This window comes from Erwinia sp. V90_4 (assembly GCF_029967685.1).
GTDB classification, from domain to species: Bacteria; Pseudomonadota; Gammaproteobacteria; order Enterobacterales; family Enterobacteriaceae; genus Erwinia; species Erwinia aphidicola.
The window spans coordinates 1-51,718 of sequence record NZ_JASCAQ010000048.1 but is presented as its reverse complement, the minus strand read 5'-3'; the positions used below and the strand labels follow the sequence as shown (position 1 = coordinate 51,718).

The following is a 51,718-nucleotide window of genomic DNA, read 5'->3' as shown; positions in this document are numbered from 1 at the left end:
TGCAGTGCGGCGTCGTATTTCTTCTGGGTTTTGGTTGATTTGAATCCTTTGATTTCGCGCGTTTTTCCCTTCGACAGCAGGTCAGTGATCTGCGTAAGCGTTAGCGCCTTGCCGTACTGCACACCCCACAAAACAAATTTGCAGCTGTCGTTCGTGCAGTTGCAGGCTTTCGGGTGGTACTTCATTTTTGCTTTGCACTTCGGGCAGCTCTCATCGAAGTTTATAGCGGTAAAATCAGGCTGGCCGTTTTTGTCAGGAACTGTATTCCGGCATTCCGGATAGCCATTACACCCCCAGAAAGCACCCTTATCATTTTTACGGCGGATATAGCGCCCGCCGCATTCACAGGAATGCACTGCCACTTTTAAACCGGATAAGTCAACGTGATCGACCTGGAAGGCCACAAACGTTTCCAGCTCATCCAGAAACGCATCTACCGCCAGTTCTCCCCCCTCAATCATTTTCTGCTGTTCATGCCAGAGAGCCGTCATATCCGGGGTGGTCATAATGCGCGGCAACGCATGTATCAATGATATCCCCAGATCAGTGGGCACCATCTTTTGCTTTTCAAGCCGGTAATAACCGCGCTGTTCCAGGAGGCTCAGAATGGCACCGCGCGTAGCCGGTGTACCAATTCCCCCTTTTTCTTCATCATCTTTATCGGTGTCGCGGTCAAGCAGCAGCTGTTTAATGCGGGGATCTTCGACGTAGCGCGCAACACGGCGCAAATCTTCCAGCAGCGAGGCAATGGTATACAGCGGCGGTGGCGTGGTTTTTTCGCGCTGCGCCTCGGCTTTAAGACACTGTTTTACCTGCCCTTCTTTCAATGCCGTCAGCTCATCGTAAAGAGAGCCGGTCGACGGCTCCTCGTCCTCTTCAGCTTTATCAGACAGCAGCTCTGACCAACCCGGAACGGTCTGGCGGGTCGCTCGAATTCGAAACTGATGATCGCCAATCGTGAATTCCGCAAGCGCTGACTTAAATCCTTTATCCGGGAGAAACTGCGCTAGGTACTGTTCAACAATGGCGCGATATACGCGGCTTTCATCCAGGTTTAAGTGAGCAGCATCCACGTATTTAGCTGTCGGTATAATGCCGGTATGTGCCGTCGTTTTGCTCTCGTTAAATGCCTTGCCTTGGCGAGTTGTATCGGCCTGGCTAAAAAATCTAGCCAGCTCCGGATAAGTGCCTGCAATTGTCTGCAGTGTAAGCGGGGCCGTTTTGAACTGTTCATCATTGAGATAACGACAGTCCGAACGGTTATACGTAATCGCTTTATGTTTCTCTCGCAGCGTCTGCGTAATTGCCAGCGTGTCTTCCGCACTAATCCCGTGCTGACGGGCCATTTTGATCTGCAGATCCAGCAGGGCAAACGGCAGCGGCGCAGTTTTGGTTTTGTCCTCCACTTTCGTGCCGGTGACGGTTGCCGGTTTACCACTGCAGCTGCTCGCCAGCGCCGTAGCGTAACCCTCCTGGCTCAGCCGCCCTTTTTCATCCACCGGCGCCCCTTCCGGGATCACCACTGGAGCCACAATAGCGCCAGTAACCCCTTGGATATGCGCCCGCACCTGCCAGTAAAACGTCTCCTGATGATTCTGGTTAGCCAGATAGCGACGAACAATCATGCCCAAAATGGGCGTCTGTACCCGTCCGACAGAAATCACCTCATCGTGACCTTTCTCACGAGCTGCTACGGTGCAGGCGCGAGTGACTGGAATACCGTAGAGATAATCAGCAACGCTTCGGGCATAGGCACGTTTTGAAAGCCCATGAAAATCCGCATTATCACGCAGATTTTGGAGTGCTTTGCGTGCCACTTCAGGATTCAGGTCATTAATTAAAACGCGCTTTACCGGTGCCGTGTTACAACAATATTCCAGCACTTCATCAACCAATAGTTGCCCTTCTTCGTCCGGATCGCCTGCGTGTACAATTTCATCGGCTTCGGCAATCAGTCGAGCCAGAACGGCAAACTGTTCGGCGGTACGTTCAATCACCAGGTGCTGAACGGGACGGAGTTTCATGTGAAGCGTTTCACGGCTCCATTTTTTATACACCGGGTTGTAATGTTCAGGCGGCGCGATCTTGAGCAGGTGGCCAACGCAGTAAGAAACCACATCATCACCACAGACTATGTAACCGTCCTTAAACTGTGCGTTGCCCAGCGCCTGAGCTATTACCTGAGCCAGATTTGGTTTTTCAGCAATAAATAAACGTTTCACGGTTATTCCTCTAAGTTATTAAATTCACGCTTTCCGCTGACTGCCATATTTCCCCAGCACCTTTCCAACGAACTGACTCGCGCCATAAGGTGCGGGGCATTCGTTATTCAGCGCATCTTTTCTGGCATCAAAGGTAGGGCCTGGTAAAAAAGATCCGTGTTTCTTTTTAACAATATTAAAAAAGCTTTGTTCGGCTTCTGTACAACCCGTTCGCAGTGAGCCGTTCATTTTCCCCCAAAGGCATAGCGTGACCTTGCAGGGGTCAGCAGCTGATGCGCGGGGTAAATACAGAGTGAGTAAAATCGCCGCTAAACATGCGGTCATGACGTAGCGCATAATATTTCCTGTGAATACTGTTCCTGCTGAACCGTTCTATTGTCTTCGACCATCCGGCTTAATAGCTGCTGAAAGGCCGCTGTGTAAACGGCGTCGGGCAGGGAGGGGGGGGTTAACGTAATATGCAGGACATCCTGTTTCCGGCGGTTTGTATTCAGTGCTTAGTGCTAGGTTTTCAGAGCCGCCTTCCATGCGCTTCGCGCATTTCAATTCAGCTCAACTTTATTCTACTGTTTCGGGAGTTTCATAGCTTACGATGAATACAACTGATTGCAATTCCTCTGTAACGTCCTCCCTGTCCTGACTGCTTAGGGAGTTGAACGTTTTAGAAAATGCATTGGCCTTATTTAACAAATCATTTGTGTTGGAAATAAATAACGGGCTGCGTTCTCTTATTTCTTCAAGTACCGGGATAATCATGGTTTCGCCCCACTCCCGCAGATAATGTTCACGGCGCATTTCTTCAATCCAGTCATCCAGTGGCACGATGGCAACGCCAAACTGGCTGTTGTCACCCTGTTTCACTGTCATCGGATACACTACGACTTCAGCGCTGAAAGCGTCATCGGTGGCCGGAATTCGTCTGGTCGGTGAAAGCTGCAGGGTCAGTCTTTCCGGCTCAACCGTGGGGATCTCAATTTGCTCCGTGCGGTGCCGTATAAAACCCTTCTCATCTCGTTCGTTGTATATCCAGTCCGTTTCATCCACCTCTGCCCCTAAATCTTCAGGTAGCGTCAGCATTGAGGACTGTCTTTTCTCGCTTAGTCGCTCCCACATGTTGCTTTCGATGCGGTTTTTAAATTGGCTCTTCGATCGCCATCCGTTCCACATGATTTTTTCCGTCGTCACAGCGTCAAAATCAGAATCCATTACATGGTAATGAACCTGATGTGTCGATACCTCAGCATCAACAACCCAGCGGGTAATTACCGTGAAATCAGATAACGGTTTATCTGTCTTGATGAAAATACCGTTAACGGCCTTTCGCCCTTTTTTCCTGCATACCACGTTATATAGTTTATTCGTGAATGGCGTTGTAACTTTCAGGTCCACACCCGACTTAAGTGTGAGATTCAGCTCAGGTATTGTTACATCAATCAAATCGACCAGCACGTCACTGTATTTATTATAATAGCGAGGTGTTAAATGAATCAGCATTTTCGTTCCTGTTAATTATGTTTATTCTTCGCCAGTCAGCACCAGATATCTGGCGTATACTTTCTTGGCATATTTGAGCCTGAATGGCGCATTTGCATTTCTGAATCCGGCGTTATAAGCCCCTACAGATTCCCAGTTAACACCATTCGCAGCGATATTCTTAGCCAGTATCCATGCGCCAACATAAATATTCTGGCATGGGTTTGATAACAGACTTTCCCTTGTTATCCCCATTTTTACCAGTACAGGAAACCACGATGAATTTATCTGCATCAGCCCGATATCTTCACTTAATATCTTTCCTTTCTTTTTATTAAGGCCAATGGCTTTCGGGTTCATACTGCTTTCGACTTCCGCAATCGCAATAAGCAGGCGGTGGTCAATCAGATACCGCTCTGAAGCACTTCTGAAACAGGCATGCAGATCCAGGCCGGTAGCCGCGCGGGCAGTCATCAGGCCGCTGACGAGCAACAGCATTACGGTAGTAAGAATTCGCACAGCATGTACCCCACAAAGGCCGGAAAAATGCAGGTGATAAAGGGCACCCTCTTTTCATAACGAGACACGAAAGAAGCCAACATAAGAGCACATGCCATTATTCCAGAGGCAAGTTCCGGAAGGAACCAGACGCCTATAGCCGGCAACAGATACAGGTCGCCTGAAGCAAAAACACCTTTACGCCTGGTAAGAAATGAGTACCCCTGCAAGATGAGCGCAGGCAGCGTAAACAGGACTGCGCTTATCACTCCCTGTATCAGCAGCTGCTCGGCATTTAATCCCAAAGAAAGCCAAACGGTTCCATATAACAAACAGTCAGGTATCCAGCGGGTAGTCAGGTCAAAGTACGCTAAAATCCCTAAAACAAATGTAATCGCAGCTATTTCTTTATCTTTGCTGAGTATGTAAATCAGCAGAGCGGGAAGAGTAAAAACCATAGCTGCTATCCAACTGCTTTTGATTTCGGGCACCTCTTTTTCCAGCTCAATGCTGGCACAAATAACTGATTCTTTTGCTTTAATATAAAATGACGGAATTTTTTTATGAATCCAAAAAGAGAATATCAATATTGCGATTGAAAACCAAATAACGCTTAACTCACCCCATAAAAACGATATAATCATGCTAATTACACCCTCAACAACCTCGGCTCAATCGGCTCAATGCCCAAGGAAATACGACAATAGGACTGTATACTAAAATTAACTTTAACCTCTGAAAAGGTTCTAGGTCCATCCAGGGTCCAAGCAGCAGGACCAATGGAAGAGAGACGATCAAAACCAAATAGTTTTCTCTCAACTTATATAATAATGGGTGTTTTTTTTGAAATGCCCTATTACGCTCATAAATGAGATCTGCCGTTTCAGACTCTTTTTTTTCTTCAATGAAAATTTTATAACGCATCTGGGCCGTCTTGGCAGCGTAAGGCTTCCCTGTTCTATGTAGATTCGCTGCTTCAACCCAGTTTAGTACTTCCTGCATTAGGCGCAACTTGTGTTCACTTGCACCACGGAATGAACGCCCATCGCGAAGTCGGTAAAGATAATCAATCAGCCATGTATAATCCGTCTTAAAATAACCACTACTCAGCACTTCAGCCGAAAGTTGCATATCCGAAAAAATGTCCTTTCGTAACTTACGCGGGGTTATCTCTGCAATATCGAGCATGATTCGCCTGAACTGTTTCTCTTCTAAATCAAAACTATATTTCATTTAATTTACCTTATATATACTATATATCCAGAGCCAATAAATGACGGCTTTTTCACCGGCCCCGACAAGGTGTTAATATTGGTTGCATTTGAAACACCTACTGATGAACTGTTATCTGTCCAGATCATAAGTTCACTCATTAACCCTTTTGAGTTAGGGGTATATACATACCCCACGCCATTACTTATAACGGTCTTTATTGCGGAGTTTTTAGGAAGCCATTGAGGTAATGGTATGTTTGCTGTTACATCACCAGTGGCTGACTTGTTCGCATTGATATATTCGTCAAATGCGTACACATAATTCATCAACTGGCCTGCTTTTGACTGTTCATCAGCAATATCCCACTGCCTTTTACTGTCTTCAGAAAAACTCATACCGATTGCAATAAATACCGCAAACAGCAGGGCAATGATGGGTGAGAAATTCATAGCATTATTCCTTAACGCGCTTTGATGATGTAAAGCACCGCGTTATTTTTTGGCCGCGTTTCGCTGGAGGTCCGCGCGCCGCCCCACGACGTGTTGACGTCACCGGTTCGGTTGTTGTACTGCCTGATTTCAGCGCCACCTGGTGTGTTACGCGTTCCAGTAGTGGGCACGCTGTCACTGTAGGCAGTTTCGGTACCAGCAATGTGAGTATGATTCTGCAGTGCATCACCCTGATAGCTGAGTAATCCCCTGCCTGCATCAACGTCGCGTCCGACGCCACGATCAAGGCCTCGCAAGAACACACCACGAAAATCGGGAACTTTGCCGGAAGGATACAAAGCGGCCAGTTCGGTAAACACTCCGGTGTTAAAGCCCTGCCCATTACATTCCAGCCAGCCATCGGGAATGTTGTAGGAACCCCAGATAGCAATAGTGCCGACCGGTACGCCTGAGCTTTTCGCCCAGCGCCCGTTTACGCAAGAAATAGCATTACCGGTGCTGTCCTTGCCGATCATGCCCGAAGGAGAACAACTCTGCCCTACCGTGACGGTCTGCGTTGGATACAGATACTTTGCCTGCACGGTGTTAGCGCTGGTGATGTTGCCTGACGCATTGATGGTGCCTGCCGTCAGCTTTCCGCTGACCGTGCTGTTTGTGGCGGTGAGCTGGGTGGTGGTGGTGGTGCCGCTTACGGTGGCATTCTGCGCCGCCACCGTTGCTGCGTTGGTTATGCCATTGCCGCCCATGTTCAGGGCAGTGCTCATGGTATTGAGTTCAGGCCTGCCGGGTACGGCTTTGCGATACAGATAGTCGTTTGAGATCGTGCCGTTCTGGTAGAAACCCGCGATAACGATATGGCCGTCACCGGGATTGAATCCACCGAAGGCAGAGAGGTTTTTACTCCATGCTCCAAGTGCGCCCTTTGCCACGCCGTTTTCAATGTAACCGCCCGTTGCACCGATTTTGGTCGCTATCTTACTGGCCTGGCTGATGCTGAGATCTGCGCCGCCGGTAAGAAAGGTCATCGCGTGAAACTTGCCGTTGGCCGGTTCGTAAATCCGCGTCTGGTAGGTTGCTGAATAATTATTGGTGCTGGAGAACCCCGTAGGCAGATACCCGGAGCTGACAAGCGTTGGCACCGTTAGGGTGTAGGGGCTGGTTGGGGTTGCCGTGGCAGCTATCGTCGTGGCGTTGTCGCCAATGTACTTATTGACGGCACGCTCTACGGTTTTCGCCTGGCTGGATGCGATAAATCCACGGTATTCATTCGTCATCCAGTTGCTTGCAGGAAAAACCACGGCAACCAGAAAGATCATCACGATACCCAGCGTAGTAAGGGTGTCCGTTACGCCAAATATCCCCCGCTTCATTCTAATCATCATTTTTTACGCTCCGGAAACTGGTATTCGATGTTTTTGAACTGGTCGCTGAGCTGCTTAAAGTTTCCTGCGGAAATTTTTGCTCGGATCGTTTCATTGGCGGTGGCATAGCGAAGGTTAAAGCCGGATATTTCCACGTTACGCTTCACAATCTGGTTATTCCTGATAACGGAATCCATCACCTGATGTGCCACGACGTAGAGCGTATTCGCGACATGGGATTTAGCATTGCTGCTGAACTCTTCGCAGAACATGACGTACCGTTCTATGGCTTCTGGTACGGACGCAGCATGAATGGTGGAAACAACAAACATGCTCAGACTGGCTTTCAGCACCTCATGCGCTGTCGCGCCATCACGGATTTCCCCTAAGAGGAAAGATGTTGCCCCCATGCGGAATGCCTTTTTGGTCGCGCTGGCGTAGGTTTCATCGCCGCTGACTTCCAGCTGAATACAGCGCCCCTGTCCGTGTCGGCCCATGAGCCGCGTTTCTATCGGATCCTCAATGGAAACACCCAGCTCTCCGGTACTCGCTATGCGATGGCTGAGCGTGGCAGCTGCCGTGGTGGTTTTGCCACTGCCCATTTTTCCCACGACGAGAAATAGCCCGGTGACGAGCGGGATCTCAATGGACGTTCGCAGCGCAGAAGGCAGAGGAATTTCATGCATTGGCAGAACACTTTCCGGCGTCTGCCTGATAATCAGATTTGTTCCGCTGAATAGCGTAATCGTCACGCGATATAGCCGTTCATCATGGATAACGGAAAACTCGGTTAACTTTGATTCTTCAAAGTGAGCGATGCACTTTGCTTTAAGTAAATTCACATCGTCTTTCAGATGTTCCGGAATAACAGATAAAAAACTTTGCGCTCCTTTTAATCCCTTTATTTCGGCATAGTCATTCCCGAGATAGAGATCAATAAAGTCACAATCATTTAAGCGCTGCATAATGACACCTGAATAACCGCCCGATTTCGGGCGGTAATTTACGACGAATTAAGATTTGGTGGTGAAAATGACCGTGTTGGTATCAGCAGTGCAGGCAGCCGTTGCGCTGGCTGCAGTCACTTCGCCGGTGATCGACTGATTATTGATTTTGGTTGATGCCAGGTCAGGTGTGCCAATTGCCTGTGACAGTTTGATGCAGTCTTTTGCAGACAAATCCGCGTCCGTAACGGTAAAGCCCACACCGTTCCCTTTGACCGTGACCACGCCCCCTGAGCGGTTGTAAATCTTCCCGCCTGACACGGTTACGTTGCTCGGCACGGCTCCTGCAGCAATCAGGGATGCGGAATAGTCAGTGGTGCCATAACCGTTGCTGGCACGCAGCTGACGCGTTTCGTTAATCAGGGTGCTGACCAGCGTAACTTCCGTTGTGGCAAAGAGCTTGTTATACGCAAGAATACCGCCGACCAGAACGATAGTGATCATCACCAGAGCGCCACCCAGTGAGGTGATAAAGTCGGTGATGTTAGCGATACCACGCTTCATATTTTTCATTTCATATCCTTTATTGATTTATTTAATCTGAATTTAAATTTGAGAGTTAGTTAAAAAGAATTGCTGCTGTTTCGAGTAGCGTAACGACCACCATAAATACAATAACTGCGACGGCACATACGCATTGCGTTAACGTCAGGGTAAAGTTCAATATTATTCCTTAAAGTATTTTTGATTCCTTCTGGATTAGCTGTTAAAAAAGAATGCGCGTTGTATGAGATCAAACATCACGACAATAAGGACACAGATAAACACACCACACCCCAGAATACTGACAATCCTCAGCCGTTCTGACGTCTGCTCGACTCCTTTGATTGTTTTATCCAGCCATTTTTCTGCGAAACGTTTGAGCGAACCATTACTGTTATTCGTCTCAAAGAGACTCTGCATTTTAATAATGGCTTCCTCCCCCGGAAACTCGTATCCCGTCACGTCCAGCGCCATACCCAGATTCTGCTCTCCGGATTCAATAGAACGGCTTGTCGCCTCCAGTCGTTCGGCCAGCCAGTCTGAACGACATGAGCGAGTCATTTTCTTGATAGCCTCTTCCATTGGAATACCGACGGACAGCATCGCATTGACGTTGAGAATGAACGTTGCACCATGGAGCCGCTTATAAATGGAGTAGGGAGGCAGCTTATCTGCGTAAAAGCGAAGGTTTCCCGTCCACTTGTCCAGACTTCTACGAACCATGAAGATTAACGCCGCCACGATAATCAGTATGATCCAGTAGTAGTCTGTAATAACCAGGTAAAGGTAATAAATCCCCAGCTGAATACCGTTCCACTGACTCAGCGGGACAGCCTGCTTCAGCACCGGCACCAGAAGGATACAAAACAGAGAGATTATCCCCAGCAGTAGCGCGCTCATATAAATAATGATGCCTGCCGCCCCTCTCACCGCGCTGACAATACGCCCGGTTCCTCCGGCAATCAGCATCGCGTTATCAAACCCTTCCGGCAGCCTTCCGGCTTCATCACAAGATTCAATAATGCTCAGCTCCTGTTCGGGGATCCATTCACTCAGCGATTCCGAAAGAGAGTAACCGGCAGACAGGTTATCAGCACATTCCTGCAGGATTTTTGCGATTGCGTTTCCGGGTTTTTTCCCGCGCCGGGAATAGTTTGCAATGAGTTTTTTAAAGGTGTCCTGAGCGCTGACGCCGTCGCGTAAATACTGGCTGAAATTGTCATATATTTCGATACGGTCATCTGCGCTGAGGGTCAACTGGTAGAGATAACGTTCAACCCTATTCATTGAATTTATCATCCCGGTCAAGATTGCAGATTGATTTATGTGTCACTACAGGATCAATAGCTCCTGAATTTATAAGCCGGATGGCATTCTGACAAAGCGTTACGCCTCCTTTTTCCTTTCGCCAGTATTGATAGGCATTAAATTTCCCCTCATCTTCATACAGTCGCATAAATTTTGCATCCGTTTCGATGACTTCAAATACGCCTGTACGTCCTTTAATACCTGTGTAATTGCACTCCTTACATCCTATAGGGTTAATTAGGTGGACGTTATCGACATCTGTGTATTTTTCGATAACATCCTGAAATATGGCATCAACGCCATTCCTGCTTTCGGTATATTTTCGCTTGCAACTGGGACACAGCTTTTTAACCAGCCGAAGACCAATAAGACAGGTAATAAGCGTGGCATCCGTTAATAAGTCCTGCTCAATGCCCCAGCGTCTCAGGCGCTGCAGGATATCAATAGGATGATTGGTATGAATCGTGGTAATAACCATGTGGCCCGTCTGCGCGGCCTCGATTACGCCGTTTCCGGATGAGTTATCCCTTACCTCCCCGATATAGATGCAGTCCGGATCGAGACGCATGATATTGGAAATCGCTTTGGCCCACGCCTGCCCCAGCTTTGAGCCGTCGTGTCGATCGGTGATGATGAGCGGCGTCTGAAACACCCCTTCAATCGGTGATTCAATCGGGTCCTCGACGGATATCGGACTCATACCGGGGTTTTCTGCTGCGTAAATCTCAGCCATCGCTTGCGACAGTGTACTTTTCCCGTGGCCAGTGGGGCCACTAGAAAGAATGACACCGGCAGGCTTTGCCAGTACCCGGCGGATGATCTTGGCTTCTTCAGGCATCAGTCCCAACCCTTCAAGAGTATTTGACTGCCTTCGCCGTGATATCAGACGGATCACCACGCTTACCCCTCCGGATGCGCCAGGGCGGCTTGCAAGGCGTCCAGTGCTCAGACCAAAGCTTTTCACGTAGTCTTCACGAATTTTACCCTGGGTGGGTTCCTGATACGAAAAGGTACTTACGCTGCGCTCGTCGCACATAGAGTTATAGAGGGATTGCACCAGCTGCTTGCCCTCCTGCTCTGACTGCTCAAATTCGGGCATGGGTACGCGCGAACCATCTATGCGAAATAGAAATCGCGTATAACTGCCGATTTCTATGTGAATATCGGATGCCCCCATATCGACAGCCTTTTTGATGATCCCCAGTATCTTGTTTTGCTTGTCAGACTCTGTGGCTTCGTCATTATTTATTTCGCTAAATATATGGCTCAGTTTTTCCAGTTGCTGACGTGTCGCAAACTCCGTCTTATACGTGTATTTGCCGTCACGCAATCGTTTTTTCAAATCAAAGTAGTGTGTGTCTTCACGGATATCATTCATCACATAAAGCAGGCACTCTTTTGATGTTTTACTTTGCAGAAGCTTAGCCCCCTGCAACAGCACATCCGGCACCTTATCAATAATTTTAGATAATGATATCTGGCTGAAATTATGCTCTGTGATTTCAAGCATGGTTATTTCCTTTAATTTAGTGGAAAACTTTTACCATCGGAAATACGTTTTACGCTGACGCCATTCAGCGATACGCTCTGCACCTGGAATTTCCCACCGGGTAATATCTCTCCCGGTGAAACACTGCGTGTTGTACCGTCACCGAAATCAATCACGGCTTTGCGACCATTCACTTTAACGAGCACGGGCAACTTATCGCTTGCCTGATAAGGCCCAGTGCCTGCCGTAATGACGTTCTGACTGGCTTCCGGGCCGCCTTCACCCTGCGCTGCCCGCTTGGCGGCTTTTGCCGCTGCCTGAGCTTGGTAATAAAAACGCTCGCTTTGCAGTTCATCCAGATCGCCAAAGGTGGCGACATTTGCATGTGCTGTACCAAACAGCATCAGAAATAAAACGGCTGAAATTCGGTTTAATTTAATTCTTGGCATATAACGAACCTGTGATTTTATACTGAATAGCGCTGTTACCCTGATCGACCGTATAAATAATTTTATTGAGTCGCAGTCCCGGAAAATCGTCTTTAATAAAAACCAGCTGCGGAGGAATAGCGGTATCTACGTCAAAGGTGTATTCAAGCCAGTCCTGCTTTGGCAATTCTTCCCCGAATTCATTTTTCTCCGCCTCCTTTACGGCCACGGCGTTAAATGCCGCCTCAATATTGACTGACTGAAAAAGCGAGATGACTTTTTTCAGCTGCTCATCGCTGCTGACCAGCGGGTCATCCCCGTTAGCCGTCACAGGTTGTACAATGCTGAAGGTGACAATGGATGTCTGATTAAAGAAAAACTGCGTGTCTGCACCCAGCAGCGCCTTAACAGCGTCCACTACCTGTGCCGTCGTGGCCGCTGAATTTTCCGGCCGCATCAGCGTCACATTCATCTGGCCGCCGGTGCATTCCAGCGTCGTCGGCGTCCATCCCTTCACCGACATGGGAACTTTCTTACCCAGCTTCTCGCAGCTTTGCAGAAAACCGACCAAGGAGGGTGTTTCAAGCCATGGATGCTTCAGCTTTGCCTGTGCGGCCTTATAACGCGCCTCCTTGTTAATCTGTTCAAGCCGCAACTGCTCGGCAGCAATGGCCCGCCGTTTTGCCAGTGCCCGCTGCTCGCTCTGGTGCTCGATAAAAGCCAGTGCAGCAATAAGGGCAATCACCGCGATACCTGCAACAATCAGCTGGTTACGCGTCATTCCCCAGGTGAGCGGTTTCAGACGGTAATCTTTACTCAGCTTTTTGGGGTTCAGCAGTTCCTGTAAGTTGAGAACGTCAGTCGTAAAGGAAAACTCCCTGTCTGAATAGACAGGGATATCCATGGAGGTGTTGTTACCCCGCAGATCGGCTTTAAGGTCAATGATGTGCTGCTGCAGATCATCAATCCTGTAAACCTCATCCGAATAGGGATGAATACCACCTTTCAGGGTTTTCCCGACGAGCGTAAATATCGGCTCGCCGTCTTTGTTTTCACCCAGGCTGACAACCGCAATGCAGCACCCTTCCAGCAGGGAAGCCAGCGTGACGATCAGAGAATAACCGCCGCGCAGCTTCTGCTTTGTCCTGGGCGCAAATCCGGCCTGCGTTGAGTCACTCTTTCTGATCGCAACAACGTCCAGCTTTCGCTCTTTCCCGATGCGCCGCACTTCTTTCATCAGGTTTCGCGTGGTGCGCACCGTTTCCCACTTCAGGCCAACAACAAAGCGGCGTTTGTTGATTTCAAGAATGTGTATGCTGCCGTCATCATCGGGCGGCGTCTCTGTCCTGAGCCTGTCAGGTCGGTTTTTAGCGAACATATGGCGTCACCGTGATAACAAAACTCTGCTTGGTTTTAGCCCCCGACAGCAGGCCGCCAAACAGGATGTTGTCAGGCGATCCCGTCCCTTGACGGTTAGAGTCGTTGGTGTTCTGTTCAAAACCGCTCATGATCAGGGTCTGTCCGGGCTTCAGCCAGACGCGCTGCTGCAGTGAGCGGGTATCGATATCCGGGGCTTCAATCTTCTGCGTATCCGATGTGATGGTACGGATCTGCTTGAGGCTGGAGATATCCATAAACATGTTGAGCATCAGCCGGTCAGAATCCTTGAGGATTTTCGGCAGAATAGTGATGTTGGTTCCCGTGGTAACGCTGCCAGGCGTCAGCGACTGCGTTGGCACCGTGGAGCTGCCCGACGTGTACGCCGTGGTGGAAACGTCTTTCAAGTACGTGGTCTGTTGACCAACTAGCACCGGTGCGGCGGCCATATTGGTTGTCATGATCGTGCTGGTTTTGACGTCAGAAACATTGGCCTGCTTAGACAGCGCATCGAGCAGGAATGAGGAACCGGCAAACTGCGCCGCCGATCCGGTTGCCGTATCAAGTACGTTAAACCCGCCTGAAATCGCATCCGTGGCCGTAGTGCTGTTACTGTTCGCCAGCGACAGGCCGTATTTACCGCTGAGCGACTTCCAGACCAGCCCCCAGTCAATTCCCACCATATCGCTGGCGCTGGTGTTAACGGTGTAGGTGACGACTTTCAGGATCACCTGGCGACTCAGGGTGCTGTTCTCATCATCCAGATAATCACCGATGCGGCTCACCACATCAGGAACGTCCGTGACCATGAGCGTACCGGTTGTGGCGTTCAGGCTGAGTCGGCCCGTTCCCGGCGTTAACATGCTTTCGACGGTGGTCTTCAGATCTTTATACAGGTCGTTACCCATCTCAACCGTGGAGGACATGGTGGAGCCGCCCGCCCCGGACACGCCGCCCGTTGAACCCGATCCGGAACTGGAATTATCCGTGCCGGTTGCGTTTGAGAGGCCGCTGGTCACAGATCCTTTAAGCGCGTACTTGGCATCGGCTGGCTGAATATCAAAGCGGCGCGTTTCCAGGTAATAAAACACAACACCACCGTCATCGTATTTCCAGGAAATCCCCAGCCTGCCGCTTACCAGGTCAAGCAGGCCACCCAGCCCTCCGGTATAACTGACGTCGGTCAGAGTGCGCTGGACGGAGGCAATGGCAGGAGCGCCCCCGTTACCCGTTTCTCCACCGAATGAGCCGAGTGGGCGCATCGCATCACTGTTTATCACTGGCGATGGCACAGAACCTAAGCGCTGCGTTGGTGAGCCGCTTTCTCCGCCGCTACCGCTGAGATACGTCCCCGCATCCGGCGTGACGCGCACCCGGATATGGCACTGCTCACTGATATCCTGGCTGAACTGGAAAATGTCCTGCGGCTTAACCGCTTTATACGTGACCTGACAGTTCACAATCTGGCGGGGCGCGTCATACTTCGGTTTTGGCAGCGGAACCATGTTCACATACTGGCTGTTCTGGAACTGCACAACCGGGAAATTATCTCCCATCTGCTGAATAAGAGACGAGGTGTTAACACCATCGTCAGAAGCGGTTTTTTTCACTTCGTTCATACGCTGTAAAGCGCAGCCGGAAAGCAGCAGCGCGATAGCGGTTGCTGTAAAAATCGGTTTTTTCATGGTTTCACTTGGTGTCGTTAATGATGATAAGGCACTGATTGCGATAACCGTGCACATACACCGGAGCCGGTGCCCTGCGGTAAAGATCGAATAGCTGGGTAGTCACGTTTTCAAAGCTGCTGCTGCTGAAGGTAAGCGGGTAATCAATCGGATAGTCAGTGTCTGTTTCCCAGCGAACCTCCCAGACCTTGCCCCCTGCAGGGCACTTCTCTTTAGCGGCCCATGCCAGATAGGTTGCTTTCAGCGTGGTGCCTTTACTGGCCGTCCAGATCTTTGTGGTTTGCACAGGTAATACGGGAGCAACCGGAACAACTGGCGGTTTTTTCGCTGCCGGTTGTGCCCCCTGTGTCACAACGGGCACAACCGGCGTTTGCAGCAAGCCACCTTTCGGTTTATCACCCGGATCGGGGGTCGCCTTGGTGACGTTAATTGCTGCGGATATGACCGGTTTAACAGGAACCCCTGCTTTTTGCCCGTACTGGATCATCACTTCATGCTTCCCGGCATCGATCACCGCTTCCAGCCCGTTTGCCCTGAGCATTTTCTGCAGGACAAACGGCCACTGATCGTTGCCAGTCCACGAAACATTGTTGCGGAAACTCTTCGCCACATCAGGCGACAGCCTGATGTTCTCAGACGTCGGTACGACAGTGCGAACAGCCATGTAAAGTGGAACGTTTTTACCGTCTGCTATCACCAGGCTGGTAAGTACCGGCGGGCGGGCAGGTGAACTGACCGGCGGCGGCGCGCGCTGAATATAACTGGAGCTGGCCGCAACGGATTGGCGCACCAGAGATCGCGCTGCCGTGGTAACACTGGGCGCAGCCGTATAAGGCGTTTCAAAGCTGACCCAGTCTCCCTCTGGCTCGGAGAGTTTTGGCGGAGAGCTGCAGGCGGCCAGTGCATTCGCCATCAGCCCGACCATCAGCAGCTTTTTGCCACGCGCATCACAGCCTTTTCTTTTTCTCATCTGCCACCACACCGCTGAATTCGTCGTTAAAATCGGCATTAATTACCTGGTCAGTTTTCCGCATCGGCACCACAATTCCATTCAGCTGCGAACGGGTTGCCGTGGGTATTCCCGGCGTAGGCATATTCCCACGGAAAATAAACACCGGTTCCTGATACCAGAATATTTTTCGGGCCTTTATATTTACGGGTTTAGATCCTTTCTCACCTTGGACAAAAATAATCTCTTCTTCATAAGGCATGTCCGTTATTTCCTGCGGAAGCATCAACGGTCTGGCCTGTACAGATTGGCTTTTATTTTTTGTCTTTTGCTTACCTGCAAGACTTTCTGAATAAGAAGTAACGTTGACCGTCGTTGTGCCCAGCGCGTCGCTGTACTCTTTCGCCGAGTGATAATCCTGTTTGGCGGGTGCATAAACAATTTCAACGTGAAAGGCATTCATCATGGCATTGGCCGTTTCAGTGCCATACATGTTTCGCGCGCGCAGCTGCTCTTTATTCTGCATCACGAAGTTAAATCGAAAGCCATAGCCACGAAGTAAAGCAGGGCCGTTTTCAAATGCTTTAATGCGCCCCATGACTTTGGTTTCATCCATAATCATGGCTATCTGATATTTAAGAATGGGATCCCCGTTCTCATCTTCGCCGCCGTGTTCAGGTAGCACTTTAGAATTAGCCCGCATCAGCTGCGTAAAAAATAGGTTCATCAGCGGGCCGAATTTTTCCACGGCTCCCTCTGTCACGGAAAAGTATACGCTCATCAGCTTCTGCCGCATCTTGGAAAAATCGATATCGTTGCCTGATACCGCCCAAGCCACCTTTTTTTCACCGTACATGCCCAGCACTTCGGAAAGGATGTCGCAGTAAATACCCCATGATTTAGGATTTTCCGACATCGAGACGGCCACCATCATTTCACGCGTGGTTTCAGCCGACAGTGGTTTACCTTCGTTATCACGCTTCTCAATGGTTTCAAGGATCCAGCCGGGTAGCTCCGCCCCTAGACTTGTGATTTCATACAGCTGCGGCAGCGTCAACGGCAGTTCCGGGGTTTCCATAAGGTATAGAAGCAGCGCCGACGCGATTTTACCGGCGTTGTTGTAGAACGACTGATTGTTACCGTCAGGATCGATAAAGTGCGTCGCAACGAGTGACTTAATATCACCAAAGCGATCCAATTCGTCGGTAGACAGATAGTTCAGCGGATTCCAGCGGTGAGTTTCCAGAAGCTCCGGCGAAAAGCGGTAGCACTCATGCCCGCATGACGCGCGAAAACCTGCAGTGATATTCCAGTTTTCAAACTTAGGATCATTCACCGCAACCGAATGCGGGAAGGAAAGTAAATTAGGAATTACGAATCCAACGCCTTTACCGCTTCCCGGAGGTGCAGCAAGCAGAACAAAGGTCTGACCGTATGAAGTAAGAAAAATATCTTTCGTCGGGTGTTTTCCAATAATAATGCCCGGACGCTTAATTTTATTTGCCATGTGCTAGCTCACTCCAGCAGAATTAATTGTAATCACCTTTATAGTGAAACCTCTCCAGCTCTTTATTGTTAGCAAAGCGGGCATTGCCGTGCAGGCCTTTATTATTTGGCCTCATGTATGACCAGATGGTTATCAGTGTCACCATGACAGGAAGAAAAATAATCCATACGGCCAGCGCCGTCCCCCAAACCGCATTAACAAAGTTCCGGTCTTTCACCGAAAGATGAATACCATCATAGAGGGAATGCCACGTCACGTTACCGACAGGTATTTTTGCAAGATAGAAGTAAAGCGCCCCGCCTGAGTAATTACCAATAACCACGCACAGCAGGACTGAGACAATAAATATTGTCACTAGGATAAAAAACATTTTCATAATTACTTTCCGGCAGAGGTACTCAGTAATCGCAGTTTCGTTTCCGGCTCGTAGTGAACTTCCAGAATACGGGTATGCTCCATATACAGCACTATATCAAATGAGGTTCTTACCCGGCGCTCGATGTACTCATAATCCAGCCCCATGCCCACCGGTGCCTGCTTTATCATTCCACACACACGGCCATAGCCGGACAGCGTATCGTTCGCGTGTGCCGTCGTGATGGTGCCGGGGTGGCCCGTGTTCAGCAGCTCCATAAAGTCCCAGGCTTCATCCCCCGTCAGCTCGGCCAAGAAAATATGATCGGGCTTCATACGCAGTGAACAGGAAACCAGCTCTTTCGGGGTGATGATATCGCCATAAATTAAATGCACATGGTTAGGGTGCAGCGGCAGCTTCAGCTCATTCACCGCTTCAATTGTCAGCATCCGCCGGTCAAACGGGAACAGGTCAACCAGCGCTTTTGCGAATGTGGTTTTCCCCGATCCCGTGCCGCCAAAAATGATGATGTTCTGGCGGTGCTCAACGGCGAGGCGGAAGAAGTTTATCCAGTCTTTCCGGGCGTGGTACTCCTTCAGCTGGTATTGCCACGGTTCCAGCTCGTTTCCCCGCCCCGTCACCGACAGCGCACTGCTGAACCGGCCACTGTCGATATAGCCCTGCAGCGTATAGCGGTCGTTTGAGGGCTTACGGAACGTCATAGACAGTGTGCCCGCCTCACACGCCGGGGCCGTCACGATAAGGCCGCGCTCGCCGTCCGGCAGCTCGACGGTTTTAATCGGGGATTTTGCTGTCAGACTCTGGTTATTATAGGCCGCAAGCGCGTTTGCCAGACGCTGACACATCGCATAGTCCAGCGCGGGACGTGCCTCATATTGCCAGCCTTCGGCACTCTCCAGCCAGATTTCACCGGGGCGGTTGATGGCAACGTCGCGTATGCCTGGCCGGTTGAGGCATTCATGGACGCCGCTTTGCTTAAGGAAGTCACGCGCCAGCGTGGAATTATCAAACATACATTATCCTTAGTGTTGCCTGCGTGTCTTAAACACGGTTGAGAAATCAATATCCTGAGCAACAATCACGTTAATCACCGTACCCGGCAGTACGTAGCCGGTTGGTGGGATATTGATACTGCTGTCAAGCGCTTTCGTTGCCATGTTTTCCGCGTTGCTCTCGCTGTTATCAAAGGAGTAAGTGGAACTGTTCTTCTTTGTGGCATTCGCTGCTGAGGCAAATGCGTCCTGGATAAATGACAGCATGACGGCCCCGCCAAACTTCTGCCCATAGTGGTTATCCATATAAGCATCGGTGCCGCTCTCGCCCATTGCGCCTGTACCCAGCCCGTTCAGGCTTGCGCGCACGCCACCTGCGGTTTCCATATCGGTCCAAGTCGTGAATACACTCGATTGTCCGGCTTTCATCTCCACCTTCTGCTCACCGTCAAGCTCGGCTCCTTTTTCAGCCAAGATCACGCTGCCATCCGACGAGTAAAGCGGCTGTGTCAGAATGCATTTCACAAAGCCGGGATGGTCGGTTTTGACACCGGTATACAGCGCACAGCGAAGATTCGATTTGCGTTTCAGCAGAAACTTACGCGGTGGTGACATATAGGCCGCCGTAGCCGCGTAATGTGTTCCACCGAGGTCTGACAGGCTACCGCGCGTATTGTCAGCCCCCCCTGCCATTGCCGTACCGCTATCCACATCGACAGTGTTTACCGCTGGCGTGGGTTCTGGCTGCTCTGCAGGCGCAACGCCCTGCTGACTGCCTGACCCACTGCCTTTATCCGATTCCTGAACCAGCACCCCTCCTCCCAGTTTACGCAGATATGCGGCGCTGGGCGGTGGCGGTTCGGGCTTGGCGGGAAGCGGTGCGGTAGCCGCTGCCGCTGGAGGTGGCTGCTGTTTTTTTTCCTCCTGCTTTCGGTTCTCCAGAATCTGTTTTCGCCGCTTCTGCAGCTCGTCATCGTCCGAAACCTTTGAACTAAGTGCGGGGTCGGCTTTTACCTTTGACTCATCAACCTTTTCGGTGCTGTTGGCCTCCATGGCTCGATAAGCAAAAAAGAAGATGGCGAAAAGGGCAATCAGAAGAAAAATTACGCCGCCACAGATAACCATGTACACCTTTGCTTTGGGCTTTTTGTCCTTCTTCACGCCCAGCAGATTAAAGTCACCGCGCGGTGCTTTAGAATCGCCACCGGCGTTATTTGACGTCATTTTTTACCTGCCTTATTTCCCCGGTTGTCGTGCCGTCATAGTTGTAATACCCCGTATTCCGGATGCCTGTCCGAACGGCCAGCACCAACTTGTTGAGGCGCAGCTTAAACATCGAACTAACGGTATGAATAACGAGAATGTCCTGCACGTTATGGAAGTTAACGAGCGTTTCAGTTCCGTCAGGCAGCACCTCATACACAACCGGCATAGGCGCATTCGTCGGGAAGCGCATACATGTAAATGTGCCGTTATCCCACACTTCAGAAGGTGAAATAGAAAGGTCGCCTTTCTTTTCGTAACGGCGGTTTTCTCTGCCAGAACAGGGGTTCTGGTTGAGGTTGCGCCCGATAAAAGGATCGTCACCCGGCACCGTTTTGGACGGATAATCAAAGCGGAGAAGATAGGTCATCTTTGACACATCTTTCACCAGCTTCAGCTCAATCACGTAAGCGCGTCTGTCGGTGTTAATGATAAAATTGGTATCGGGTTCTTCATCAGTTTTAGGCTTTATTGTCACCATGCCCCCAGATGCATTGGGGCCAATCTCCCAGGCGCTGGGATCACCCATCACCATGACGCCATCTTTACTGCGTATTGTCTCTCCGGGTTCAAACTCTATGGCGGTGGCCCTGCCAACGGCGGCATTGATGCGGAACACGTTGTCAGGGGAATACGTTGCGGTCTGGATCCGCCGATCAAGCTGGCTTCCTCGCCCGCTGGTTTCAGCCTGCGCGACGGTTGAAACAGACGCCAGGATGAAAAGCGCCAACAGGTGCATTTTCATGGTCAGTACCCAACCTCCTGCGTTTTATCAAACGCCTTCACGGCAAATCCACGGGGGCTAATCCACTCTTCGGCTTTGTTCTTGGGCGGTCTGGAATAATCAAAGCTGACGGTGGCAAGCCAGGTGGTTTTCGGGATACTCGTCACCGGCTGCCCCACGTCATCCACCACGGTTTTATCGAATCGTATCTGTATCGTGGCGGTTTTCTTGTCCTCACTCAGCTGAGACTTGCTGACGTTTCGGATCGTCACCCGCATCTGCTGCTTGTCGGCCAGCTGAGCCAGATAGCCTTTCTTAGACAGCTGAAAGTTTTTGTACTCGGTATAAACGGAGGGATAGGACGTCAGCTCAACAAACTTAGTGCGCTCATCCTGCGTCGAAAAGTTATAGCTCTCATGCTGTGTGACGTAAGCCGTAGCCCAGAATGCGTCATCAGTATTGTTAATGTCCTGATCGGGGCCGTAACGCACTATATCTGTATAGCCAGAATTACTGTCTACACGGATCACGTAGGGCTGAACTGTTTTTAACGGGGTCAGCAAAAGGACGGCTCCAACTGACATAACGGCCACAACGGCAAAGAAAACAGACCGGCGATTAGCATTCTTGGCTTTCTTCTTTTCCTCGGCGGCGATGTACTTTTCAAAATACTGCCCCGCCTGGGCATAAGCCTGCGCGGCGATGGATATATCTTTACCCTGCTCCTGAGTCAAATTATCTTTATTCGATTCGATATCGTATGACTGCTGGATGAGTTTTTTCTTTTTATTACCAAACACATCACTCTCCTTTTAACTTATTAACCTTGATCCATTCATCAGCATGAACGTTTTTATTTGTGACAGAGGCGCAGCCGGATAACACACAAAAGGAGAGAAATAACCCGATCAATTTATTCATGGTCATGGCATTTTCACTTTCAGTTTTTTTAAGACAGGAATATCAGGCGGGACGGATGCGGTTGCGTAACCCCCCTGCAAAGCGCTGCGCTGCACCCAGCCCGGTAGACTTCATCATGAGGCGCTTTAACCCGGTAGCTCCGCTGGGTGATCCTCCCATTACCGATGCGGCATAGTTGGGGATTTCCGTTGCGATAGCCGTAAACGCACCAAAGTAAAAGAGCAGCGCAAACGCTCCCTTGAACGAGCCGCTCATTGCCCCGTTCGGATCGGACGTCAGGACAAACTTATTCAGAAAAGCTACTTCAAACGTTATAGCAACGCCGAATATCAGCTGCGTGAGCATGAACCCGCCCAGCAAAGATACCCATCCCCAGAAGTATTGGCGGGTCTGGTCAAACAACCCGAAGGCTATAAACAGAGGACCGACCACAAGAAATAAGGAGATAGAGACTTTTAGCGTTATCAGGGTTGCAACACAGACGCCCAGGAAGGGTACGCCACCCAGAAGAAAACAGAAAATAACCAGTAAACTTGCCAAGCTTTCTTTAAAGTTAAAGATGGGATCGAAATCGATGTTTTTAATAAATTCCCACAATCCATTCAAGAATGTATTAATCAGAGCATCAACCTGATTTGTACCTGTCGGCTGACCTGACAGCGTATGAATTGCCCATAAGGGCATGTCATTAACGAAGGGAACAACGATGCGGATATACCATCCGATATTAAAGGCGCTGAATATAATGAATGATGCCTTGATGGCATTCATTATTTCTTCCTGTAACGCCCCATCAAATCCTTTAAAATACCAGTTCATCGTGGCGACTGTTCTTTCAATCATCCAGATAGCACCGTAAAGAGCACTGACACCAATCATGAGATTTGAGGTGCCAGTGGTGATCATTCCGGTCAGTGCGTCATCGATAGCCTGGTACAGAGTTTGCGCTACAGCTAACTCTATAGCCATTCACTATTCCTTCTGTCGTTCGTACACAATATCGCTCGCAATCAGTTTATTGTCTTTAACGTAAACCGTTGCGATGCCGTTACCTTTTACCAGCGTGGTATCATCTTTAATTGTCCAGTCCGTATTGCTGACCAGTTCGTCATCGCTCAATACGGTTACTTTCTTATTCACAATGTGACACGCAGCCTCACTGCAGGTGATATCCATCACTGAGCTGTATTTAGCGTTAAGTGCGCTGCCGTCTGCTTTATTAACGGCTTTCCAATGGCCTGAAAAGACATCCGACTGTTTCTGCGTGGTTTCGTCATCACAGCCAGATAAAAAAGAAGAGGTAATAACAACGGCGAGCGCACAAAATAGCTTTTTCATGTTTCATCCCTATTTAATATTAAGACTCTATTTAATCACAAACGCATTAAATTTCATAATAATATTAAGCGAGTGAGGTATATTTAATTCCCCTCCAGACGATTCCATGCAGCCTGCGCCCGCTGTTTATCCGCTATTTTCTCCTGCTGATCCATCAGCATCTTAATATTCTGCAATTTAATCTGCTGGTTCTGAATTTCGAGCTGTTCCTGTTGAAAACGCAGACCCAGTTCTTCGCGCTCCTGTGGCGTCTGTACGGTATTCAGCCGTGTGCGCATTTCCTCCGCGTTTTTCAGGCGCTGGTTAGATGCGTTATAGGCATCTTCCAGCGCGCCTGCCTGCGACAACAGACGGTCAAATGAGGCTTGAATCTGCGAATTGCTGTACATCACGCCATAGCGATCGCGCAGTTCGCCCAGCTTGCTTGTATCCTGGTAAATATCATTCCAGTCTTTGACGGGCAATACGCTGTTGAGTGTTGGGTCATTAAGAAAGTCGCCCAGCTTGTTATTGCCTGTAACGAGATTCTTGTAGTTATCAAACTGGTCTTTGGCCTGCTGTATAGCGGCTTTTGTCTGATTAAGCTGGTCTAACGCCTGCTTAGCCTGTTGCGTGGCATCCTGCACCATCTGAGCAATACCGGTGACATCTACAACGGGAATACCGGTAGCCTCAACCACACAGGCCGATGACATTAACGCCAGCGCCAGCGCCGTTGCACGTAAGTGTTTTTTCATTGTTACCTCGGAGACAGTTTATGCCCTGAGACATTCATCCAGGAAAGGTTTAACCCAGATATTCGGGTCATTGGTCTGAAGCGTTTCGCGTACTCGTTCAGCAATATGGATATTTCCACCAGGCCCGATGGATGTCGATAATATCGGTATCCAGTATTTGAGGTCGTCTGTTAAGCTGAATGATAACAGCGTGGACTGATGCCCCTGCTTAATCAGAAACTCATGGGAGTTCTTCTTGAGGTCTTCAATAATGCTGAACTCTTTACCCTTAATTTTGAATTTAGCGTAACTATCTGCATCAGCTTTACTATTCGCAAGCCAGATTTGCGTCACGACCTGCTGAATAACGGCTGGCCCGTGCTTACACTCACTGAGATCTTCGGGGCTTTGCGTATCCATCATCAACAGTTCGCCGCGAGTACGACCAGCTTTAAGAACTTCTTTAATCGCATTTGCTGTACTGTCAAAACTTAAAGGAATCCAGCATTCAGCAATAAGATTTATAAATAGCGGAACGGACTGTGCCTCTAACATAAGACGCTTGAGGAAAAACATGTTATTAAGAAAAATTTCAATCATCTCGGTATTTTTAACGTAATACGACTCATTAAGAATACGCGTGTTGTCAAATGCAACCCTGCGATATTTAGCAGGATCAAACGTGTTAACAGGTGCATCAGCTACCCACCAGTAGCGGCCCTGTGAACCATCCGGGCATATCCGGCACCACTTAGCGAGACGTATATGAAGACAGTTTTCATCTTCAGTTATTGAAATATCCTGCAGCAGCAGGGACATGCCCCGGTTAGTAACCACGGAATGCTCCAGTACAGAACCAATCGCATTGCGTATCTGTCGCTGTTCTGCCTCAGTCCCACCGCCCGCCATGGAAAGCACCATATCAAACAGGTGCTGACGTAAGGCTTCCGTAGGTTCAAGCTGAAACAGATTTATGCCGGTACTGACGCCAGGTGAAACGGTGTAATACTCCGTATTAAGCGCCCTCGCCAGATTTTCAAAGGACTTGTTATAGTCCAGCAGGAAGAGTCCACAATCCCAGCGGCTGGCAAAGAGCAACATCATTCCTTCAAGTGTTGTCTTACCTGCCCCGGTTTCCCCCACTACCGAAATATGACCTGGCAGACGTTCCCCGATATTATTTTTTCCGATCGGACTGTTGTGCGCGTTGAAAAAATACAGAGCGTCGCTGATCGTTTTAAACGGCATCCACGCTTTACCGTCTCCAATCGGATTGCCATCCGCTTTCCCCACGGGCGCGGCATGTAATGAGAAACCACACGCAAGGTTTTCCGTAGATTTCGGCACCGGATACAGGGCGATAGTGCAGCCAGGAAACAGAGAGTAGTAGGTATCATCGTTGGTAACGGTTGATCGTATGAATCGCGAATCTTTGGCAGTAAAGATGGAATCCAGCATCGCGCCGTTATCGATGGCTTTCTGCGGCGTATCGCCATAGACGATCAGAGAGGCGTGGTAGCGGCCAAAAACTTTTTCACCTTGGGTGATTTCCTGCACTGCCTTTTCCAGCTGCTTCGTCTGATCCGTTTCTCCTTCCGCCGTGGACAGGTCTACGGTCTGTTTCCGGAAATTCACTTTCGACTTATTTCTGTCTTCAAAAATAAAGGTCTGAACTAATGTAAAATCCAGCTGCTCTTCAACAGCTTCATCCCACATCCCGGGCACCGTTCTTGATGGATAATCACGGAGGTCGTATGTCGTGCAGTAACGCGCGCCCCCGCTGTTAGGCCGGTTTTCAATGAAGTCGTAAGGCGCGAAATTGGTCACGCTGTCAATTACAGCATCGCCAAGCCGCGTTGAAGAACACAGCACGTCCTGTTCCGCGCCGTTAATCAGCATTGATACAAAACGTCCAACCTGTGAGAAAACCGACTCAGCGGCATTCTCTTCCATTCCTAGCACGGATGGCTCAAAGTCGTCCAGCATCTTATTTGCCATGATCAGGATATCGTTCATCCTGCTCATACCTTCATCCAAGTCTTTATACTTCAGGATAAAGGCCATCCCATAGCCTACCTGACGGTAGTTGCCTTTTTTAAAGGGAGCCGTGTAGGCGTCCACGAAATCCTGCAGTATGGGTAGATCAATCTGATAATCGGCATCGAGTACAACGGATGATTTCGTCGTCCACGTCTGGATCATGAGGTTCTTTCCCTCTTTCTTTCCCAACGAAAGCAGGAAGCGATTTTTCTCACGAAACAGTTTATTGAGTTCTGGCTTTTCCTTAGTGCCGTAGGAGACACCTTTAAAACGGATAATGCTGAGAAGACGCTGACCACTTAGCGTCACCATATTTTCATGAACGTGGTAATTCATCCACGGCACTCGGTTCTCTGGCGATAAACCGTTCTTGCGCAATTCGCCTGCCATAAAATTGTTTCCAGCGAGAATTAGAAGGGGTGATAAGCAGTGCCCGGCCATAAATCATGTTCCGGCAATACCGCCTAAGCATGAAGCGAAGGCGGGTAAGAAACCGGCTGTCAGTTTCACAGATGACTCTGACAATGATAAAAATGGCGGCGGGGATAATCAGAGAAACCAGTCCAAGCCAGCCGAACAGCAGGCAGCTTATTCCGGTGAACGCAATGGCGAAAACGATAATGCCCAGAATCACAAACTGAGGTACGCCCGCGTAAGATGCCGTTCGGCCCATTGCGTTATAACTATCAAAAGATAATTCTTCTTCCTCCATTATATCCCCCCGGAATCAGGAGCTGCTCAGAGAACCCAGCACCTGCCACAGTGCTGAGAAGATAGCGATACCGCCACCAATCCACAGAGCCATGCTGAGATCGCCAACATAGTCCCAGAAGGTTTTATCGTGATTGCCCGACATTCGGGAAATTGCCAGTCTAATACCTGACACGATTAACGTACAAAGCACCACCGTGGCGGCTAATGCATAAAGACCTACCTGAATATTTTTAGCATAGGTAATCAGCGTATCAAGCCATCCGGTATCACCGGCGGCTAGTGCATAGGGCGAGAATGCCATAGCCAGCAAGGCTGGCAGGCAAAGTTTCACCGATACTCCGGCAGGTGGTTTAACTTTTAACATCCGTTTTTTCCTCAGTCTTTTTTTCGTTCACCGGCTCATGATTTACCTGAGATGGCGAGCTGTATTTAGGATATTGCTGCAATACATCCCAGGCGTCATAAGAAGGCTTTTCCTGCCTGGGTGACAATTCAGGTGCGGCATCGTCATTAAGCGCGGGTACTTTTACCCCGGAGGCATTAACGGCGACCACACGATCAACATAGCTGCTGCCGTTCTTCTCTTTGGTGAACCCCCTTGTGTAATTTCCGCTGTAGTAACATGAAAATGATTTTAAAAGTGCCTGTTGTTCGGTATCCGACACTTTCAGCGCCCGCGCGTAACAGTCTTTTAAAATATCCGCGCCCATCTTCAGATTGTTGCAGGGAGAAAATACGCGCTCAGCTTCTTTAACTTGAAAATACTGGCGATTGACCTGTGCAAGACCAATGCTGAAATTAGCGTTCGCTTTGTCGAGTTGTTCAACTGCGGCCAATGCTTCATCTCTGGTCTGAGGCTGACGTTTTAAAGGTTTTCCTACCACGCCAATTGCCCACTGATTAAAACCAGATTCAGTTTTAACAATGCGGCTGATTGTATCGGGTGCTACGTCGGGAGCGCACTGCATCGCCAGCGCCAGGAAGGCCGCTGTAGATATCATTCATTTATCCTTTCTTAATTAATTTCTGTTTAGCCTGCTCGCCAAACTCTTCAATCAGGTAACGAACAAATGCTGATGCAGCGATAGTTTTTTTTCGCTGATAGCCAACTTCGGTAATGTACTCTTCAAGCTTCTTGCGCGGCTCAGCTGCAATATAGACGTTATTTGAATACTTGTTCTTCGAGCAGTCTTTTTCATTTGCCTTAGTTGACATTTTTTCTCCGTGCGGGGGGTGATGATTTCTGCAACATGGATAAAAGCACATTCACCCGTGCATTGGGATCCTGTTCGTTATAAATTTGAGTTAAAACCTTTTGTAACTCTTCGGGTATTTCGGTGTTTCCCGGTGTGGCATTTTTAGAATGCATAAGACTGCTGGTAATACCTGGTGCTGGCAAATCATTATGAATCGTTCTTAAGGCGTCGATTTCATTCTGATGAATGGTGGCAATATTATTACCGAACTTAACAAAATCCATAGCGCCGGGGATGCGCTTTATTGCTGTTGTATGAATCAGGTCAGGATTAAATCTTACGAAGATATAGCCGGGAAAAGCGGGAGAATTTGTCAGTCGGTACGCATTCTTTTTATCGCTTCTTCGCCTTCGCTCTAAGATTAAAGGGCAACAGGTTTTCAATCCGGCTTCATTAAGGTTTCGCTGTATGGTCTTCCAGTGGTTTTGACGGCAGCGCAGTAGATACCATGCATCGGCAAAATTATCCTGCATTGGGCCTCCAATGTCTTTTCAAGTAGATTTTATGAATAGCTAGCGCACTACCCAAACCCCCGGATAGTGCATTTATTAGAATATTTAATAATGTTAAGGCCCTAATTTTGAGGGTTGAGCGATCTTTCGTCTAATTGTTTTAATAGATCGATTCTATTACTTTTGATCGGTTTAAACGATCAAAGCTATCAATAGCTTCTGCCGATAATAACACCCCCATTTGTTAGTATATCAACAACTTGTTAGTAATCCTATATGATGGAAAGAGGTTAATTCCCCTAAACTCCAGATGTCCTTTTACGGAGACTAGGCATGATAGGTAAAAGACTTAAAGCCGCCCGAAAAGCGGCGGGATTAACTCAGTCAGAGTTAGCAAAACTTGCAGGAATTGATGAGCTTACAGTGAGTCGCATCTCTCATTATGAGACAGACACTCACAGCCCAACGTTCCAGCAGGCGTGCCGTTTTGCAGACGTTCTGGCGGTTCCGGAATGCTATCTATACTGCCGGGATGAAGTTCTTGCAGAGCAACTGCTGGCGATGTTTAAGCGGCATAAGAGGTTCAGGTTCACCGCCACTGAGCTGATAGAGCTTGAAAAGGCGGATGCGCAGCTCGCTGCTGCGACAAAAACGATCCAGTCATTACTAAAACTTCGTATGGAAATCATTGCCAGTGAAGAATTACCTTCCTCATTAAAGCCTTGATACCTTCCTATTAAGTACTTTTGATTTATACCTCTGATGAGCTTCTTTCTAAGCGCAATGCTTTTGTAGCAAGATACCGGCGTAGAATCCAAACTGCGCCGTTCTCTGGAAAGACTGGGAAAAACTGGGGAATGAATATGCAAAACATGAATTTAAAAAAAAACCGGCAAAAGCCACCCCTTGCCAGAACCGATGCAGTTCCTGAAAAATGACCTGAACGTGCATCAGAACAAATAACCTATTCAAGCGCTACAGATCGCCTGCGTTTCAGAATCCACAGAGGAACATTATGAAAAGTTTTGATCACCTGAAACACACCGGTTGTGAAGTTCTAGACCCGCGACTGCTGATCGCCTGCATTACCGGACATGACTACCGTGATGCAATGAAGATTCTTGCCGGGCAAGGCTGCCGCCTGGCGGCAAAAACCGTAACGGTGAATACACAAACTGGCTTCGCGGATCAGGACTCTGCCACCGTCGAGCTTGAGGCTTTCAGGGAAATCGGGGAATACCTTGCATTCTGCGGCGGCGCTCAGGCCATGCCGCACACGCTGGAGCGTATCACGCAGGCGGTTCAGGAACTAATGAAACGCACATAAGCGTTTCACAACTTCCCACTTTTCTTTATCTGGACAGAACCGTAATTCTGTCCAGTGCTGGTATTCGTAAATCTGCAGCTGCGCGGTCAGCGCCCGAATAGCTGGCAGACTGGAGCAGCGCCTGCTGCCTACGGTCGCGGAAATACAGGCTAAAGGTCTTCCATGCCACTTGACGCATGACTGAACCGAAATATAATACAAGTGTTATAGCAAGGAGTTTATTATGCGTATTTCTATTGTTCAGATGGTAAATGATTACTTTGAGGGCAACCGGGAGAAAGCAGCAAATGCCGCCGGGATTAACTCGGTTCAGCAGCTTAATAATCTGGTATCAAAGGGCTATGAAGTTGCAAAACTGGATAACGGTGACTGGATCATGCTGACAAGCAAAACCAAAATATTTAAAAACCCCATATAACACTTGTGTTATATAACTCAAGTGTTATGATTATCTCAAGTTAACAAACAGCGAGATAATTAAATGAGTCGCAAACAGAAACCTTTCATTATCCCAGGCTTCCTTGAGTCAGTAAAAAATGATTTTGAAGCGGGCCTTATAACATTAGATGATGCCGCAACTGAATTTTACAAAGCAAACTGGACGGCATTTAAAAGCATAGAATACACGAAAAAAATGCTTGGTATTTAGCCAAGAACACTGGAGGTATCATAATGTCAAACAAACGCACGGTAACAACACGCGAAACCTATCGTATAGACGGGACTCTCAAAGTATTAACCAGGACGCATATTGCAACCGGTGCACACGGTTTTGAAGCGCTCTGCGTGTCGGGCAGCTCTGTCGAAGAGAATAAGTCCTGTGTCATAACGGCTGAAAATCAGTATCCCGTGAACTGCCCTCAATGCCGCGCTGTCTGGTATGACGCGCAGGAATTTAATGCGTCAGACTTTGAGCCTGCATGATGTACGCCACTCATTTACTCTAACTGGACAGAACCGTAATTCTGTCCAGATGCAACAGTGAGCCTCAGAACTGAGCTATCACCACTCTGGTCTTGCCTTCTGTATCTCCCCCTTCCAGATCGGCGATCAATCCTTTCGGGTTATTTACCCAGCCCTCCGGGTCATAAACAAAACAGATCAGCGTGTCACAGTCCGGGTGGGCGCGATAACGGGCCATATCGATGATCAATTCTTCTCCGATTTTTCCTGCCCCCAGAGATTTACGCGTTTTCTTCACCTCGATCACTATCTTTTCTTTCTTCAGCAAAAAGTCCTGCCTGGAGGACGAGCCTGCATAACTCGGAGAAGCCTCTTCCGGTCTGACATCGTCGAAATGTAGAGTGAGAAGCGCATGAACCAGATCCTGAACGTCATACTCGTCGTTCACCTCAATGGTTTCTCTTTCGTTATGCCGCTTTTTCAACTGGCGGTAAAATGCAGGAAATCTTTCAAGCACGTTAATAATCAGATCTAATCTGTCAGTTTCTTTATATACTGGGCTTGAATTCAGGTAATTGGCATAGATCAGATCAGCTTTAGCTGCGTCGAAAACCGGTTTTAATTGGCCGGTGATAATGTCATGGTTTGAAGCGTAAAATCCTTTCTGCGCCTCGATAAAATCTTTATAAAAATCCGAATCCTTTCCAAAGCTGTCTTCCAGTAATTTTTTAACCCGGCCGATCCATGTTCTGTACTTTGCCGAATCCACGTATACTTTATTTGAGTTCAGCACAGAATTAAACTTTAGCGATTTGGTTGCTAATACGTCTCTGTACTCATCTTCAAGTAAGACAAACCGTTGGGCTAAGGTCTTCTGCATCATAGTGCCATCCGTCGTGCTAATTGATTGAATGCGCTAATTATACCATGCACGTGCGTTTTCCTTCATTTTGGACGTACAGGTTATTCTGTCCAGCCTAAACCTACAGACAGCGCTTCTATCCCTTGCCCAAAGCTGATACTGTGTATTGGCATGGTACTGAAAGGTCTTTAGTGACCGTTTTTTGATTCGTCATCCTTTTGAGGCTTAAATATGACCCTGCCTAAATTCAGCAATAATTTGAAAATTGAAGCTAACTTTTCCATTAACCAAGCAAATGATATGGTTGGAAAAACTATAGAGTCTGTACAAATTGGATTCCAGGATACGGGTTCCAAAGTGCATCAGACAGAAATGATTGTAATCAAATTCACAGACGGTACACAGCTGGCAATTTCAACGGGTTCTAACGTTGGTAACATCATTTCTCAAATTCAGAGCGGTGGCGGTGCCAAGTTAAAGCCTGCTGACTTTCACACTGATATGGAATTAACCTGGGAACAATGAGTATTTGCGGGGAACAATTCCCCGCTTGTATATTTCTCTTCACTTTGGACAGACAGCCAATTCTATCCAAACATACAGAGCGGCGTTTGAAACATCTTCAGAAATTCAAAGTAACTGACTGGCAGCTTTGAGCGATCAATGGACATTGCTAACAGCCTTCTGTGTGAATTATCAGGGAGCAGATCAGGTCATTTTGAAAAGTTTAGCATGTTATAAATCTGCATGGGATCACGTTGAGCTGTTACCCCACTTGTTCACATCAACCCTAACTCTACAGTCTGAAGCATAAGTTAGTAATCTGCGTGTTTCACACTTTTCAAAAATGCTTTCATATTTACATTAGGTTGTTCAATTTCGAAGTTACTTCCATATCGCTCTTGTAATTTTGGCCATAACTTACTTAATAATCCTCTCCTGCGATAAAATGGATGTATCCAAACGGTAGACAGGTACGGGGAATTTGCATTTGAATTAATTATTGTGACTAACCCAACTAAACATTGTCGATTACCACTATTATCCATTGATTGTATTTCTTCGATGAACGGATACGCGATTACATCAATCCAACAATGATCGGTTATATCCATGTGCATACCGTCATGACATTCCTTTGACTGATAGCGGCGTAAAGCTACACATGCGAGCTTCTGCCAGTTTGGAGAATTAATTGTAATCTCTTCATCATACAACGCGCCTACTGGAGCCGGTATTGGTCTGACAAATCCAGCATGGCATTCATCATAGAGCTTCATGTCTGCTTCAGAAACGTTATTTGCTTTGATTTTCTCCATGTGCGCGCCATTCAAAAATAGCTCTGATAGTAGTGTATCTACGCTGTATTCTTTATTGATTATTGTCGGTGTGGAGTTTTTCTTATTAAGGCCGCGAGTAACGTTTTTTTGATTAATGTTAACAACGTAGAATAATCCGTCGGGGAGGCTAGCGAACCACGATGGGGCATCTGACCAGAATAGTATACCATTTGTACTTCTTAAGAGTTTAATTAAGTAAATACAGGCTTCTTCACTAGTCCTGCCGTGAATGCGAAGCATGTTAGGATTAAAGTAATATTTATCCGCGTTTGGGAACGCAGCTTCGCAAAATTCCCGTACATAATCTAGTACCTGCCTCCTACAGAAGTCATCATAGCTGGTAATAACTAAGGGGATATCCTCATTACTATTATGATTATCAATTATGCAATCTATAGCGAGACTCACTGCTTTGCATATCACTTCAGTTGAATCTAACGACTCTAAAAATTTTGTCTTTCGAGTACGAATATCCATGTATGACCTTTGCTATTAAAATTCATCAATGAACGGTTTGTTACCTGGTTGTAATATGGAAATTTTATTCGTTGCTACATTCAAACTGTTGTAGAGCACAATTGCCAAATTCGACGCATTATCAATCAGCATTTCAAGAGTCTGGTCCGTAATTACTACAAGATTTCCTTCTTTATCCTTTCCACCACGATGCACTAAGTGATTTCTATTGTGGGTTGCCAGTTCAATAGCTTCTGTCGGACAGTCTTTTTGTATTTTTATATCGAATGTAGCTTCATATCGGTCGATTACCTTTTTAGTGCTATGCCAGCTTGCACTGATCAAGTGTTCCTTGATTGACCTGATTAATTCTCCCCTAATTTTCTCGATGGGTTCACCCTTGAAAGGCAACGCAGCAATCTCTTTGCTTACTTTATATTCAGTCTTACCTTTTTCTATACAATTTGCTATGTAAACATCATCTTTCTCTATAGAGTTAATGAATAGTTCAACATAAAGCGTTTCCAAAGCTGTAATAACATTCGTGTAGAGCAAACCAAGTAAGTGGTCTTTTTGCTGTTGTTCAGTTTTATCTTTTGCAAGTTCTTTTATTTTGTCGATGTTGTCAACGAATTTTAAATACGGATTGTCGGAAGAAGTTACAGCATCGAAGATATCATCATCGTACCAATCATCTACATTATTTGAGTTTCCAGACCAGTCAAAACATTCTGTTTGTAAGTCATCTACTAATTCCTCGATATACTCATCCTTGACATATTGTTCGAAGATGGCTTGTAGTTCTTCGCTCGCATCATACGGCCCGCCATATATGTAAGCATAGCCACCTTCTCTACTTTCATACGGACAAGCATTTGCAGGATCTTCAAAATTTTCAAAGAACCAATTCTTCATTACTTCGAGTTGATCTTTCTTGCTTATGTATTTTAAAGATTTAAGTGGGACTTTCTTTCCATTAACCTCGAAAACAATTTTCACGATGTAACGCCTCCTTGTATGAATTGCGCAACTAGTGTATCACGGCGGAATACAGGGCATGACATGCCCCCCTTAAACTAACATAGCACGATGTAAGCAAGTTCCGCTTCTGGCACAGAGCGGACATACAGTTATGCCATATCAGGGCCGGAACAATTGTCATGATGGACGTACAGGTCATTCTGTCCATTACCCACACCCTTATCCACCGTTTCTGTGGATAATCTACATGTAGTGGTTTTTGCAGCTGACCGGCACACAAGATGTGGTGTTCTGTCGCCGACGGCCCCGCCCTGCTCCGCCGCTACCGGCAGTAAAAAGTGCTGTTGCACCTGGACGAAAAGGCACATTCGGAAATAATGTCCAGTGACGCCGCGAGGCTGATCGCAATTATTCTAATCGGACACCCGCCCGGACTGCGGCATAATTGACCGTAAATACCCGTAAAGCGAGATTTTAAAAATTGAGCACGTTTCCCCGCAAAATTCCGCAGAATTCACGTAGCGACGCCTGGCAGCAACCGATTAACGCGGGCATGACGCTGGACGCCGCCCGCGCGCTGCGCGATCTGGCCGCACAGCTCGGCGCTGAACTGCCGAAGTACCTGCTTGCCCCGGAGGTGGCGGTGCTGCTCTCATACTTCGACGACCTGAACCGGCGCATGTACTTTGACACCCTCTGGAACACTGGCGCGCGGCCCAGCGAGGCCCGCGCCCTCACCCCGTCCGACTTCATTCTTGATCCGTCACGCCCGCACCCGCAGCCGGTGCTGCGCATCAAAACGCTGAAGCAGCGGGAGCAGGACGCCACGCGCGGCCCTGGCAGGCCGCCCATCGAGGTGCCTCCCTCCCCTCACCCGGATGCACGCTACCGCAAACCGCCCGAGCCGAAAACCCGCTTAGTGCCGCTGCTCGACGCCCGGTACGCGCAGCGGATGCGGGAGTTTCTGGCTACGTGGCGCAGGCGCGTGAAGCACCAGCCGGTGTGGCCGGTGTCCTCCCGGCAGACGCCGGTCAACTGGCTGAAAGAGGCGCTGGACAGGGCGGCGCGTGACGGCGTCACTTTTTCGGTGCCAGTGACGCCACACACATTCCGGCACAGCTTTGCGATGCACCTGCTGATGTGCGGGGTGCCGGATAAAACCCTGCAGGCGCTGATGGGCCACCGCTACGGGCGCAGCACGGAGGTGTACACGCGGGTGTTTACCCTGGACGCGATGGCCGCGCAGGGGATTTCGTTTTCAGTTGATCCGCTGAATTATAAATCATTGATTTAAAACCTTAAATATACAATGTGTAATGATACACATCATTTAATTGACTACAGAACGGTTTCGGTATACCTTAATATTAACGATGTGTAATGATACACACCATTAATAAGGAGTTGTGCCATGGGTAAGCTGCTAGGGTTTGGTAGTCATAAAGGCGGTGTAGGAAAGTCTACGCAGGCTATCAATGTCGCCGTGTTTCTCACGCTCGCGGGCAAGAAAGTTGCGTTTCTGGAGCTTGATGATCAGCGGAGTATTGCTGATGCGGTTGAGGCGCGTAGCGAGTCATCCGCACTGCCGCCAATTGACTACTACGAGTGCTATACAGATATTGTTGAGCGCGCCCGCAAACTGGCCGAGAAGTACGATTTTGTTGTCATCGATACTCCTGGGCGAAAATCTCCGGAATTCCGCAAGGCACTGGCCTGTGTTGATATTCTCCTCACCTTCATTGAGCCGGGTGCGCAGGTTGAAATCAACACTTTGGCGATGTTCGTTAACGACGTTAAAACAGCCCAAGCGAGTCTGAATCCTTCTATGCAGGCTTTCATCGTGCTGAACAAATCTGCGACAGATCCCCGCGATACTGAAGCGTCTGAGTTACGAAAAATGCTCAATGACGATCCGGACTGGTTGCCCGTTCCACGTCAGCGCATTTACTCCCGTAAGGCTCATAAAGGGGCATACAACGCTGGCATGGGTGTTCACGAATTTAACGACAAGCAGGGCAATAAAGCCCGTGGTGAAATTGAAATTCTTCTCAAGGAAGTAGGAATAATTTAGTGTGTAATAATACACAATATTACTTAGGCGTTACCTGTCTGGACGCAAATTAGCATTCCCACAACCATATTGATGTGTAATAATACACAACATTACACATCAATAATTCGGATTACCAAATGGCTAAGCTTCCTAAAAAAATTGCCCCTTCTGAAAAAGCCAGCGAAACAACCCTGCGAGATTTTGTCAGTTCGGCTGCGCTTAAACCTAATTCAGCCTCTTCGGTACATCGCGTGAATATGTCACTTACAGATGATGATATTACTAAATCTGAAATCTTTCAGGATCACCTTAACTTAAGCAGGGTAGAAATTTTCCGGGCTGGATTACTTGCTATGGCTGAAATAGATGAAGATGAACGCCAGAGGATTGCCGCAGAAGTCAGGCGCACAAGTCCGAAAGCGGGGCGTCCGCCCATAAACAAATAGTGCATATTAATACACACTATATTAATTTTCGTAATCAGCTTAATAAGGGGTTCGAGGGCCAACCGTGCGAAAAACCACGTTAGCGAATTAACAGTATGAAATATCAAGACTTATGAGACTGCGTATTCGGGCCAAAAAAGCGGTTCCAAATATCGTCTTCTGGTCATTTTGAGACTGGATCGTATCAAAATCGATTTCTGATACCGCTTAGCGTGGTTTGTTACATCACTGGATCTCAAACCCCAATGATGGCAGCGCCCGGATATACCGTATATCCTGGATTGGCTACATCCGGCCTGTTTTATGGCTGACGGTCGTTACCGCGCTCTGTATCGCCGTGATCATGGCGCGTGACTTAGGCTCACCCTCGATGCAGGCACAGCTCGCCAGCCCCCTCTTTCTTTACGCCCCGCCATCCAGCGGGGTTCTTTTTGCCCCATTCCGGCATGTTCTGCCCGAAAACCTTCTAACAATGAGTAATATTACACACCATTAAATTCCTTTATTTTCATGGTATTCCAGCCATTAACGATGCGTAACATTACACACTATAAATTTCCTCCCTTAATATCATAGTGTTATCTTTTTGCTAATTTTTTCATTTGCGCGTTATTTAGCCTCCTCTTATACTGTATATAAACACAGTACAAAGGCTCATTATGCTTCTTATACCGGTCAAACCTAAAGACAATCATCAATATCCGACCATACCTTTTTTTGCTGAAGCAGTTCCTGCTGGATTTCCATCACCCGCAGCAGGATGGGAAGAAGAAGAATTGAACCTCCATGCCTATGTAGTGAGGCATCCTTCCGCTACTTATTTTTTACGCGTCACCGGCAATTCTATGCGCGACGCCAGAATACATGATGGCGATATCCTCATCGTAGACAGGGCAGAAGAGGCGCAGCACGGCAGCATAGTGATAGCCAGCATTGACAACGAATTCACTGTTAAAAAGCTTCTGATGCGTCCTGTGCCCTGTCTGATGCCTCAGAACAAAGCTTACAGCCCAATCTATTTTGATCCTGAATCCGATACGGTTGAGCTATGGGGAGTCGTAACGTTCTCAGTCAGGAAGCACACACCATGTTCGCCCTGATTGACGTTAACGCAATGTACTGTTCATGTGAACAGGCTTTCAGACCAGATTTGGCGGGAAAGCCGGTTATCGTACTTTCGAACAATGACGCGTCCGTGATCGCCCGGAACAAAGAGGCGAAAGCGCTGAAAATTCAGATGGGCGAGCCATTTTTTCGCATTAAGCACCTGATCGAACGCCATAAAGTGAACGTCTTCAGCTCCAATTACGCGCTATATCATTCATTGAGTACCCGGTTCTGCACCGTGGTTGAATCCATCGCACCACGCGTCTCTGTTTACAGCATTGACGAGCTATTCTGCGATGCCTCCTATCTGACCAATGTAATGCCTCTCGATGAATTCGGGCATTTACTGCGCCGGGAAGTGAAGAGGCAAACCACGCTAACCTGTGGCGTAGGAGTTGCGCCGACCAAAACGCTTGCAAAGCTCTGCAACCACGCCGCAAAAACTTATCCGGCAGCCCGTGGCGTCGTCGCTCTTGATGATCCGAAACGTCTCCAGAAACTCATGTCACTGGTGCCATTAAGGGAGGTATGGGGGGTCGGCTCACGCCTGGAAAAAACGCTCAGTGCGATGGGCGTGAAAACAGCACTCGATCTATCACGGCTGGATACCAGAATGGTCAGACGCCAATTCAGCGTTGTGCTCGAAAGAACGGTGAGAGAACTACGTGGCGAATCCTGCCTGATGCTTGATGAAAACCCCGCAGCCAAACAGCAGATTGTTGTCTCGCGCTCGTTCGGCCAGCGCGTCACCGAATTGCACCAGATGCAACAGGCTATTACCGGCTATGCGGCGCGCGCCGGTGAAAAGCTGCGCCAGGAAAAACAGTTCGTAAAGGTGATCAGCGTTTTTATTCGCACCAGCCCTTATGCAGTGAACGATGTGCAATACGGAAACCAGGCGACAGAGGAGCTGGTTACACCGACCAGTGACACCAGAGATATCATCGCAGCGGCCCAGAGAGCGCTGCTTCGTATCTGGAGGCCAGGGATAAACTATGCCAAAGCCGGGATCATGCTCAATGATTTACATGGCCGGGAGGCGCAGCTGGATTTATTCAGCCCGGAGTTACAGCACAGAAACAGCGATAATCTGATGCAGCTGCTCGACAAGCTGAACCGGGAAGAGCGCAGACAACTGTTTTTTGCAGGGCAGGGAATACAGCCAGAATTTGCCATGAAACGAGAAATGTTATCACCTTCCTACATGACGCGATGGGATCAAATTCCAACCGCAGTACTACGCTAAAATTGAATGCTGGCAAAAATGAGTTGGCCAACTTCAGCGGTCGCTCGATTTTGACTGCAAAAAGCAATTGCCGGCGACAGCTGAAGGTTGAATATTGCTGGCAACGAGACTTATGCGCGTAGCGCATGGAAGGCGGCTGCACGTTCTGACAGGTTGCACGGGTACAGAACCGCCAGAAACAAACCCTCTGAAAGATACTGAAAATCCCCCCCCTCCCTGATAAGCGCCGTTTAAGCAGCAGCCTTTCAGCGACAACGTGGCCTGATGGTCGAAGACGAAAGAACGATACAGCGGTCAGGACTAACAGAAGCACGATAGCTTTAATGCGTACAGGACATACAGCAGTGCTGTAATGCCCGCCATGAGGCGGGAGCTACCTCAGACGCGAAGCGGCTTAACCGAACCGCCGTGAGCGTCAGCTCGCTGGAAGGGCGGTCGTTATCGTCTGTCCACAGGGCAGACTGTGAGTAGGTATTCTTTTTAGAAGATAGATCTAAAAGATGTTTAAAAGAATTATCGCGGTTTGCTGTAGGGATCGTATGTAAGTTTAGATAAGGAGTCTCTTGCGGTTATATGTGGATATCTAATGTGAAGCCGTTCGCGGCTCAATTGCGGGAGTGAAATGGGGATGAAATGAACCCTTGATCGAGATAAGCCAGTGAGTCAAACGGCCAGAATTATGCGGATTGTATGATATGTGAGCGCTGTTTAACTGCAGGCGTGACTGAACCTCCGGAATCCCCGGATTGAGTCAAAAAAGGAGGTTAGCTGGGAACAGTAGCAAGCCGGGTGTGATTGCCGCGCGACATGACCATACGTTCCTTCACGCGGCGCTTGACCTCTTCAGTCACGGCATGAAGATCCGTAGGGAAAAGCCCCTGTACCAGTTCGCGCGTAATTTCACGCTGAACCAGTGCCTTAATTTCTTTTTGAGTACGCTGTGCATCCCGTTTCGCGCGGGCACGTTTTTCACCGTGCGCCTTACGGGCCAGGCGGTATTCTTTAAACCGGGTATGAAACGTCACCCACGCCAGGCTGATAAGTTCATCGATGCCCAGACGGGTCTGGCCGTTCTTCTCGCGCTGCTTGTTCTGCCACTCCGCTCGACTTTTGCGGGCAGCGGCAACCGCTTCAGATGAAACGTCCAGCGCTTCAAAGAATGCAGGGGTAAAGGTGATATCGGTAGGAATATTGCAGCCAATGGAAGCATCAAACTGCTTTCCTGAATAGGTCAGCAGACCAAAATCATCGGCTAAAGACTTCAGCGCCCGCTGTGCGCGGGTGATTGAAAGATTACCGTTCTCGGATTCCGTTGCCAGACCGCACTCTATCGCGCAGGTTGTCAGCGTGGAATTCACGCGGTTGGCTAGCGGATCGTAATGAAAGCAGATGGCCTGCAGCAGTGCCTCAAAGGCCCGGAGACGCAGGGGAGGTGGCTTACGATCACGCTTACCCAGCGAACGGGCCACCGCAACATGCAGGGAGAAATCAAAACGAGTCGTGAATCCCTTAGCTTTCGCCATCAGCTTTTCATTAAAGGGCAACGTCGCTTTTGGTTTATCAGTTCCTTTTTTCTTAGGAATAACAAACTCTGGATAGGGATTTTTTACCTGCCGGTAGACAGAATCAGTCTGGAAATTCTGATTAGACACGCCCGTCCGCACTTATGGCGGTGCAGGGGGGTTGTAAGTGATCATGCATTTGCTATAATCCTCATCAGGCCAGCGCCTGCTTTTCGACCCCCTGATATCTGAATCTCCCGCCAAGTTGAAGCAGATTTCAGGGGGTTTTTGCATTCTGGGGTTGGCTGTCTGCCTTTCCCCTTCTCTTGGACGCATTGCCGGGGCGTCCCGCCCGCATCAATTCTTAAGCTCGCGTAATCTAGCATGTACCAGCGGTGCGATCAAACACTGAACACAATCGGAATCAGCCTAACTACATGTAAAACAAGCATAAAAATATCACTTTTCATTAGATTCACTATTCTTAAACCTAAAGAAAAGCCAAATTTCAGCTTAACTAAATCAGCCAGTTACATTAACTGGCCTGTGCTTTTCTGGCCTTCTCAGCCAGCTCAACCAGTTCGGCAAACTCATCTGCTGAAAGGCAATAAAACTCTGGTTGGTTACGGCTCATGATAGCCAGCGCACCCTCGCCAGACTTCACGCACTCAATCGGGTTCTTTCTGAACTCTGAGATGCTAATCACTCTGCGGCTGTGAATGGTTTGGGTCATTTCTACGTCCCTCTCGTAACGACTAATGTAATGACTATAGACATTTAACAGTACGTGATCAAGTACAAATACAGGTACTGGATCCCGGTCACAAAAAAGCCAGGCAATTGCCCGGCTCTGATTCATATAGAATTGTGGTCGAACACTAGGCCAGGCCGGGTTCGTCAGGATCAAAATTAGCCGTGCGGAAACCATGCGTGACCTCTTTATCGGTCAATGCCGCTGATTCTTTAGGCTTCGGCTGCGGCCCATCCAGTCGGGTGGCTTCCCAGACGTTCCGGATAGCACTAATAGTGTTTACCTTGCCATGCTCGTCGCGCTTCTGCACCTGCACAGGTTGTGACTCCTTCAGGCTGAGAGATACCTCGTTTCCGCGCTTAAACCCGTGAAGCGTATCCTTAAGGCCAACGCCCCAGTGAGTCTGCTCATTACCGGCCTTATCCTGCAACGTAACGTAATAGCTCTGGCTGTTGCCCTCCTTTTCCAGATAGGGGGCTGCGCCATGCCGAAGGATTTTCCCCTCCAGAATGTTGAGCCTGCTTTCCGGCTCGGCAGCCTGTGCGGGTGGTGAATCTCCCCGCATCCGCTCTGCAATCTCCTGATCGATAGCGGCTCTCACTTTGTCGGCTTCTTCCGGCAAGGCGTTATGCTCACGCTCTTTCTGCTCGGTGCTCATACTCAGGCTGCGTAAGTGCGTATTGGAGAGAATATCCTTAATTTCCTGCTCTGTAGCGCGCCCGCTATAGGAAGCCGCAACAGCTGCGGCGGCCTGTGCTGACGTAGGAAGAGGGTCGGAAGAAGGATTATCACGCGAGGCGGTTGCCGGTGCGGGTGATGGTGACTGCTGATGCTCTGGTTTAACACCGCGCTCCTGTTCGGCCCCTTCAATCGTGAAGGCGGATTCTTTATCGCTGTTACGTGGCTGCTCTTTCGCCTTCGCCAACTCCATGCGGCGCAGCTCCAGCGCGGCGTTCATCGCTTTATCGGTAAAGTGAATATCCAGACCTTTTTCAGCAACAACGTTGACCACCATTTCTTTAAAATGCTTTGAGCCTTTGATGTTCAGCGTACTGCCAAAGCGCCCCTGAGCAAGTTCTAACGCGACGGCCACGCTGTCTTTGCTCAGGCCATTTTTGCGCATCGATATGTGCTTACCGGTATCCACGAAGAGGGTTTTGTCACTGCTTTTGTCCAGGTAATGGACGTGGCCTTTCCGGGTGCGTTTAGTATAGAGGTTGCTTGGATCCAGATTTTTCTCTACGGATTTACGCGACTCATCCGCAATTTTGGAGTAATTACGGGGGTTGCGCAGCGCATCAAAAACCTGCTTGAAGCGTGATTTTGCCGGTTTAACTTTCTCAATTTCAGGGCCACTGATAGTAAATCCGGACGATTCAGGCCGCGATTTATTAATCATGTCCCGGATGTCTTTACTTCCCATCGTTACATCCTCATTGTTATTCAGGATTGCATCCTTCCTTTTCAGCCGCTCAAAATGCATCACGGAAAGGAGCTGTGTTTTTTCGTCGTAAGTAAATCTCTTGTCGCTAGTCACCTCCCGGCGTATTTCATAAAATTCACGATCAACGCTGCGCATCTGCCAGTTGGCATTACGCTGGGCTGAATCTGGCTCGTTCATCCGGCGATGCAGCCATGCCGGAATAGATGAAACGGAGGCAACGGGCATTGCCGGTTGGGTTAACGCCGGAGAAGATTTCGCACCGGTAATGGTGCCCGCGGGGAAAAGGTGCCCGCCGCGCTTTCTGACGTCATCGAGGGTTGGAATACGGTTTTTTAGTCTTGGAATTACGGGATAGGGCGTCAGCTGTAGTTTGGTTCGTCGTCGTGCATGTTTTCCCACTGTCCCCCGTGTTGGGGGGTCGCGTTGCCATGATGATGACTGACTGGCAGCTCGTCGTTCTCCTCCTCTTCCTCGTAAAGTGCGTCGCAGTCCAGGATCTCCGTGGGTTTGCTTGTCGCCCAAGTGAACGCGTGCATCACCCTGCAGTAGCACTTTATTTCCTTTCCGGAGTCGTGAACCTGCCACATTGCCATCGGGCATGTTTTGCAGGCTATAGGCAGATGGGGCATAACGTCTTGATTTAACTTCAGCAGCACTTCGCTGGTTATCTGACGACCGTTGACCTCGTAACTCATATTTACCTCGAAGTTCGTCATAAAATTTTGTAGTGCAGCCAGTCAGCAAGGTATTTCTTGTCTGATCATCGGACGCGTAATAAATGGCGCGGAATTTTGGTGAAGCGATTTTATCGATATACTTAATCTCAGCCGCCCGATTGCCCCATTCACTGAAACGCACGTCAATGATTTTGGTGTCGAGTGGGGGTCTGCTCATTCGGCGCTCAGTAATAAACTCATCGCTGAATATGCTTTCCTTGAGATTTGTAAACTTCTGATCGCCAGAAAGTTTTACTGCAATGTATTCATTTTCTTTACCGGCATTTCTGACTTTAGTTTCACCAAACTGTGAAACCAGATCATAGAAATCCTTTCGGGTTCTGATATCGTCTGAAAAAACGCGCTCCAGCAGATTCAGTTTAAATTCTTTATTCTTTGCCCTGAAATCATCCCCTTTATACCGTGAAAGCATATCGGCATAGTTCGTGGGGGTTGCGCGCATGTTCTCTCTTGGAGAAGCCAGCCCGTACTTCTGGTTAATGTACTCCTGAAACGCCTCCATATACTTTTCATTCTTTGTATAATCACCAACAGGATTCATTTCATTACCCGACAGCAGATTAACGCGCGGGATAACGACGTGAATATGCGGCTTACGATCAACCAGATCGCCGGTTTTTCTGTCCGTCATGGTTTTGACTTTCGGAAGATGCGCCTCAGCATAGAAATTATATTCGTCGCTGTTATAGGCGTGCATCAGAAATGCTTTAAATTCCTGCGTGATGGCGAAAAGCGTTTCCTGAGACACCTCATCCTCTTTAAATGACAGGGTAAAGGTCAGATATCTATCCTGCCCTTTATTTTCAATGCCACGATAAACCCTGTCGGTGAGATCCAGATTTCCATCGAGAATAATGCGTTCATCGAGTTCATCACGGGATAACTCCCGGCCTGACTTCATTCCTTCTTCCAGATACTCTTTGACACCTGAATTATAGCCGCTGCACCTAATCAGCATTGTCTACCGCCTTGCGCATCAGCGATTCTATGTTCATCAGGGAATTTAAAAAAAAGGTGTATTTTTTATCTGAAATTACACCGCCTTTATGGGCAGCGTTAACCTTAAGAGCAAGCTGATTTATGTTATTACTCGACTTATTAAAAAGGTATAATAATTCTTTGGTATCCTTTACCTCAATATTAATGAAGTCAGATTTACTCAGCACCAGTTTTCTGAAGAAAGCTGACCGGCTGAGTTTCGCCTCTTTTATCTGCTGCTCGAAAGGAGAGAAATCATCGCGCGTTATCCGGAATGAAATACCAATATCTTTATTTTGCTTGGCGGCCATGATGCTCCTCGATAACTGATGATGATGTTCCCGCAAAGCGGGGTTCCAAAGGGGTTTCCCCTTTGGCACGCGACTGGATAGAAATACCCGCCAGGGGATTTGTATACAGTCGGTAACGTGCCTCTGTTTAGCTTGATGGGTTGCTTTGCATTGCATAAAGTTGCATTAAATTGCACTAAACATGTTGACGATTGCATTGAGTTGCATTAGATTGCATTGCAACGGCGGCTAGTTGCATTAGGTTGCATTAGATTTCACTAAACGTACCTGACCGTCTAAAATGGAGCCATTCAAAACACATGGGGCGCATCATGTCTGAAAGGCAAACGAAAACTAGGCAGGGGAGAAGTAAGTTTCTGCCTTTACTCCAGGAGATTAAAAATCGACTGGCATTAGGCCAAACTCAGAGAATGATTTTTGAGTCATACCCTGATTTAGAAATGAGTTACACGCAGTTTACGCGATATGTAAAAAAATATTGTGCTGACGAAATTAAACATTTAACTCAGAACACTGAACCCCATAACGTTATTGCCAGCGCTCAGACAGTGAATGAAAACCCACCTGATACATTCCGTAAAATTGCCCGCAACCCGGCAGATTTACGCAGGTTGCGGCAAAGACCTGTTGATCTTGAAGCGCTGCAGAATTCAGAAGGAAATGACGATGAAAGTAGTAACTCTTAACTATACTGGCACCGTAGGTAAAACAACTATCTCTGCACACGTACTTTCGCCACGCATGAACAACGCACCTATTTATGCGATTGAGTCCATTAACGAAACTGCTGAAGGTCTTGGGATTGACGTCGAAAAAATGACCGGCGCAAAATTCCGTGATCTTTTCAGAAAGTTAATGCTTGAAGATGATGCTGTTATTGATATCGGCGCATCAAACATTGAAGACTTCCTGAATAACATGATCAAGTTCGATAACTCTCACGAGGAATTTGATTATTTTATTATCCCCGTCACATCTGGAACAAAAGAACAAAAAGAGACTATTCAGATGTTGCAGGCTTTGGCAGGAATTGGCATACCTTCGGATAAAATCCGGGTTATTTTTAACCGCGTAGATAATGACGTTGAAGAGGAATTCAAATTCATTATTGCGCATCATAAAAAAGAAAAAACGTTCGTGCTTAATACCGAATGCGCTATCTTTGAAAATGAAATTTTTGATGCACTTTCCATTAAAGGATTAACCGTTGATGCCATTCTAGCAGACCAGACGGATTATAAGTCGCTACTCAAAAATAAAGAAGCAAGCGCAAGAGACCGCAATAACTGGGCAGACATGTACGGTCTGAAAGCTCTTGCTAAGGGTGTCAAACGTAATCTCGATGACGTTTACGCGAACCTTTTTTAAGGGGAGATTATGTCAGAAGAAAAAAGGCTCCCACAGACCGCGCGTGAGGCGTTTCTGATTGAACTAATCGGAGATCTGGGCGTCATTGGCGACCAGATTAAAAGCCTCCCCGGAGAAATCAATCAGGCTGTTTCAGGTTCACTGGAAATAATCGCCAGTTCAGTAGAAGAGGCGGAAAAAACCGCCTCAGAACTGAGCCAGGCGATAGAACGACAAAAGACCGTTGCGCTTACTGAATTTCGTGAATCAGTTAAATCCAGCCTGGACGAACATGCTCATAAAACTTTTTATGAGCTTGAAAAATCTGTTAACAGCTTGCAAAAGCGGATTGATGGGTTTGAATTAGCGGATCCTAAAAGTCGGCGTCTGAATGTGATTCTGGCCTGCACCCTTGCTATTACGCTCGCTCTGTCAGGGGCAGCAATCTATGGCATATACAGCGGCGCACAATCAACAATCAGCGCTCTGACGTCTCAGCACAATATATCTCGTTAGTTTTGTTCGGCGGGCGTCCAGCCCGCTCTGCTGCCTCTGCTTCTGCCTTCTGCCTTCTGCCTGCTGATTCTTTCTCTTGTCTCCGACCATCTGACCACAACCCCGCTTACAGGCTGCTGCTTAAACGGCGCTGGTCAGGGGGGGAGGTGATTTTCATTATCTGTCAGTGTGTTTATTTCCGGCGGTTCTGTACCCGTGCACCATGTCAGAACGTGCTGCCGCCTTCCATGCGCTGCGCGCATACTGACTTCAGGTGTGATTGCCAGCATTAGTGGCACTGCAGCTGGCGCCGGTCGTTTTATTTTGCTGTCATAATTGGAAGGTCGTTTAATGCTGCCATCCGGTTTTTGACAGCATTAATCTGAAGGTATTTTCGAATCGTTGCTGAGTATGACTTTCAGGCAGCCTAGCGGAAAACTAGCGCCCCGCAAAAGGGCGTAGAATTGAATTGTACGCTAATTATTACTACAGATGTGCGTAATTATACATCACTTCATCGCAAACATGCGAGACATGCTGGATTCAAAATTCCCGATAGCTTCAGACAGATCTCTTGAACGCAGGCGCTCTTGCGCCAGCTCGTTCTTCAGGCGTCGTATCGTCTCCTGATTCTGCTTGTAACTGCCGATCGCCGTCATGAGTCCCTTGCTTACAGTGGCTTCGCCCATGCAATCTAGTGCTTCAAGGATAATGTCGTCCTGCTGCTTATCGGTTCTTACTGTGTAGTGTCCCATTAACTCACCTACTGTGATTTTTTAAAGGGGGATAAAATCCCCCTGTATATTTACTTTAAGTCGGTTTTCAGGTGTTTAATCCACCAAAGTAGCTCTCCCAGCTCCCAGCCGCTAAGCTGTGGGGCCTTAATTGCCTTTTTATTTACAATAGAATCAGCCAGCGCTATGATCTCTTTAAGTGACATAAAATTATCCTGTATGCGATTTTCTGTCATCAGCGCCAGACTGTTCCAGCAGCCTGGCGCTAACCCCATTTATTAGCTCAGAAATTGTTTCAAATTTCTTTCTAATTCCTTCTCGAAATCCGGTTCAAAATCCCACGCACGCCAGATTAGTTGCCCGGTATGCGCATCACGAATTTCTACCTGATGATCATCGTATTTACTGATGCTTGAGACTTTTACGAGCACTGAATCTTTCAGTACGCGTCCATTAATAATCGAATCAATTTTCTGTTTCATTTCTGCTCCTGGCCGTTCGTCCCTAAAAGAAAGCACCGCGCTTTCATTAAATACATTATGCACGTTTTAACGTGCATATGCAATCAATGAGGCACTTTTAAACGTGCTTTTTTTTCCTGCAGGCGTAAAAAAGCCCGGCAGTGCCGGGCTAAACTTTTACACCCCCGAATCAGGCCGGGGCATTGTCTGCTGACGCGCTAAACAATGGCGTTAGCCTGGACAGATCAATACTTTCTTCAGCGTGATAGAGGCTGTAAGCATCTTGCATACGGAGCCACCACTCAGGGGAACTTCCAATCACTTTAGACAAGCGCACCGCCATTTCCGGGCTGATGGCAATCTTTTCCTGAGTCAGACGGCTGAGGTTTGACGCTGATACATCCAGAGCCTTCGCTACATCACTCAGTGACATATTGAGCGCCTCAATGTTATCAGCGACAATCGCCCCTGGATGGGGCGGATTGTGCATTTTCATTAGTGATAATCCTCATAGTTCAAAATGTACGCATCGCCGTCTGTAAATTCGAAAGTGATACGCCAGTTAGCTCTTACCGTTACTGACCAGATGTTCTGTCTGTCACCTTTCAGCCTGTGAAGCCTCAGTGATGGCAGATTCAAATCAGTAATATTTTCGGCCTGATGAATGGAAGCCAGGCATTTATTCAGGGTTTTTTCGTGTTCCGGGATGATTCCGGAAGTGCTTCCGGTCTCGAAAAACTTTTTTAATCCCTTGTGCTTAAACGATTTGATCATTTCCCTTCCTTCTCAAACCTTAAGCTCATTATAGTTGCACATTGCACAACATGCAACGTTATTGAGTGTGGTTTACGCAAATTTTATTAGCAATAATGCCAGCAGAAACTCAGAATGACATGTGAGGACTATTTAATATCCCGATCTGGCTTCATTTGAGGTTATTTAACTGAATCCAGCGTTTCTGCATTAAAGGCAGCTTTATAATTGCTTATTGCATCCTCCACGCCGCGCAGCTTCCGTTCAGCCTCAGATGGCAGGGGGATGTCTGTGTGAATACCTGATGCAAGATACTGGCCCAGATCAAGCGCGGCAGCGGCGGCTTCCTGCTGTGGGTTTCTCACTGCTGGCAGACGGCGGATCAGCAAATAATCCTCGTGTTCATTTAGCAGAAGCATAAACAGATGATATTCTGCAACAGATACGCGGTTTATCCCGGCTTCTTTATCCTGCCATGCGCGGCGGGTCATGCCCATGAACTCCCCCATTTCTATCTGAGTAAGTCCTAATTTCGCACGTACGCGCGCGGCTAATTCACCGTTATGTTCGGCTTTAAGTTGCATTATTATCACTCTCTTTCAGAAACTGAATAAATTCACGCGCCAGCTTAGGTAGTGGATAATCACTAGCCCGGATAAAATCGCCACAGTTAATGAAAAACTCCTGATTAAGTATTTCACTACGCGTTTCTTTTTCGCCATATTCCCGCGCTTTTTTTGACGGATTGCTGCGATCAAGCACGGTAAAATGAAGACGGTAACGCTTCCCGTCACTGTAAACGGCAAGTATTTGCCGGATTTTTGCAGTATCGCCACGCCGTTTTGTCACAAATATCTCTTTCACGCGCTACTCCCGTTAAAGCTTCGGCATTACTACGGTAAACGGCGGGTTCGAAGCCCGCCGCTTACCGTCAGCGTTCAAGGTTGGATATTAAGCCCACCACTTTTATTAACTGGTCTTTGGACAGGTCAGTCAGGTTGAGCTGATAACCGCCGTAGCGATCGGTCACATCCCCACGAATACCATGTGCGCTGGTTATGCCACACAATACATTAGTCCCGCGGTCATACTCATAAACGTCCAAAATCCGGCCCAGCAGATGGATCAGGTTTTTTCTGTCTTCGCGCTGCATTTCTGCGCCTGCTCTGTCTGCTTCATATATAGAAATGATACTCCGGGCTTCGGTCAGTATCTTTCTCCGGATATCTCCGGCAACTGACGCGGCATTGCGCATGGTGGAGACAGTGCAGGCTGAGTAGGTGTCATTGCGGCGGCACTTGCTCACGCTTCCCATCAGGCAGAACCGTTCCTTTTCATAACGGACGCTGATTGTATAATTTCGGTAATCCGGATTCATTAAGATCATTCGGTAGATATCATTCTGCCGGTAATCAATACGCCAGCCAGTTCCTAGCAATGGGCAGACCTGTTCGAAAAAATGCGCATAGCGCTCAGTGAATGTATTGCTCATAATTCCCCCAGACATAAGCTAAGGGGGCCAATGGCCCCCGGAATCATCAGGCGCGGCTCTCTACCGCTCTGCGCCCGTATGCTTTACGCTGTCCGTTGGTGCCGTACATTTCACGGATTTCATCCATTGAGTGATCTTTACGGTTCCGGAATGATTTGTGCTCTTCCGGACGGAAAAACCACTGCGCCTTTTTAGGTGCCCACTTGCAGCCCAGGCTTTTCAGCGCGTCTTTATGCGGTTTGGTTTCACCGGAAATCCATATCCAGTTGCCGATAACTTCAAAAACTACACCGGCAAGCCCATTGAGTTCCATCAGCACGCGTTCCATTTCTTCACCGAAGTTATAACGCTCGTTTTCATCTGCTGACTGGTACTGATTGATTTTTTCAAAGTTCGCCATCAGAAATTCAAAAGCAGCATTTATTGCTTTCATGATTTCTGCGGCAATCGGGTTATCCTTGTTACGATCAGGATGGTGTTTAAGGGATGCCTTTCTGTACGCCTTTTTGATGTCTTCTTTGGTCAGATCACCGTTTAAACCAAATACATTTAATGCCTGCTGAACGTTCATCTTAAAACTCCTGGCCGGTCGGCCTTATGGGAAAGCACCGCGCTTTCCATGTAGAGTATAATACACGTTTTAACGTGCTTTTTGCAAGTGTTTTTATTATTTTCATTTGATTTTATGCCCGTCAGGGCATGGAAGGCGACAACGTATAATTTAATATTTGCACCGCCTGTAAATCGCCGGAATCAGCGATTTAACTCGCTACTTTGAACCCCCTTCACCCTGTACAGCCCAGACCAGCTATAAGCAGCACTGAAGCCTCAGTACGTGGTCGGAGTGGTCACGGCAAGGCATCGCCGCCGCCGGGGCGTATCTCCGCGTTAGCGCCATTACTGGCGCTTACGAACGTGCAGCACGGCAATTAAGCGATGATAGGAACTGCCAGCATTTTCCCGTCTTCAGCTGCGGCCGGCGGCCACAAAATGCCACTAAAAAAAAGCGACCGGCGGCGATGGCCATCGTCGGATTGGCAGCAAAAGAACTTGGCGGATAAAAACATAAAAGCCCCGAATGTCGGGGCTTATTTTGGCTGCAATTTTGAATCTCTACCGGATGCCGGCGTTGACTTTCTGCTGTCAGATTCTCGCATCGAGTTTCACCGGCTTTCATAAAATGACGCTATTCAGAACGGGATCCCATCGTCATCGACTGGGGGAATATCATCAGCGTTGGCTGGCCCCTGCGAAGCATTATTGACTGGTTGCTGCGGGGTGCTGCCCGCGTTTCGGTTTCCTCCAAGCATCTGCATCGTGCCGCCAGTATTCACTACGACTTCGGTTGTGTATTTATCCTGCCCGCTCTGGTCTGTCCATTTTCGCGTGCGCAGCTGGCCTTCAATATATACCTGCGAGCCTTTGTGGAGGTACTCGCCCGCGATTTCAGCCAGCTTGCCGAAGAGCACAATGCGATGCCATTCGGTGAGCTCTTTGCTTTCACCCGTTGTTTTGTCGCGCCAGCTCTCTGACGTTGCAATCGTGATATTAGTAACCGCTCCGCCGTTTGGCATGTAGCGCACTTCCGGATCTTGTCCCAGATTACCAACCAGAATGACTTTGTTTACGCCGCGTGATGCCATGATTACTTCCTCTTGTTATTAAAGACCAGTGAAACGGTGCCATCGGCCTGCAGCTGCAGTGCGGCGTCGTATTTCTTCTGGGTTTTGGTTGATTTGAATCCTTTGATTT

General features: G+C 48.2%; 61 protein-coding genes and 1 pseudogene. 14 read left to right on the top strand and 48 right to left on the bottom strand.

Annotation, left to right across the window (positions count from 1 at the left end):
• The 31 genes from QLG07_RS12385 to QLG07_RS12235 all read right to left on the bottom strand — a co-directional run.
• The coding region (locus tag QLG07_RS12385; protein ID WP_282469313.1) for a type IA DNA topoisomerase at positions 1-2,222 on the bottom strand (2,222 nt) is incomplete at its 3' end.
• A gap of 24 nt (positions 2,223-2,246) precedes the next feature.
• The gene (locus QLG07_RS12380) at positions 2,247-2,558 is read right to left on the bottom strand and encodes a hypothetical protein (RefSeq protein WP_282469312.1); all 312 of its coding nucleotides are present in this window, start codon (positions 2,556-2,558) and stop codon (positions 2,247-2,249) included.
• A 222-nt stretch (positions 2,559-2,780) separates the two neighbouring features.
• A complete protein-coding gene (locus tag QLG07_RS12375) occupies positions 2,781-3,716 on the bottom strand; it encodes a DUF6012 family protein (RefSeq protein WP_053110533.1) in 936 nt (311 codons plus the stop codon).
• Positions 3,717-3,737: 21 nt separating this feature from the next.
• Entirely contained in the window at positions 3,738-4,193 is a 456-nt protein-coding gene (locus tag QLG07_RS12370) for a lytic transglycosylase domain-containing protein (RefSeq protein WP_048918852.1), read from the bottom strand.
• Positions 4,193-4,837, bottom strand: coding sequence for a prepilin peptidase (locus QLG07_RS12365; protein WP_048918853.1), 645 nt, complete (start codon positions 4,835-4,837; stop codon positions 4,193-4,195). The genes QLG07_RS12370 and QLG07_RS12365 overlap by 1 nt, the downstream gene beginning before the upstream one ends.
• 13 nt (positions 4,838-4,850) lie before the next feature.
• On the bottom strand, positions 4,851-5,426 hold the full coding sequence (locus tag QLG07_RS12360) for a hypothetical protein (RefSeq protein WP_282469311.1): 576 nt from the start codon (positions 5,424-5,426) through the stop codon (positions 4,851-4,853).
• A gap of 5 nt (positions 5,427-5,431) precedes the next feature.
• Positions 5,432-5,857: a type IV pilus biogenesis protein PilM gene (gene pilM, locus QLG07_RS12355; RefSeq protein WP_062821026.1), complete on the bottom strand. Its 426-nt coding sequence runs from the start codon at positions 5,855-5,857 to the stop codon at positions 5,432-5,434.
• Between the two features lie 11 nt (positions 5,858-5,868).
• Positions 5,869-7,239: a shufflon system plasmid conjugative transfer pilus tip adhesin PilV gene (gene pilV / locus QLG07_RS12350; RefSeq protein WP_282469310.1), complete on the bottom strand. Its 1,371-nt coding sequence runs from the start codon at positions 7,237-7,239 to the stop codon at positions 5,869-5,871.
• Entirely contained in the window at positions 7,236-8,183 is a 948-nt protein-coding gene (locus tag QLG07_RS12345) for an ATPase, T2SS/T4P/T4SS family (RefSeq protein ID WP_048918626.1), read from the bottom strand. Before QLG07_RS12345 ends, pilV begins: the two co-directional genes overlap by 4 nt.
• 48 nt (positions 8,184-8,231) lie before the next feature.
• Positions 8,232-8,735, bottom strand: a complete 504-nt coding sequence (locus QLG07_RS12340; protein WP_048918627.1) for a type 4 pilus major pilin — start codon at positions 8,733-8,735, stop codon at positions 8,232-8,234.
• Positions 8,736-8,921: 186 nt separating this feature from the next.
• Entirely contained in the window at positions 8,922-9,992 is a 1,071-nt protein-coding gene (locus QLG07_RS12335) for a type II secretion system F family protein (protein WP_048918628.1), read from the bottom strand.
• Positions 9,985-11,523, bottom strand: coding sequence for an ATPase, T2SS/T4P/T4SS family (locus tag QLG07_RS12330; protein WP_062818648.1), 1,539 nt, complete (start codon positions 11,521-11,523; stop codon positions 9,985-9,987). The genes QLG07_RS12335 and QLG07_RS12330 overlap by 8 nt, the downstream gene beginning before the upstream one ends.
• 11 nt (positions 11,524-11,534) lie before the next feature.
• Positions 11,535-11,951, bottom strand: coding sequence for a type IV pilus biogenesis protein PilP (pilP, locus tag QLG07_RS12325; RefSeq protein ID WP_230050614.1), 417 nt, complete (start codon positions 11,949-11,951; stop codon positions 11,535-11,537).
• Entirely contained in the window at positions 11,938-13,308 is a 1,371-nt protein-coding gene (gene pilO2 / locus QLG07_RS12320) for a type 4b pilus protein PilO2 (RefSeq protein WP_048918444.1), read from the bottom strand. The genes pilP and pilO2 overlap by 14 nt, the downstream gene beginning before the upstream one ends.
• The gene (locus tag QLG07_RS12315; protein ID WP_048918443.1) at positions 13,298-14,992 is read right to left on the bottom strand and encodes a PilN family type IVB pilus formation outer membrane protein; all 1,695 of its coding nucleotides are present in this window, start codon (positions 14,990-14,992) and stop codon (positions 13,298-13,300) included. The genes pilO2 and QLG07_RS12315 overlap by 11 nt, the downstream gene beginning before the upstream one ends.
• 4 nt (positions 14,993-14,996) lie before the next feature.
• Complete coding sequence (locus QLG07_RS12310; protein WP_282469309.1) at positions 14,997-15,917, bottom strand: TcpQ domain-containing protein; 921 nt, start codon at positions 15,915-15,917, stop codon at positions 14,997-14,999.
• 22 nt (positions 15,918-15,939) lie between these two features.
• On the bottom strand, positions 15,940-17,448 hold the full coding sequence (locus tag QLG07_RS12305) for a type IV secretory system conjugative DNA transfer family protein (RefSeq protein ID WP_048918442.1): 1,509 nt from the start codon (positions 17,446-17,448) through the stop codon (positions 15,940-15,942).
• Between the two features lie 22 nt (positions 17,449-17,470).
• Positions 17,471-17,824, bottom strand: a complete 354-nt coding sequence (locus tag QLG07_RS12300) for a hypothetical protein (RefSeq protein WP_048918441.1) — start codon at positions 17,822-17,824, stop codon at positions 17,471-17,473.
• Positions 17,825-17,826: 2 nt separating this feature from the next.
• On the bottom strand, positions 17,827-18,837 hold the full coding sequence (gene virB11, locus QLG07_RS12295; protein ID WP_048918440.1) for a P-type DNA transfer ATPase VirB11: 1,011 nt from the start codon (positions 18,835-18,837) through the stop codon (positions 17,827-17,829).
• 9 nt (positions 18,838-18,846) lie between these two features.
• Complete coding sequence (locus QLG07_RS12290; RefSeq protein ID WP_053110483.1) at positions 18,847-20,040, bottom strand: TrbI/VirB10 family protein; 1,194 nt, start codon at positions 20,038-20,040, stop codon at positions 18,847-18,849.
• Entirely contained in the window at positions 20,027-20,824 is a 798-nt protein-coding gene (locus QLG07_RS12285) for a TrbG/VirB9 family P-type conjugative transfer protein (RefSeq protein ID WP_048918439.1), read from the bottom strand. The genes QLG07_RS12290 and QLG07_RS12285 overlap by 14 nt, the downstream gene beginning before the upstream one ends.
• A 2-nt stretch (positions 20,825-20,826) precedes the next feature.
• Positions 20,827-21,603, bottom strand: a complete 777-nt coding sequence (locus QLG07_RS12280) for a type IV secretion system protein (protein ID WP_048918438.1) — start codon at positions 21,601-21,603, stop codon at positions 20,827-20,829.
• A gap of 163 nt (positions 21,604-21,766) precedes the next feature.
• On the bottom strand, positions 21,767-22,693 hold the full coding sequence (locus QLG07_RS12275; protein WP_062818634.1) for a type IV secretion system protein: 927 nt from the start codon (positions 22,691-22,693) through the stop codon (positions 21,767-21,769).
• A 3-nt stretch (positions 22,694-22,696) separates the two neighbouring features.
• Complete coding sequence (locus tag QLG07_RS12270) at positions 22,697-23,062, bottom strand: hypothetical protein (protein WP_048918413.1); 366 nt, start codon at positions 23,060-23,062, stop codon at positions 22,697-22,699.
• Positions 23,063-23,145: 83 nt separating this feature from the next.
• The gene (locus QLG07_RS12265) at positions 23,146-23,799 is read right to left on the bottom strand and encodes a type IV secretion system protein (RefSeq protein WP_048918414.1); all 654 of its coding nucleotides are present in this window, start codon (positions 23,797-23,799) and stop codon (positions 23,146-23,148) included.
• 18 nt (positions 23,800-23,817) lie between these two features.
• A complete protein-coding gene (locus tag QLG07_RS12260) occupies positions 23,818-26,208 on the bottom strand; it encodes a VirB4 family type IV secretion system protein (RefSeq protein ID WP_048918415.1) in 2,391 nt (796 codons plus the stop codon).
• Positions 26,135-26,530, bottom strand: a complete 396-nt coding sequence (locus QLG07_RS12255) for a hypothetical protein (protein WP_230050602.1) — start codon at positions 26,528-26,530, stop codon at positions 26,135-26,137. Before QLG07_RS12255 ends, QLG07_RS12260 begins: the two co-directional genes overlap by 74 nt.
• Before the next feature lie 15 nt (positions 26,531-26,545).
• Positions 26,546-26,896: a hypothetical protein gene (locus QLG07_RS12250; protein ID WP_048918416.1), complete on the bottom strand. Its 351-nt coding sequence runs from the start codon at positions 26,894-26,896 to the stop codon at positions 26,546-26,548.
• Positions 26,883-27,533 carry a lytic transglycosylase domain-containing protein gene (locus QLG07_RS12245; RefSeq protein ID WP_048918417.1) on the bottom strand — a complete coding sequence of 217 codons (651 nt, stop codon included), beginning with the start codon at positions 27,531-27,533 and terminating at the stop codon, positions 26,883-26,885. The genes QLG07_RS12250 and QLG07_RS12245 overlap by 14 nt, the downstream gene beginning before the upstream one ends.
• Positions 27,534-27,537: 4 nt before the next feature.
• Complete coding sequence (locus QLG07_RS12240; protein WP_048918418.1) at positions 27,538-27,747, bottom strand: hypothetical protein; 210 nt, start codon at positions 27,745-27,747, stop codon at positions 27,538-27,540.
• Positions 27,737-28,261, bottom strand: coding sequence for a transcription termination/antitermination NusG family protein (locus tag QLG07_RS12235; protein WP_230050604.1), 525 nt, complete (start codon positions 28,259-28,261; stop codon positions 27,737-27,739). Before QLG07_RS12235 ends, QLG07_RS12240 begins: the two co-directional genes overlap by 11 nt.
• A 312-nt stretch (positions 28,262-28,573) precedes the next feature.
• On the opposite strand from QLG07_RS12235, the pseudogene QLG07_RS12230 reads away from it, so the two are divergent.
• From QLG07_RS12230 to QLG07_RS12210, 5 genes and pseudogenes are all read left to right on the top strand, one after another.
• Positions 28,574-28,810: pseudogene (locus QLG07_RS12230) on the top strand (helix-turn-helix transcriptional regulator); the annotation flags it as partial.
• Positions 28,811-29,255: 445 nt separating this feature from the next.
• Positions 29,256-29,567 carry a hypothetical protein gene (locus tag QLG07_RS12225; RefSeq protein ID WP_048918419.1) on the top strand — a complete coding sequence of 104 codons (312 nt, stop codon included), beginning with the start codon at positions 29,256-29,258 and terminating at the stop codon, positions 29,565-29,567.
• Between the two features lie 223 nt (positions 29,568-29,790).
• Positions 29,791-29,985 carry a hypothetical protein gene (locus QLG07_RS12220; RefSeq protein ID WP_282469308.1) on the top strand — a complete coding sequence of 65 codons (195 nt, stop codon included), beginning with the start codon at positions 29,791-29,793 and terminating at the stop codon, positions 29,983-29,985.
• A gap of 63 nt (positions 29,986-30,048) precedes the next feature.
• Positions 30,049-30,216, top strand: coding sequence for a hypothetical protein (locus QLG07_RS12215; protein ID WP_282469307.1), 168 nt, complete (start codon positions 30,049-30,051; stop codon positions 30,214-30,216).
• 23 nt (positions 30,217-30,239) lie between these two features.
• A complete protein-coding gene (locus QLG07_RS12210) occupies positions 30,240-30,491 on the top strand; it encodes a hypothetical protein (RefSeq protein ID WP_282469306.1) in 252 nt (83 codons plus the stop codon).
• 64 nt (positions 30,492-30,555) lie between these two features.
• Here the strand turns inward: QLG07_RS12210 and QLG07_RS12205 are convergent, their stop codons facing one another.
• Complete coding sequence (locus QLG07_RS12205) at positions 30,556-31,353, bottom strand: malate dehydrogenase (protein WP_282469305.1); 798 nt, start codon at positions 31,351-31,353, stop codon at positions 30,556-30,558.
• A gap of 210 nt (positions 31,354-31,563) precedes the next feature.
• On the opposite strand from QLG07_RS12205, the gene QLG07_RS12200 reads away from it, so the two are divergent.
• Entirely contained in the window at positions 31,564-31,857 is a 294-nt protein-coding gene (locus QLG07_RS12200; protein ID WP_282469304.1) for a hypothetical protein, read from the top strand.
• A gap of 290 nt (positions 31,858-32,147) precedes the next feature.
• On the opposite strand, the gene QLG07_RS12195 is transcribed toward QLG07_RS12200, so the two are convergent.
• Together QLG07_RS12195 and QLG07_RS12190 are read right to left on the bottom strand one after the other, a co-directional pair.
• Positions 32,148-33,149, bottom strand: coding sequence for a hypothetical protein (locus tag QLG07_RS12195; RefSeq protein WP_282469303.1), 1,002 nt, complete (start codon positions 33,147-33,149; stop codon positions 32,148-32,150).
• Positions 33,150-33,164: 15 nt separating this feature from the next.
• Positions 33,165-34,127: a hypothetical protein gene (locus QLG07_RS12190; protein WP_282469302.1), complete on the bottom strand. Its 963-nt coding sequence runs from the start codon at positions 34,125-34,127 to the stop codon at positions 33,165-33,167.
• A gap of 463 nt (positions 34,128-34,590) precedes the next feature.
• On the opposite strand from QLG07_RS12190, the gene QLG07_RS12185 reads away from it, so the two are divergent.
• The 5 genes from QLG07_RS12185 (at position 34,591) to umuC (ending at position 38,961) form a co-directional block, all read left to right on the top strand.
• Positions 34,591-35,403, top strand: coding sequence for a tyrosine-type recombinase/integrase (locus QLG07_RS12185; RefSeq protein WP_282469301.1), 813 nt, complete (start codon positions 34,591-34,593; stop codon positions 35,401-35,403).
• Between the two features lie 117 nt (positions 35,404-35,520).
• Positions 35,521-36,180, top strand: a complete 660-nt coding sequence (locus QLG07_RS12180; RefSeq protein WP_048918422.1) for a ParA family protein — start codon at positions 35,521-35,523, stop codon at positions 36,178-36,180.
• 119 nt (positions 36,181-36,299) lie between these two features.
• Positions 36,300-36,608, top strand: coding sequence for a hypothetical protein (locus tag QLG07_RS12175; protein WP_230050605.1), 309 nt, complete (start codon positions 36,300-36,302; stop codon positions 36,606-36,608).
• A 659-nt stretch (positions 36,609-37,267) separates the two neighbouring features.
• Positions 37,268-37,708 (top strand): translesion error-prone DNA polymerase V autoproteolytic subunit, encoded by a 441-nt coding sequence (gene umuD, locus QLG07_RS12170; protein ID WP_048918719.1) that lies wholly within the window; start codon positions 37,268-37,270, stop codon positions 37,706-37,708.
• On the top strand, positions 37,696-38,961 hold the full coding sequence (umuC, locus tag QLG07_RS12165) for a translesion error-prone DNA polymerase V subunit UmuC (RefSeq protein ID WP_282469300.1): 1,266 nt from the start codon (positions 37,696-37,698) through the stop codon (positions 38,959-38,961). The genes umuD and umuC overlap by 13 nt, the downstream gene beginning before the upstream one ends.
• 764 nt (positions 38,962-39,725) lie before the next feature.
• Here umuC and repA read toward each other — a convergent pair.
• The 4 genes from repA to QLG07_RS12145 form a co-directional block, all read right to left on the bottom strand.
• Positions 39,726-40,613: a plasmid replication initiator RepA gene (gene repA, locus QLG07_RS12160; protein ID WP_048918715.1), complete on the bottom strand. Its 888-nt coding sequence runs from the start codon at positions 40,611-40,613 to the stop codon at positions 39,726-39,728.
• A gap of 385 nt (positions 40,614-40,998) precedes the next feature.
• Entirely contained in the window at positions 40,999-41,196 is a 198-nt protein-coding gene (locus QLG07_RS12155) for an antitoxin of toxin-antitoxin stability system (RefSeq protein ID WP_048918716.1), read from the bottom strand.
• Between the two features lie 145 nt (positions 41,197-41,341).
• Positions 41,342-44,353, bottom strand: coding sequence for an LPD7 domain-containing protein (locus QLG07_RS12150; RefSeq protein WP_282469299.1), 3,012 nt, complete (start codon positions 44,351-44,353; stop codon positions 41,342-41,344).
• On the bottom strand, positions 44,343-44,684 hold the full coding sequence (locus QLG07_RS12145) for a molybdopterin-guanine dinucleotide biosynthesis protein MobC (RefSeq protein WP_282469298.1): 342 nt from the start codon (positions 44,682-44,684) through the stop codon (positions 44,343-44,345). The genes QLG07_RS12150 and QLG07_RS12145 overlap by 11 nt, the downstream gene beginning before the upstream one ends.
• Positions 44,685-44,995: 311 nt before the next feature.
• On the opposite strand from QLG07_RS12145, the gene QLG07_RS12140 reads away from it, so the two are divergent.
• Genes QLG07_RS12140 through QLG07_RS12130 form a run of 3 tightly spaced genes read left to right on the top strand, consistent with a single transcriptional unit; the run spans position 44,996 to position 46,547 of the window.
• On the top strand, positions 44,996-45,370 hold the full coding sequence (locus QLG07_RS12140) for a hypothetical protein (RefSeq protein ID WP_230050607.1): 375 nt from the start codon (positions 44,996-44,998) through the stop codon (positions 45,368-45,370).
• Positions 45,351-46,052, top strand: a complete 702-nt coding sequence (stbB, locus tag QLG07_RS12135; RefSeq protein ID WP_048918368.1) for a StbB family protein — start codon at positions 45,351-45,353, stop codon at positions 46,050-46,052. The genes QLG07_RS12140 and stbB overlap by 20 nt, the downstream gene beginning before the upstream one ends.
• A 9-nt stretch (positions 46,053-46,061) precedes the next feature.
• A complete protein-coding gene (locus QLG07_RS12130; protein WP_282469297.1) occupies positions 46,062-46,547 on the top strand; it encodes a hypothetical protein in 486 nt (161 codons plus the stop codon).
• 488 nt (positions 46,548-47,035) lie between these two features.
• Here the strand turns inward: QLG07_RS12130 and QLG07_RS12125 are convergent, their stop codons facing one another.
• The 10 genes from QLG07_RS12125 to ssb all read right to left on the bottom strand — a co-directional run bounded on the left by QLG07_RS12125 (position 47,036) and on the right by ssb (position 51,609).
• On the bottom strand, positions 47,036-47,281 hold the full coding sequence (locus tag QLG07_RS12125; protein WP_048918370.1) for a hypothetical protein: 246 nt from the start codon (positions 47,279-47,281) through the stop codon (positions 47,036-47,038).
• Positions 47,282-47,331: 50 nt separating this feature from the next.
• Positions 47,332-47,466 (bottom strand): hypothetical protein, encoded by a 135-nt coding sequence (locus QLG07_RS12120; RefSeq protein ID WP_282469296.1) that lies wholly within the window; start codon positions 47,464-47,466, stop codon positions 47,332-47,334.
• Positions 47,467-47,538: 72 nt separating this feature from the next.
• Positions 47,539-47,742: a DUF905 family protein gene (locus tag QLG07_RS12115; RefSeq protein ID WP_048918372.1), complete on the bottom strand. Its 204-nt coding sequence runs from the start codon at positions 47,740-47,742 to the stop codon at positions 47,539-47,541.
• A 169-nt stretch (positions 47,743-47,911) separates the two neighbouring features.
• Positions 47,912-48,217: a HigA family addiction module antitoxin gene (locus QLG07_RS12110; protein ID WP_048918373.1), complete on the bottom strand. Its 306-nt coding sequence runs from the start codon at positions 48,215-48,217 to the stop codon at positions 47,912-47,914.
• Positions 48,217-48,495 (bottom strand): type II toxin-antitoxin system RelE/ParE family toxin, encoded by a 279-nt coding sequence (locus QLG07_RS12105; protein ID WP_048918374.1) that lies wholly within the window; start codon positions 48,493-48,495, stop codon positions 48,217-48,219. Before QLG07_RS12105 ends, QLG07_RS12110 begins: the two co-directional genes overlap by 1 nt.
• Positions 48,496-48,656: 161 nt before the next feature.
• Positions 48,657-49,058, bottom strand: a complete 402-nt coding sequence (locus tag QLG07_RS12100) for a helix-turn-helix transcriptional regulator (RefSeq protein WP_282469295.1) — start codon at positions 49,056-49,058, stop codon at positions 48,657-48,659.
• The gene (locus tag QLG07_RS12095; RefSeq protein WP_282469294.1) at positions 49,048-49,338 is read right to left on the bottom strand and encodes a hypothetical protein; all 291 of its coding nucleotides are present in this window, start codon (positions 49,336-49,338) and stop codon (positions 49,048-49,050) included. Before QLG07_RS12095 ends, QLG07_RS12100 begins: the two co-directional genes overlap by 11 nt.
• 67 nt (positions 49,339-49,405) lie before the next feature.
• Complete coding sequence (locus QLG07_RS12090) at positions 49,406-49,966, bottom strand: hypothetical protein (protein ID WP_048918377.1); 561 nt, start codon at positions 49,964-49,966, stop codon at positions 49,406-49,408.
• Between the two features lie 46 nt (positions 49,967-50,012).
• Positions 50,013-50,537: a J domain-containing protein gene (locus tag QLG07_RS12085; RefSeq protein WP_048918378.1), complete on the bottom strand. Its 525-nt coding sequence runs from the start codon at positions 50,535-50,537 to the stop codon at positions 50,013-50,015.
• Positions 50,538-51,156: 619 nt separating this feature from the next.
• Positions 51,157-51,609 carry a single-stranded DNA-binding protein gene (gene ssb, locus QLG07_RS12080; RefSeq protein ID WP_048918645.1) on the bottom strand — a complete coding sequence of 151 codons (453 nt, stop codon included), beginning with the start codon at positions 51,607-51,609 and terminating at the stop codon, positions 51,157-51,159.
• Positions 51,610-51,718 lie beyond the last annotated feature (109 nt).

Excerpts from the sequence above, each read along its gene's own strand:
- QLG07_RS12380 (WP_282469312.1), bottom strand. The coding sequence starts at position 2,558 with ATGCGCTACGTCATGACCGCATGTTTAGCGGCGATTTTACTCACTCTG.
- QLG07_RS12375 (WP_053110533.1), bottom strand. The coding sequence starts at position 3,716 with ATGCTGATTCATTTAACACCTCGCTATTATAATAAATACAGTGACGTG.
- QLG07_RS12370 (WP_048918852.1), bottom strand. The coding sequence starts at position 4,193 with ATGCTGTTGCTCGTCAGCGGCCTGATGACTGCCCGCGCGGCTACCGGC.
- QLG07_RS12365 (WP_048918853.1), bottom strand. The coding sequence starts at position 4,837 with ATGATTATATCGTTTTTATGGGGTGAGTTAAGCGTTATTTGGTTTTCA.
- QLG07_RS12360 (WP_282469311.1), bottom strand. The coding sequence starts at position 5,426 with ATGAAATATAGTTTTGATTTAGAAGAGAAACAGTTCAGGCGAATCATG.
- pilM (WP_062821026.1), bottom strand. The coding sequence starts at position 5,857 with ATGAATTTCTCACCCATCATTGCCCTGCTGTTTGCGGTATTTATTGCA.
- pilV (WP_282469310.1), bottom strand. The coding sequence starts at position 7,239 with ATGATGATTAGAATGAAGCGGGGGATATTTGGCGTAACGGACACCCTT.
- QLG07_RS12345 (WP_048918626.1), bottom strand. The coding sequence starts at position 8,183 with ATGCAGCGCTTAAATGATTGTGACTTTATTGATCTCTATCTCGGGAAT.
- QLG07_RS12340 (WP_048918627.1), bottom strand. The coding sequence starts at position 8,735 with ATGAAAAATATGAAGCGTGGTATCGCTAACATCACCGACTTTATCACC.
- QLG07_RS12335 (WP_048918628.1), bottom strand. The coding sequence starts at position 9,992 with ATGAATAGGGTTGAACGTTATCTCTACCAGTTGACCCTCAGCGCAGAT.
- QLG07_RS12330 (WP_062818648.1), bottom strand. The coding sequence starts at position 11,523 with ATGCTTGAAATCACAGAGCATAATTTCAGCCAGATATCATTATCTAAA.
- pilP (WP_230050614.1), bottom strand. The coding sequence starts at position 11,951 with ATGCCAAGAATTAAATTAAACCGAATTTCAGCCGTTTTATTTCTGATG.
- pilO2 (WP_048918444.1), bottom strand. The coding sequence starts at position 13,308 with ATGTTCGCTAAAAACCGACCTGACAGGCTCAGGACAGAGACGCCGCCC.
- QLG07_RS12315 (WP_048918443.1), bottom strand. The coding sequence starts at position 14,992 with ATGAAAAAACCGATTTTTACAGCAACCGCTATCGCGCTGCTGCTTTCC.
- QLG07_RS12310 (WP_282469309.1), bottom strand. The coding sequence starts at position 15,917 with ATGGTCGGGCTGATGGCGAATGCACTGGCCGCCTGCAGCTCTCCGCCA.
- QLG07_RS12305 (WP_048918442.1), bottom strand. The coding sequence starts at position 17,448 with ATGGCAAATAAAATTAAGCGTCCGGGCATTATTATTGGAAAACACCCG.
- QLG07_RS12300 (WP_048918441.1), bottom strand. The coding sequence starts at position 17,824 with ATGAAAATGTTTTTTATCCTAGTGACAATATTTATTGTCTCAGTCCTG.
- virB11 (WP_048918440.1), bottom strand. The coding sequence starts at position 18,837 with ATGTTTGATAATTCCACGCTGGCGCGTGACTTCCTTAAGCAAAGCGGC.
- QLG07_RS12290 (WP_053110483.1), bottom strand. The coding sequence starts at position 20,040 with ATGACGTCAAATAACGCCGGTGGCGATTCTAAAGCACCGCGCGGTGAC.
- QLG07_RS12285 (WP_048918439.1), bottom strand. The coding sequence starts at position 20,824 with ATGAAAATGCACCTGTTGGCGCTTTTCATCCTGGCGTCTGTTTCAACC.
- QLG07_RS12275 (WP_062818634.1), bottom strand. The coding sequence starts at position 22,693 with ATGGCTATAGAGTTAGCTGTAGCGCAAACTCTGTACCAGGCTATCGAT.
- QLG07_RS12270 (WP_048918413.1), bottom strand. The coding sequence starts at position 23,062 with ATGAAAAAGCTATTTTGTGCGCTCGCCGTTGTTATTACCTCTTCTTTT.
- QLG07_RS12265 (WP_048918414.1), bottom strand. The coding sequence starts at position 23,799 with ATGAAAAAACACTTACGTGCAACGGCGCTGGCGCTGGCGTTAATGTCA.
- QLG07_RS12260 (WP_048918415.1), bottom strand. The coding sequence starts at position 26,208 with ATGGCAGGCGAATTGCGCAAGAACGGTTTATCGCCAGAGAACCGAGTG.
- QLG07_RS12255 (WP_230050602.1), bottom strand. The coding sequence starts at position 26,530 with ATGGAGGAAGAAGAATTATCTTTTGATAGTTATAACGCAATGGGCCGA.
- QLG07_RS12250 (WP_048918416.1), bottom strand. The coding sequence starts at position 26,896 with ATGTTAAAAGTTAAACCACCTGCCGGAGTATCGGTGAAACTTTGCCTG.
- QLG07_RS12245 (WP_048918417.1), bottom strand. The coding sequence starts at position 27,533 with ATGATATCTACAGCGGCCTTCCTGGCGCTGGCGATGCAGTGCGCTCCC.
- QLG07_RS12240 (WP_048918418.1), bottom strand. The coding sequence starts at position 27,747 with ATGTCAACTAAGGCAAATGAAAAAGACTGCTCGAAGAACAAGTATTCA.
- QLG07_RS12235 (WP_230050604.1), bottom strand. The coding sequence starts at position 28,261 with ATGCAGGATAATTTTGCCGATGCATGGTATCTACTGCGCTGCCGTCAA.
- QLG07_RS12225 (WP_048918419.1), top strand. The coding sequence starts at position 29,256 with ATGAAAAGTTTTGATCACCTGAAACACACCGGTTGTGAAGTTCTAGAC.
- QLG07_RS12220 (WP_282469308.1), top strand. The coding sequence starts at position 29,791 with ATGCGTATTTCTATTGTTCAGATGGTAAATGATTACTTTGAGGGCAAC.
- QLG07_RS12215 (WP_282469307.1), top strand. The coding sequence starts at position 30,049 with ATGAGTCGCAAACAGAAACCTTTCATTATCCCAGGCTTCCTTGAGTCA.
- QLG07_RS12210 (WP_282469306.1), top strand. The coding sequence starts at position 30,240 with ATGTCAAACAAACGCACGGTAACAACACGCGAAACCTATCGTATAGAC.
- QLG07_RS12205 (WP_282469305.1), bottom strand. The coding sequence starts at position 31,353 with ATGATGCAGAAGACCTTAGCCCAACGGTTTGTCTTACTTGAAGATGAG.
- QLG07_RS12200 (WP_282469304.1), top strand. The coding sequence starts at position 31,564 with ATGACCCTGCCTAAATTCAGCAATAATTTGAAAATTGAAGCTAACTTT.
- QLG07_RS12195 (WP_282469303.1), bottom strand. The coding sequence starts at position 33,149 with ATGGATATTCGTACTCGAAAGACAAAATTTTTAGAGTCGTTAGATTCA.
- QLG07_RS12180 (WP_048918422.1), top strand. The coding sequence starts at position 35,521 with ATGGGTAAGCTGCTAGGGTTTGGTAGTCATAAAGGCGGTGTAGGAAAG.
- QLG07_RS12175 (WP_230050605.1), top strand. The coding sequence starts at position 36,300 with ATGGCTAAGCTTCCTAAAAAAATTGCCCCTTCTGAAAAAGCCAGCGAA.
- umuD (WP_048918719.1), top strand. The coding sequence starts at position 37,268 with ATGCTTCTTATACCGGTCAAACCTAAAGACAATCATCAATATCCGACC.
- umuC (WP_282469300.1), top strand. The coding sequence starts at position 37,696 with ATGTTCGCCCTGATTGACGTTAACGCAATGTACTGTTCATGTGAACAG.
- QLG07_RS12155 (WP_048918716.1), bottom strand. The coding sequence starts at position 41,196 with ATGACCCAAACCATTCACAGCCGCAGAGTGATTAGCATCTCAGAGTTC.
- QLG07_RS12150 (WP_282469299.1), bottom strand. The coding sequence starts at position 44,353 with ATGCTGATTAGGTGCAGCGGCTATAATTCAGGTGTCAAAGAGTATCTG.
- QLG07_RS12145 (WP_282469298.1), bottom strand. The coding sequence starts at position 44,684 with ATGGCCGCCAAGCAAAATAAAGATATTGGTATTTCATTCCGGATAACG.
- QLG07_RS12140 (WP_230050607.1), top strand. The coding sequence starts at position 44,996 with ATGTCTGAAAGGCAAACGAAAACTAGGCAGGGGAGAAGTAAGTTTCTG.
- stbB (WP_048918368.1), top strand. The coding sequence starts at position 45,351 with ATGAAAGTAGTAACTCTTAACTATACTGGCACCGTAGGTAAAACAACT.
- QLG07_RS12130 (WP_282469297.1), top strand. The coding sequence starts at position 46,062 with ATGTCAGAAGAAAAAAGGCTCCCACAGACCGCGCGTGAGGCGTTTCTG.
- QLG07_RS12125 (WP_048918370.1), bottom strand. The coding sequence starts at position 47,281 with ATGGGACACTACACAGTAAGAACCGATAAGCAGCAGGACGACATTATC.
- QLG07_RS12120 (WP_282469296.1), bottom strand. The coding sequence starts at position 47,466 with ATGTCACTTAAAGAGATCATAGCGCTGGCTGATTCTATTGTAAATAAA.
- QLG07_RS12115 (WP_048918372.1), bottom strand. The coding sequence starts at position 47,742 with ATGAAACAGAAAATTGATTCGATTATTAATGGACGCGTACTGAAAGAT.
- QLG07_RS12110 (WP_048918373.1), bottom strand. The coding sequence starts at position 48,217 with ATGAAAATGCACAATCCGCCCCATCCAGGGGCGATTGTCGCTGATAAC.
- QLG07_RS12105 (WP_048918374.1), bottom strand. The coding sequence starts at position 48,495 with ATGATCAAATCGTTTAAGCACAAGGGATTAAAAAAGTTTTTCGAGACC.
- QLG07_RS12100 (WP_282469295.1), bottom strand. The coding sequence starts at position 49,058 with ATGCAACTTAAAGCCGAACATAACGGTGAATTAGCCGCGCGCGTACGT.
- QLG07_RS12090 (WP_048918377.1), bottom strand. The coding sequence starts at position 49,966 with ATGAGCAATACATTCACTGAGCGCTATGCGCATTTTTTCGAACAGGTC.
- QLG07_RS12085 (WP_048918378.1), bottom strand. The coding sequence starts at position 50,537 with ATGAACGTTCAGCAGGCATTAAATGTATTTGGTTTAAACGGTGATCTG.
- ssb (WP_048918645.1), bottom strand. The coding sequence starts at position 51,609 with ATGGCATCACGCGGCGTAAACAAAGTCATTCTGGTTGGTAATCTGGGA.